Origin of the sequence: Roseobacter sp. OBYS 0001, from assembly GCF_019654895.1 — a bacterium.
In the GTDB taxonomy this organism is placed as follows: Bacteria; Pseudomonadota; Alphaproteobacteria; order Rhodobacterales; family Rhodobacteraceae; genus Roseobacter; species Roseobacter litoralis.
Genome location: NZ_BPES01000004.1, coordinates 57672 through 113920 on the forward strand (window position 1 = coordinate 57672; position 56249 = coordinate 113920).

The 56249-nt window shown below is 58.4% G+C and carries 55 protein-coding genes (2 of these 55 cut by a window edge); 40 read left to right on the forward strand and 15 right to left on the reverse strand.

From position 1 onward, the window contains the following. The 3 genes in view from K5Q35_RS10195 to pepN are tightly spaced (at most 3 nt apart) and all read right to left on the reverse strand, a layout consistent with a single transcriptional unit that may run on beyond the window. A protein-coding gene (locus K5Q35_RS10195) for a hypothetical protein (protein ID WP_220799493.1) crosses the window boundary here: on the reverse strand, nt 1-94 show its beginning. 344 nt of this gene lie to the left of the window's left edge; 94 of the gene's 438 nt are visible here — the first part of the coding sequence; its start codon is at nt 92-94; the stop codon falls past the left edge of the window. After that, nucleotides 84-824 carry an SDR family oxidoreductase gene (locus K5Q35_RS10200; protein ID WP_220799494.1) on the reverse strand — a complete coding sequence of 247 codons (741 nt, stop codon included), beginning with the start codon at nt 822-824 and terminating at the stop codon, nt 84-86. The genes K5Q35_RS10195 and K5Q35_RS10200 overlap by 11 nt, the downstream gene beginning before the upstream one ends. 3 nt (nt 825-827) lie before the next feature. Further along, a complete protein-coding gene (gene pepN, locus K5Q35_RS10205) occupies nt 828-3377 on the reverse strand; it encodes an aminopeptidase N (protein ID WP_220799495.1) in 2550 nt (849 codons plus the stop codon). 102 nt (nt 3378-3479) lie between these two features. On the opposite strand from pepN, the gene K5Q35_RS10210 reads away from it, so the two are divergent. The 4 genes from K5Q35_RS10210 (at nt 3480) to K5Q35_RS10225 (ending at nt 7133) form a co-directional block, all read left to right on the forward strand. After that, on the forward strand, nt 3480-3647 hold the full coding sequence (locus tag K5Q35_RS10210; protein WP_220799496.1) for a hypothetical protein: 168 nt from the start codon (nt 3480-3482) through the stop codon (nt 3645-3647). Nucleotides 3648-3658: 11 nt separating this feature from the next. Beyond that, entirely contained in the window at nt 3659-3811 is a 153-nt protein-coding gene (locus tag K5Q35_RS10215; protein WP_220799497.1) for a DUF2256 domain-containing protein, read from the forward strand. 98 nt (nt 3812-3909) lie between these two features. Further along, nucleotides 3910-6057 (forward strand): malate synthase G, encoded by a 2148-nt coding sequence (locus K5Q35_RS10220; protein WP_220799498.1) that lies wholly within the window; start codon nt 3910-3912, stop codon nt 6055-6057. 299 nt (nt 6058-6356) lie between these two features. Beyond that, complete coding sequence (locus K5Q35_RS10225; RefSeq protein WP_013962429.1) at nt 6357-7133, forward strand: gamma-glutamyl-gamma-aminobutyrate hydrolase family protein; 777 nt, start codon at nt 6357-6359, stop codon at nt 7131-7133. A 129-nt stretch (nt 7134-7262) separates the two neighbouring features. Here K5Q35_RS10225 and K5Q35_RS10230 read toward each other — a convergent pair whose 3' ends face one another. Further along, entirely contained in the window at nt 7263-8021 is a 759-nt protein-coding gene (locus tag K5Q35_RS10230; RefSeq protein WP_220799499.1) for an SDR family NAD(P)-dependent oxidoreductase, read from the reverse strand. A 298-nt stretch (nt 8022-8319) separates the two neighbouring features. Here K5Q35_RS10230 and K5Q35_RS10235 point away from each other — a divergent pair, with 298 nt between their 5' ends. From K5Q35_RS10235 to K5Q35_RS10250, 4 genes are all read left to right on the forward strand, one after another. Continuing rightward, complete coding sequence (locus tag K5Q35_RS10235; protein WP_220799500.1) at nt 8320-8769, forward strand: isoprenylcysteine carboxylmethyltransferase family protein; 450 nt, start codon at nt 8320-8322, stop codon at nt 8767-8769. 125 nt (nt 8770-8894) lie between these two features. After that, a complete protein-coding gene (locus K5Q35_RS10240; protein ID WP_013962426.1) occupies nt 8895-10469 on the forward strand; it encodes a Re/Si-specific NAD(P)(+) transhydrogenase subunit alpha in 1575 nt (524 codons plus the stop codon). Between the two features lie 13 nt (nt 10470-10482). Then, entirely contained in the window at nt 10483-11979 is a 1497-nt protein-coding gene (locus K5Q35_RS10245; protein WP_220799501.1) for an NAD(P)(+) transhydrogenase (Re/Si-specific) subunit beta, read from the forward strand. A gap of 453 nt (nt 11980-12432) precedes the next feature. Next, nucleotides 12433-13716, forward strand: coding sequence for a DUF3422 family protein (locus K5Q35_RS10250; RefSeq protein ID WP_220799502.1), 1284 nt, complete (start codon nt 12433-12435; stop codon nt 13714-13716). Nucleotides 13717-13797: 81 nt separating this feature from the next. Here K5Q35_RS10250 and K5Q35_RS10255 read toward each other — a convergent pair whose 3' ends face one another. From K5Q35_RS10255 to K5Q35_RS10265, 3 genes are all read right to left on the reverse strand, one after another. Further along, nucleotides 13798-14775, reverse strand: coding sequence for an ABC transporter permease (locus K5Q35_RS10255; RefSeq protein WP_220799503.1), 978 nt, complete (start codon nt 14773-14775; stop codon nt 13798-13800). Further along, nucleotides 14768-15775, reverse strand: a complete 1008-nt coding sequence (locus tag K5Q35_RS10260) for an ABC transporter permease (protein ID WP_013962422.1) — start codon at nt 15773-15775, stop codon at nt 14768-14770. Before K5Q35_RS10260 ends, K5Q35_RS10255 begins: the two co-directional genes overlap by 8 nt. A 120-nt stretch (nt 15776-15895) precedes the next feature. Beyond that, the gene (locus K5Q35_RS10265) at nt 15896-17626 is read right to left on the reverse strand and encodes a peptide ABC transporter substrate-binding protein (protein WP_220799504.1); all 1731 of its coding nucleotides are present in this window, start codon (nt 17624-17626) and stop codon (nt 15896-15898) included. Nucleotides 17627-17893: 267 nt separating this feature from the next. Between K5Q35_RS10265 and K5Q35_RS10270 the strand changes: the two genes are divergently transcribed. The 5 genes from K5Q35_RS10270 to K5Q35_RS10290 all read left to right on the forward strand — a co-directional run bounded on the left by K5Q35_RS10270 (nt 17894) and on the right by K5Q35_RS10290 (nt 24297). After that, a complete protein-coding gene (locus tag K5Q35_RS10270) occupies nt 17894-19738 on the forward strand; it encodes an ABC transporter ATP-binding protein (protein ID WP_220799505.1) in 1845 nt (614 codons plus the stop codon). Nucleotides 19739-19748: 10 nt separating this feature from the next. Then, nucleotides 19749-20462, forward strand: coding sequence for an SDR family NAD(P)-dependent oxidoreductase (locus K5Q35_RS10275; protein WP_220799506.1), 714 nt, complete (start codon nt 19749-19751; stop codon nt 20460-20462). After that, on the forward strand, nt 20459-21622 hold the full coding sequence (gene argE / locus K5Q35_RS10280; RefSeq protein ID WP_220799507.1) for an acetylornithine deacetylase: 1164 nt from the start codon (nt 20459-20461) through the stop codon (nt 21620-21622). Before K5Q35_RS10275 ends, argE begins: the two co-directional genes overlap by 4 nt. Nucleotides 21623-21637: 15 nt before the next feature. Next, nucleotides 21638-22987 (forward strand): FAD-binding oxidoreductase, encoded by a 1350-nt coding sequence (locus K5Q35_RS10285; protein WP_220799508.1) that lies wholly within the window; start codon nt 21638-21640, stop codon nt 22985-22987. Nucleotides 22988-23133: 146 nt separating this feature from the next. Continuing rightward, nucleotides 23134-24297, forward strand: coding sequence for a M20 aminoacylase family protein (locus K5Q35_RS10290; RefSeq protein ID WP_220799509.1), 1164 nt, complete (start codon nt 23134-23136; stop codon nt 24295-24297). Between the two features lie 14 nt (nt 24298-24311). Here K5Q35_RS10290 and K5Q35_RS10295 read toward each other — a convergent pair whose 3' ends face one another. From K5Q35_RS10295 to glmU, 6 genes are all read right to left on the reverse strand, one after another. Continuing rightward, nucleotides 24312-25382, reverse strand: coding sequence for a glycosyltransferase family 4 protein (locus K5Q35_RS10295; protein WP_220799510.1), 1071 nt, complete (start codon nt 25380-25382; stop codon nt 24312-24314). Beyond that, on the reverse strand, nt 25382-26677 hold the full coding sequence (locus K5Q35_RS10300) for a 3-deoxy-D-manno-octulosonic acid transferase (protein ID WP_220799511.1): 1296 nt from the start codon (nt 26675-26677) through the stop codon (nt 25382-25384). The genes K5Q35_RS10295 and K5Q35_RS10300 overlap by 1 nt, the downstream gene beginning before the upstream one ends. An 8-nt stretch (nt 26678-26685) precedes the next feature. After that, nucleotides 26686-27693, reverse strand: a complete 1008-nt coding sequence (gene moaA / locus K5Q35_RS10305; protein WP_220799512.1) for a GTP 3',8-cyclase MoaA — start codon at nt 27691-27693, stop codon at nt 26686-26688. Between the two features lie 93 nt (nt 27694-27786). Continuing rightward, nucleotides 27787-28341: a pyridoxamine 5'-phosphate oxidase family protein gene (locus K5Q35_RS10310; RefSeq protein ID WP_220799513.1), complete on the reverse strand. Its 555-nt coding sequence runs from the start codon at nt 28339-28341 to the stop codon at nt 27787-27789. Nucleotides 28342-28596: 255 nt separating this feature from the next. After that, nucleotides 28597-30417 (reverse strand): glutamine--fructose-6-phosphate transaminase (isomerizing), encoded by a 1821-nt coding sequence (gene glmS / locus K5Q35_RS10315; protein WP_220799514.1) that lies wholly within the window; start codon nt 30415-30417, stop codon nt 28597-28599. Nucleotides 30418-30419: 2 nt separating this feature from the next. Continuing rightward, on the reverse strand, nt 30420-31772 hold the full coding sequence (gene glmU, locus K5Q35_RS10320; RefSeq protein ID WP_220799515.1) for a bifunctional UDP-N-acetylglucosamine diphosphorylase/glucosamine-1-phosphate N-acetyltransferase GlmU: 1353 nt from the start codon (nt 31770-31772) through the stop codon (nt 30420-30422). A 136-nt stretch (nt 31773-31908) separates the two neighbouring features. On the opposite strand from glmU, the gene K5Q35_RS10325 reads away from it, so the two are divergent. From K5Q35_RS10325 to K5Q35_RS10335, 3 genes are all read left to right on the forward strand, one after another. Further along, nucleotides 31909-32574 carry an HAD-IA family hydrolase gene (locus tag K5Q35_RS10325; protein WP_220799516.1) on the forward strand — a complete coding sequence of 222 codons (666 nt, stop codon included), beginning with the start codon at nt 31909-31911 and terminating at the stop codon, nt 32572-32574. Between the two features lie 47 nt (nt 32575-32621). After that, entirely contained in the window at nt 32622-33818 is a 1197-nt protein-coding gene (locus tag K5Q35_RS10330; RefSeq protein WP_220799517.1) for a DegT/DnrJ/EryC1/StrS aminotransferase family protein, read from the forward strand. Between the two features lie 188 nt (nt 33819-34006). After that, nucleotides 34007-35170, forward strand: a complete 1164-nt coding sequence (locus K5Q35_RS10335; protein ID WP_044025332.1) for an isovaleryl-CoA dehydrogenase — start codon at nt 34007-34009, stop codon at nt 35168-35170. Between the two features lie 46 nt (nt 35171-35216). Here the strand turns inward: K5Q35_RS10335 and K5Q35_RS10340 are convergent, their stop codons facing one another. After that, complete coding sequence (locus K5Q35_RS10340; protein ID WP_220799518.1) at nt 35217-35822, reverse strand: OmpW family protein; 606 nt, start codon at nt 35820-35822, stop codon at nt 35217-35219. Between the two features lie 122 nt (nt 35823-35944). On the opposite strand from K5Q35_RS10340, the gene K5Q35_RS10345 reads away from it, so the two are divergent. The 6 genes from K5Q35_RS10345 to K5Q35_RS10370 all read left to right on the forward strand — a co-directional run bounded on the left by K5Q35_RS10345 (nt 35945) and on the right by K5Q35_RS10370 (nt 42286). Further along, entirely contained in the window at nt 35945-36265 is a 321-nt protein-coding gene (locus tag K5Q35_RS10345; protein ID WP_220799519.1) for a hypothetical protein, read from the forward strand. Between the two features lie 46 nt (nt 36266-36311). Then, entirely contained in the window at nt 36312-37916 is a 1605-nt protein-coding gene (locus K5Q35_RS10350; protein ID WP_220799520.1) for a carboxyl transferase domain-containing protein, read from the forward strand. A 77-nt stretch (nt 37917-37993) separates the two neighbouring features. After that, nucleotides 37994-39931 (forward strand): biotin carboxylase N-terminal domain-containing protein, encoded by a 1938-nt coding sequence (locus K5Q35_RS10355; RefSeq protein ID WP_308443346.1) that lies wholly within the window; start codon nt 37994-37996, stop codon nt 39929-39931. Beyond that, complete coding sequence (locus K5Q35_RS10360; protein ID WP_220799522.1) at nt 39928-40593, forward strand: glutathione S-transferase family protein; 666 nt, start codon at nt 39928-39930, stop codon at nt 40591-40593. Before K5Q35_RS10355 ends, K5Q35_RS10360 begins: the two co-directional genes overlap by 4 nt. 28 nt (nt 40594-40621) lie before the next feature. Continuing rightward, nucleotides 40622-41494, forward strand: a complete 873-nt coding sequence (locus K5Q35_RS10365) for a hydroxymethylglutaryl-CoA lyase (protein ID WP_013962401.1) — start codon at nt 40622-40624, stop codon at nt 41492-41494. 9 nt (nt 41495-41503) lie between these two features. Further along, nucleotides 41504-42286, forward strand: a complete 783-nt coding sequence (locus K5Q35_RS10370; RefSeq protein WP_220799523.1) for a crotonase/enoyl-CoA hydratase family protein — start codon at nt 41504-41506, stop codon at nt 42284-42286. 72 nt (nt 42287-42358) lie between these two features. Here the strand turns inward: K5Q35_RS10370 and K5Q35_RS10375 are convergent, their stop codons facing one another. Further along, nucleotides 42359-42850 (reverse strand): fasciclin domain-containing protein, encoded by a 492-nt coding sequence (locus K5Q35_RS10375; RefSeq protein ID WP_220799524.1) that lies wholly within the window; start codon nt 42848-42850, stop codon nt 42359-42361. Between the two features lie 268 nt (nt 42851-43118). Between K5Q35_RS10375 and K5Q35_RS10380 the strand changes: the two genes are divergently transcribed. The 18 genes from K5Q35_RS10380 to K5Q35_RS10465 all read left to right on the forward strand — a co-directional run. Beyond that, nucleotides 43119-43484 carry an NADH-quinone oxidoreductase subunit A gene (locus K5Q35_RS10380; RefSeq protein WP_013962398.1) on the forward strand — a complete coding sequence of 122 codons (366 nt, stop codon included), beginning with the start codon at nt 43119-43121 and terminating at the stop codon, nt 43482-43484. Nucleotides 43485-43800: 316 nt separating this feature from the next. Further along, nucleotides 43801-44334, forward strand: a complete 534-nt coding sequence (locus tag K5Q35_RS10385; RefSeq protein WP_013962397.1) for an NADH-quinone oxidoreductase subunit B family protein — start codon at nt 43801-43803, stop codon at nt 44332-44334. A 41-nt stretch (nt 44335-44375) separates the two neighbouring features. Further along, the gene (locus K5Q35_RS10390) at nt 44376-44981 is read left to right on the forward strand and encodes an NADH-quinone oxidoreductase subunit C (RefSeq protein WP_013962396.1); all 606 of its coding nucleotides are present in this window, start codon (nt 44376-44378) and stop codon (nt 44979-44981) included. After that, nucleotides 44981-45154, forward strand: a complete 174-nt coding sequence (locus K5Q35_RS10395) for a hypothetical protein (RefSeq protein ID WP_013962395.1) — start codon at nt 44981-44983, stop codon at nt 45152-45154. The genes K5Q35_RS10390 and K5Q35_RS10395 overlap by 1 nt, the downstream gene beginning before the upstream one ends. Before the next feature lie 190 nt (nt 45155-45344). Beyond that, a complete protein-coding gene (locus tag K5Q35_RS10400; protein WP_013962394.1) occupies nt 45345-46565 on the forward strand; it encodes an NADH-quinone oxidoreductase subunit D in 1221 nt (406 codons plus the stop codon). A gap of 101 nt (nt 46566-46666) precedes the next feature. Then, a complete protein-coding gene (nuoE, locus tag K5Q35_RS10405; protein ID WP_220799525.1) occupies nt 46667-47746 on the forward strand; it encodes an NADH-quinone oxidoreductase subunit NuoE in 1080 nt (359 codons plus the stop codon). 29 nt (nt 47747-47775) lie between these two features. Continuing rightward, a complete protein-coding gene (locus K5Q35_RS10410) occupies nt 47776-48477 on the forward strand; it encodes a hypothetical protein (protein ID WP_220799526.1) in 702 nt (233 codons plus the stop codon). A 27-nt stretch (nt 48478-48504) separates the two neighbouring features. Further along, nucleotides 48505-48753 (forward strand): DUF5337 domain-containing protein, encoded by a 249-nt coding sequence (locus tag K5Q35_RS10415; protein ID WP_013962391.1) that lies wholly within the window; start codon nt 48505-48507, stop codon nt 48751-48753. A gap of 12 nt (nt 48754-48765) precedes the next feature. Further along, a complete protein-coding gene (nuoF, locus tag K5Q35_RS10420; protein ID WP_220799527.1) occupies nt 48766-50061 on the forward strand; it encodes an NADH-quinone oxidoreductase subunit NuoF in 1296 nt (431 codons plus the stop codon). A 4-nt stretch (nt 50062-50065) separates the two neighbouring features. Beyond that, nucleotides 50066-50551 (forward strand): DUF5333 family protein, encoded by a 486-nt coding sequence (locus K5Q35_RS10425; RefSeq protein WP_220799528.1) that lies wholly within the window; start codon nt 50066-50068, stop codon nt 50549-50551. Then, on the forward strand, nt 50548-51039 hold the full coding sequence (locus K5Q35_RS10430) for a DUF3291 domain-containing protein (protein WP_220799529.1): 492 nt from the start codon (nt 50548-50550) through the stop codon (nt 51037-51039). The genes K5Q35_RS10425 and K5Q35_RS10430 overlap by 4 nt, the downstream gene beginning before the upstream one ends. A gap of 5 nt (nt 51040-51044) precedes the next feature. Continuing rightward, entirely contained in the window at nt 51045-51377 is a 333-nt protein-coding gene (locus K5Q35_RS10435) for a hypothetical protein (protein ID WP_013962388.1), read from the forward strand. 121 nt (nt 51378-51498) lie between these two features. After that, on the forward strand, nt 51499-51900 hold the full coding sequence (locus K5Q35_RS10440) for a DUF5333 domain-containing protein (protein ID WP_220799530.1): 402 nt from the start codon (nt 51499-51501) through the stop codon (nt 51898-51900). Nucleotides 51901-51941: 41 nt separating this feature from the next. Next, a complete protein-coding gene (gene nuoG, locus K5Q35_RS10445) occupies nt 51942-53957 on the forward strand; it encodes an NADH-quinone oxidoreductase subunit NuoG (protein ID WP_220799531.1) in 2016 nt (671 codons plus the stop codon). After that, nucleotides 53954-54298: a hypothetical protein gene (locus K5Q35_RS10450; RefSeq protein ID WP_220799532.1), complete on the forward strand. Its 345-nt coding sequence runs from the start codon at nt 53954-53956 to the stop codon at nt 54296-54298. The genes nuoG and K5Q35_RS10450 overlap by 4 nt, the downstream gene beginning before the upstream one ends. Before the next feature lie 6 nt (nt 54299-54304). After that, nucleotides 54305-55342 carry an NADH-quinone oxidoreductase subunit NuoH gene (nuoH, locus tag K5Q35_RS10455; RefSeq protein ID WP_013962384.1) on the forward strand — a complete coding sequence of 346 codons (1038 nt, stop codon included), beginning with the start codon at nt 54305-54307 and terminating at the stop codon, nt 55340-55342. 1 nt (nt 55343) lies between these two features. Then, nucleotides 55344-55838, forward strand: a complete 495-nt coding sequence (nuoI, locus tag K5Q35_RS10460) for an NADH-quinone oxidoreductase subunit NuoI (RefSeq protein ID WP_013962383.1) — start codon at nt 55344-55346, stop codon at nt 55836-55838. Further along, nucleotides 55835-56249 carry the 5' portion of a carboxymuconolactone decarboxylase family protein gene (locus K5Q35_RS10465; RefSeq protein ID WP_013962382.1) on the forward strand. Its footprint extends 5 nt past the window's final position, so the window shows 415 of its 420 coding nt (coding positions 1-415); the start codon lies at nt 55835-55837; its stop codon lies beyond the right edge, outside the window. Before nuoI ends, K5Q35_RS10465 begins: the two co-directional genes overlap by 4 nt.

Below are 56249 nucleotides of genomic sequence, written 5' to 3' on the forward strand. Positions count from 1 at the left end.
TCAACACGATCAGCACGCTCCATACGCCCGCAACGGTCAAAAGAGCGGCGCGGCTGCGTCCCTGACGTCGAAAGCTGAAATCGTCAGCGTCCACCCGTCACATCCAGCGTGGACCCCGTGACATAGCTCGCCTCGTCAGAACACAGCCACAGGATCGCCTGCGCCACTTCTTCGGCAGAGCCTTTACGCTTCATCGGGACCATATGGGCCAGCTTGTCCGCGCGTCCCGGCTCGCCGCCCTTGGCGTGGATCTCGGTCTCGATCAGGCCGGGGCGGATGGCCATGACGCGGATATTATCGGCGGCAACCTCATCCGACAGCCCCTTGGTAAAGGTGTCGATGGCCGCTTTGGAGGCAGCGTAATCCACGTATTGATTGCCCGACCCCAGACGCGCCGCCGCCGAGGATACATTTACAATTACCCCGCCATCGCCCTGCGCCTGCATCCGCTGCACGGCGGCTTTGGCCACCAGAATGGCCCCGATGACATTGATGTCGAACATGCGGCGCAGACGCTCATAGGTCATGTCGGTGACCTTGGCGGTCTGATCGACCACACCTGCATTGTTGATCAGCGCATCCAGCCGCCCGTAGGTCGCATCAATGCTGGCATAGATCGCATCAATGGCCACCGGGTCAGATACGTCGCCCTTGCACATCAGCACCTCAGAACCTGCGGCGCGGCAGCTTTGGGCCACGGCTTCAGCCCCCGCATCATCCGAGCGATAGTTCAGCGCCAGATCGAAACCGCGCATGGCGGCGATGGTGGCGCAGGCCGCGCCTATTCCGGCTGAGGCTCCGGTGATCAGCATGATAGGTTTCATCGCTCAGCTCCCTCTTATTCTGGTCAGCATTTCAGTGGTGTCACGCGACAGACCGGGCGTGGCGAGGATACGATCGAGGGCTGCCGCGATTTTCTGTTGGCGCGCGTCGTCATAGCGCCGCCATGTCTGAAAAGCCGAGCACATGCGCGCGGTTGTCTGCGGGTTGACCGGGTCAAGCCGGATCAGCCAGTCAGCCAGCAGGCCATAGCTTTGCCCGTCGGCAAAGTGAAAGCCCGCATGATGCGCGGCAAGGCTGCCCATCACGGCGCGGAAGCGATTGGGGTTCTTCCAATTGAAATCCGGATGTTCCGTCAGGCGGGTGGCGGTCGCAGCAGTCTCGTTGGGGTCGGCATGGATCACTTGCATCCCGAACCATTTGTCCATCACGAGACGGTCATGTTTCCATTGTTGCTCAAAGGCCTCAAGCTCATCCGTGCCCTCATTGATGCGCAACAACACGCCAAGCGCTGAAAGCTGTTGGGTCATATTGTCGGCACTGGTGAACTGACCGCGCGCGCGGTCAGGGCCATCGATCAGCGATACCAGCCGCAGGGCTGCATTGGCCAGACTGCGCCGCCCGGATTGATCGGCATTTGGCTCGTAGGGTTCTGTTACCTGATGGGCATCGAAGAGGGCGGGTAATATATCTTGCAACCGCTCCGCCTGTGCGTGGCTCATGGCGCGGCAGGCGTCCCAGATGGCCTGCGGATCAGGCGTTTCGCCCATGTCACAAAGTGATTTGACCAGATCGGATTGCCCCGGCAGGTTGAGCATCAGCGCGCGGTAGGCGGGATCGAGTGTTGCGTCCCCCACGACCGCATGGATGCCATCCAGATAGGCAGGATCGGGTGCGGCATCGTCCGTGATCATCTTGAGCAGGCTGGCGCGCGCAAGACTGCGCCCTGCCTCCCAACGGTTGAACGGGTCCGTGTCATGGGCCAGCAAAAACGCGGTATGTTCGGCTGCGAGTTCACTTTCAAGCACGACGGGGGCCGAAAAACCGCGCAGTACCGAGGGGATGGGCCGTTCCTTAAGCCCTTCAAAGGTGAAGGACTGTGTCGCTTGCGTCATCTCGAGTACCTGACTGGGCACGACTTCCTGCCCTGAAGGGCTAAGCAATCCGGTCAAAATCGGGATGACCTGTGGCTGCGGGTCCGGCGTTGTTTCCGAGGCCGGGAGGTTCTGGGTAAAGGACAGGATATAGGTGCCGTTATACCATGCGTCCTTGACGGTCAGGCGCGGGGTGCCTGCCTGCGAATACCAGCGTTTGAACTGGCCGAGGTCGCGCCCGGTGGTGTCTTCAAACACCTTGAGCCAATCCTCAATGGTGCAGGCCTGACCGTCGTGTCGTCCAAAATAGAGATCCAGCGCCTTGCCATAAGCCTCAGCCCCCACCAGACAGCGCAGCATGCCAATGACCTCAGCGCCTTTTTCATAGACAGTGGCGGTATAGAAGTTGTTGATTTCCTGAAAGCTTTCGGGCCGTACCGGATGAGCGAGAGGGCCCTGATCTTCGGGGAATTGTCGCGCGCGCAGATCAATCACATCCGTGATGCGTTTCACCGGCGCCGAGCGCATGTCAGAGGTGAACTGGCTGTCGCGATAGACCGTCAGCCCTTCCTTGAGGCACAGCTGGAACCAGTCGCGGCAGGTGATGCGATTGCCTGTCCAGTTGTGGAAATACTCATGCGCGATGATCGCCTCAATCCGCAAGAAATTTTCGTCGGTGGAGGTTTCAGGCGAGGCAAGAACGGCTGAGGAATTGAACACGTTCAAGCCCTTGTTTTCCATCGCGCCCATGTTGAAATCATCCACCGCCACGATATTGAACAGATCAAGGTCATATTCACGGCCATAAACCTCTTCGTCCCATGTCATCGAGGCTTTGAGGGCGCGCATGCCAAAGGCGCATTTGCCCTCGTCGCCGGGACGCACATAGAGGTTCAGATCAACGTTGCGGCCCGATGCCGTGACGAAACTGTCCGAATGCGCCACCAGATCACCGGCGACCAGCGCAAAGAGATAGGCGGGTTTGGGCCATGGGTCGTGCCATACGGCATGGCCCTGCGACGTGCTGACCACATTGCCATTGGACAACAGCACCGGATGGGGCCCGTTGATCTCAACGGTGAAGACGCTCATCACATCGGGACGGTCCGGGTAATAGGTGATCTTGCGAAACCCCTGCGCCTCGCATTGCGTGCAATACATGCCATTGGACATGTAAAGCCCTTCGAGGGCGGTGTTGTTTTCGGGGTCAATCTCGACCTCTGCTTCCCACAGAAAGGGCGCGTCAGGCACCGGGCAGGTCAGCCCCTCTGCAGAAACCTCAGGGTGAACAGGGGTTCCATCTATACTTGCCGACACCAATGTGAGGTTCTCACCATCAAGGAACATATCAGAGGGTGCACCGGGCTTTGGCACAAAGGAAATACGGCTTTTGACCCGCGTTTTTGTCGGGTGCAGATCAAAAGTCAGCTCGACTTTCTCAACGTCGAACCCAAATGGCGTATAGTCTTTCAGATAAATCGTGGTGGGGGCTGCGTCGCGCATAGGTCCTGCATCTTTCTGGGAACGATTGGGTTGCGCCAGACGTTAGGTCCACAAGGGCCCGCCGACAAGGTGGGTTTACACAAGAACTTGAAAGGAAGCTCCATGTCAGCGCCTGACGTTAACCTCGAAAAACAAAAACACCGGCATCGCAGAATGGTTTTAGGTATTTGGATTGGTGTGGCTATCGCCGCCTTGGTCGGTATCGCCGCCGTGATCGCCATCTTTGGGTTTGGTGCCGATCTGCAAGCCGCCATCCCACCTGAATCGTAGGGTACTGGATCATGAAAACGCGCCGAAAAAGGGATTTGCCGCAGAAAATCTGCGCCACCTGTGGCAGGCCGTTTGCATGGCGCAAGAAATGGGAAAAAGTGTGGGATGAGGTGCGCTACTGCTCGAAAAAATGCAGTGGGCAGCGCAAGCCCCCTGCAACATGACATATCTTTTTGTTTCCGGACACTGATCCGGTTGCCTCATCGTGGCAAACTGCCTAAAGCGCTTGTGGTGAAAAGACTGCACAAAAGGAAGCGCGCGCATGACCGGATTTCAGACAAAATGTGAACTGCAGGTCGCTGATGTACTTGTCTCTTTCATAGAGGACAGCGCATTGCCGGGTACGGGCATAGAGGTGTCGACCTTCTGGTCCGGATTTTCTGACCTCGTGCATGGGTTCGGCCCCGAAAACCGGGCCTTGCTGGACAAGCGCGCAGAAATCCAATCACAGATAGATGACTGGCATATCGCGCATCGCGACCAACCCCACGATCATGAAGCCTATTCGGCCTTTCTGCGCGAGATCGGATATCTGGTTGAGGACGGTCCCGCCTTTGAAATCGATACGGCCAATGTTGATCCCGAGATTGCCAGCGTTCCGGGTCCACAGCTTGTGGTGCCCATTACCAATGCGCGCTATGCGCTCAATGCGGCCAATGCGCGTTGGGGCAGCTTGTATGACGGATTTTATGGCACCGATGCCATGGGCAGCCCGGCTCCTAAGGGTGGGTATGATCAGGGGCGCGGCGCGCGGGTCGTAGCACGTGCGCGGGTGTTTCTGGACGAGGCGTTTCCGATTATCGGCACCAGCCATGCGGATGCCCGGCGGTATATCGTGCACAAGGGGGCCTTGCTGGTGGATGATCAACCGCTTGTCAGCCCGGAAAAATTCATCGGACACACGGGCCATGCCAAAGCGCCCGACAGCATCGTGCTGTGCAACAACGGCCTGCATGTGAAACTGGTCTTTGACCGCACGCATGCGATTGGCGGGCGCGATCAGGCAGGCCTTGCCGATGTGCAGATGGAAAGTGCGGTGTCCGCGATCATGGATTGCGAAGATTCTGTCGCATGCGTCGATGCCGAGGATAAGGTGGTGGCCTATGCCAACTGGCTTGGTCTGATGAAGGGAGACCTCGAGGACTCCTTTGAAAAAGGTGGGAAGATGCTCACCCGGCGTCTCAACGATGATGTGACGCTGACCGGTCCGCAAGAGCAGGACGTCGTGCTGAAAGGCCGGGCCTTGATGTTGGTGCGAAACGTCGGTCATCTGATGACGAACCCCGCCATTCTTGATCGCGATGGCAATGAGGTCTTTGAGGGCCTGATGGACGCTATGATCACCACGCTGATCGCGATGCATGATCTCAAACGGGCGGGCGGCAATTCTCTGACCGGGTCCGTCTATGTAGTCAAACCCAAGATGCATGGACCCGAAGAGGTCGCCTTTGCGGATCGCACGTTCACGCATGTCGAGAACGTGCTTGGCCTGCCGCAATACACGGTCAAGCTGGGCATTATGGATGAAGAGCGGCGTACGTCCGTGAACCTGAAAGAATGCATTCGCGCCGCCAAATCGCGGGTCGCCTTCATCAATACCGGGTTCCTTGACCGGACGGGCGATGAAATCCACACCTCGATGGAGGCAGGGCCCTTCAGCCGCAAGGACTTCATCAAGCGCAAGGCGTGGATTGGCGCCTATGAAAACCAGAATGTCGATATCGGGCTGGAATGTGGTCTTTCGGGGCGCGCGCAGATCGGCAAGGGAATGTGGGCCATGCCGGACCTTATGGCCGCGATGCTGGAGCAAAAGATCGAACACCCCAAATCGGGTGCAAACTGCGCGTGGGTGCCAAGCCCGACGGCGGCCACGCTGCATGCGCTGCACTATCACAAGGTCGACGTCTTTGCAGTGCAGGAAAAGCTGCGCGCGGGCGGTCGGCGAGCCTATGTCGACACGGTGCTGGATATCCCGCTGGCAACCTATCAGAAATGGACGACCGAGCAGGTGCGCCGCGAGGTTGAAAACAACGCGCAGGGCATTCTGGGCTATGTGGTGCGCTGGGTCGATCAGGGGGTGGGCTGTTCTAAAGTGCCTGATATGAACAACGTTGGTCTGATGGAAGACCGCGCAACCTGCCGCATATCGGCGCAACATATTGCGAACTGGCTGCACCACGGTGTGGTCGATGCGCAGGATGTTATGGCCGCGCTGCGCAAGATGGCAGAGGTGGTGGACGCGCAGAACACCAGCGACCCTGCGTATATGCCCATGGCACCGGGCTATGATGGCATTGCGTTTCAGGCCGCCTGTGATCTGGTGTTCAAGGGCCGTGTTCAGCCCTCGGGCTACACAGAGCCTGTCTTGCATGCACGCCGGCTGGAGTTGAAGGCTCTTGCTCAGGGCTAGGGGTCTGCGAAAAGTCAACAATCACAGTGAGAGTAGCGCGGGCCCTTTTTCATCGTATGGATGAACGAACCCGCGCGTTCTCTTTAACCGGAGCTTTTCAAATAAGCGCATTTTTGGCGCAACCGCGCGACAGCCCCCTGTCGCAATCGGATAAGACTCTGGCCGGGCGAAGGCTGCGTGTGCGAAAATCTGGCAAATGGTATGGTATTTCTAATTCGTGTCATCGGCGTTGCGAACACGGTCTGTTAACCTAGTTTCGTCGAAGGTATAGTATCTGAAAGCTACAAGAGGGATGCAGAATGGCTCGTCCGGTCATCGGAATTATTGGCAACGCTTACATGTTGCATGATGAATACCCCGTGCACGCGGGGGGGACGATGAATTCAGCAGCCATCGCTGAGGTGTCCGAATGTATCCCTTTCATCGTGCCCTCAGACCCAAGCTACGTCAGCGTTCCTGATCTGCTTGAGGTCTGCGACGGCTTTCTGTTCACCGGCGGGCGGCCCAATGTGCACCCTGAGGAATACGGCGAGCCTGAGACCCCCGCACATGGTGAATTTGACCGTGCGCGCGATGCGGTATCGCTTTCCCTGATCCGGGCGTGTGTGGAACGGGGGCAGCCGTTCTTTGGGGTGTGCCGTGGTTTTCAAGAGGTCAATGTGGCCATGGGTGGCACGCTTTATCCTGAAATCCGCGACCTTCCGGGGCGTATGAACCACCGCATGCCGCCGGACGGGACGTTGGAGGAAAAGTTTGAACTGCGCCACGCCGTGCGCTTTTCCGATGCGGGTGTTTTTCACCGTTTGATTGGCGCGCAAGAGGTCATGACCAACACCCTGCACGGGCAGGGGATCAAAACCGAAGGCGACCGGATCGTGATCGATGGCCATGCGCCCGATGGCACGCCCGAAGCGATCTATATTGAGGGCGCGCCGGGGTTTACGCTGTCTGTGCAGTGGCACCCGGAATATAACGCAGCGGCAGATCCCGTTTCGCGCAAGCTGTTCTCGGCCTTCGGGGATGCCGCGCGCATGTGGGCGACACAGGGCAGGGCGCAAGCGGCACGCGTCGCCTGATTGCAAGGCTGCGCCGTTGGGGTCAGGTAGTCTCTTCGGCGCGCGCTGGGCTTTCCGATGTGTTGTTTTAAGCAGCGGTTTGTACGTCGGCACTTTTGACGCAAACGTGGGTGTTTGAAAAAAACACGGCTACATCTGTCCGCCTGCGATTTCGATGGCCTGACCGTTGACGCTTGCTGCTGCTTCGGAAACGAGCCACATCGCAGCCGCGGAGACCTCTTGCGGGCTGATCAGGCGGTTATGGCGGTTCGCAGAGACCATGATCTCGCGTGCCGCTTCGGAACTGACGCCTGCGCGGGTTGCAATCGCCTCCGTGTTGCGCGTTACGATCTCAGTGTCGACATAGGCAGGGCACAGCGCGTTAAACGTAATGGGCTTGGCCAGATAATCTTCGCTCAGGCCGCGGATCAGGCCAATCATGCCATGTTTTGAGGCGGTGTAGCACGATGCGCCCTGTAATCCCCTCAGGCCGGCGACTGAGGATACGGCAATCACCCGTCCCCACTCCGCGCCACGCATGGATGTGAGCGCTTCACGAATGGTCAGAAATGTCCCGTCAAGGTTGGTGGCCATCATGTTGCGCCAAAAGTCCAGATCGGTTTTGTGCAGGGCGCGCCCCTCGGCGATACCGGCATTCGCGACACAAATCTGAACGGGTCCGCGGGCGGCGACGGCGCGTTCTGTCGTGGCGATCACATCAGCTTCCGAACGGACATCCATCGCCATGCCATGCAGCCCGGCCGCGTCGGCCGCAACCGCGTCCAGTACCTCCTGCCTGCGTCCGGTAATGGTCACTTGCGCGCCCGCTGCGGCAAGGTCTTTTGCGATGGCAAGCCCAATGCCTGTGCCACCGCCCGTCACAATCGCATGTGCATTTGCCAGTGTCATGCATGTCCCTCCCTCGGGTTGCCAGCAGTTTAGAGAGGTCATCGCGCAGCGCAAGCGGCAGGTGTGATCATCAACGTGTGACGTTAGCCTGCAAGACGGCGCGGGAACGTGATCTGAGGGTGCGGCGCTGTTACTCACCGTTAAACAGCGGATCAAAAACCCGATGGCGCAAGTCGCAGCGTTGCGGGCCATCGGAAATGAAGTTACGCAAGGGCGTCGTTCGTTTTCATCGGGGGTGATCACTACCCTCAGGGCGATGCGATTGAGACATGAAAACCCGCACAACAGGAGACGTGCAATGAAATGGCTCGACTTGCCGCCGGTCTGGACGCTGGCCTTTGTCACGATTGCCTCGGTTCAGGCGCGCTTTTTTTCGCTGGGGTTGAGCCTTGCGCACCCGGTCACATCGCTGCTGGCAGGCTTGCTCGTCGGGGCGGGGGTGGTCCTGATCCTTCTGGCCGCGATGGAGTTCAAACGTCACAAAACGACCATCGTTCCGCATCAGGCGCCTGCCCAACTGATCCAGACCGGCGTGTTCAAACGCAGCCGAAATCCTATCTATCTGGGGGATGTTATTTTATTCACCGGACTGGTGTTGTGGCTGGACGCGGTCTTGTCCCTCGTGCTGGTCCCCGCGCTTTTCTGGGTGCTTGAGACGCGTTTCATCATTCCCGAAGAGGATAAGTTGCGCCGCACATTCCGGGCAGATTTCGCGCGATATGCCCAGAAAACGCGCCGCTGGCTATGACATACAGGGTGTCTGAGCCAACACAGACTATCTTGCACCTTGTACCTTGGCCCTGTTGACGCTAGTGGACATCGCACTTCTGTGCACCAGATTGCTCAAAAACGTATCAGACGGGGGAGCTAAAATTGAAGATCGGAACACCAAAAGAAATTTTTGAGGGCGAAGCGCGCGTTGCCATGACGCCGGACAGCGCTTTGCAACTGCAAAAACTTGGCCATACTTGCGTGGTGGAAAGCGGCGCGGGCCACAGCGCCGGTTTTTCCGACGCAGATTATGAGGGCGCAGGCGTAGAGGTTGTCAAAACCCCCGCCGCCCTTTGGAAGGCTGCGGACATCGTCGCCAAGGTGCGGGTGCCTTCCGATGCCGAGATGAAACGGCTGCGCGCGGGGCAGACGCTGATTTCCTTCTTCAGCCCTGTCGCGGATGAAGACAAGATGAAGGCCGCCGCAGACAAAGGCGCCACAGTCATCGCAATGGAAATGATCCCCCGGATCAGCCGCGCCCAGAAAATGGATGCGCTAAGCTCCATGGCCAATATCGCAGGCTACCGGGCCGTGATCGAGGCGGGCAACAACTTCGGTCGGTTCTTTACCGGTCAGATCACGGCGGCGGGCAAGGTCCCACCGGCCAAGGTTCTGGTCGTGGGCGCTGGTGTCGCCGGATTGGCCGCGATCGGGACATCTACGTCTCTGGGCGCGATCACCTACGCATTTGACGTGCGTCCCGAAGTCGCCGAACAAGTTCAGTCCATGGGCGCGGAATTCGTCTATCTGGACTTTGAAGAAGAGCAACAGGATGGTGCGGCAACAGGTGGCTATGCCTCTGTGTCCTCGCCAGAGTTCCGCGAGGCACAGCTTGCCAAGTTCCGCGAGTTGGCACCAGAGGTTGATATCGTCATCACCACGGCGCTGATCCCGAACCGCGAAGCACCCGAGCTTTGGACCGAAGACATGGTGAAATCCATGAAGGCAGGGTCGGTTATCGTCGATCTGGCTGCGGAAAAAGGCGGTAACTGCAAACTGACCGTGATGGACGAAAAGATCGTGACCGACAACGGTGTGACGATCATCGGCTACACGGACTTTCCAAGCCGGATGGCCACGCAGGCTTCGACGCTGTACGCGACCAACATTCGCCATTTGATGACGGACCTGACGCCGGAAAAAGACGGTGTCGTCAATCACAACATGGAAGATGACGTGATCCGCGGTGCCACAATTGCGCATGCCAAGGAAGTCACCTTCCCGCCGCCCGCGCCCAAGGTTGCTGCCATCGCGGCAGCCCCCAAGAAAGAAGCGCCCAAGGAACTGACGGCCGAGGAAAAACGCGCCAAGGAAACGGCGGAGTTCAAGACACAAACCCGCAATCAGGTGGCTTTGCTGGCGGTCGGTGCCGCGCTGGTGCTGGCGGTCGGCCTTGTCGCGCCTGCCAGTTTCATGCAGCACTTCATCGTGTTCGTTTTGTCCGTGTTCATCGGTTTCCAGGTGATCTGGGGCGTGGCGCACAGCCTGCACACGCCATTGATGGCGGTGACCAACGCGATTTCGTCGATCATCATTCTGGGGGCGGTTATCCAGATCGGGTCAAGTTCATTCCTGATCACGATCCTTGCGGCGCTGTCGGTCTTTATGGCGTCGATCAACATTTTCGGCGGCTTCCTTGTGACACGGCGCATGCTCGCCATGTTCCAGAAATCGTAAGGGGTAGGGAACAATGGAATTCGGATTTACTATTGCAGCCTATGCGGTTGCGGCTGTTCTCTTCATCCTCAGCCTTGGCGGCCTGAGCGGTCAGGAAAGCGCAAAACGCGCCGTCTGGTACGGCATTGTCGGTATGGCCATCGCGGTTGTCGCGACCTTGATGGGCCCCGGTCAGGGCCTTGGCATCGTTTCAATCGTGCTGATCGCGCTTGGTGCGGCGGTTGGGTATCAGCTGGCCACCAAAGTCCAGATGACGCAGATGCCCGAACTTGTGGCGATCATGCACAGCCTTGTGGGTTTGGCGGCGGTTTTCGTCGGCTTTAATGCCGACATCATGATCAACAACATGAGCGCGCTTTTCGTGGAAAATGGCGGCGTGCTGGGGGCTGTTGGCCCGGATGGCTATACGGCAATTGGCCTGCCCAAGGAAATCTATGACGGTCTGTCGTCCTTCGGGCAGTTGATCGCCAAGAAATCCAATGTTGAGATCAACATCCTCAAGGTTGAACTGGTTCTGGGCATCTGGATCGGCGCGGTCACCTTCACAGGTTCGGTGATTGCCTATGGCAAACTGGCGGGCAAGGTGGACACATCGGCCAAGAAGTTGCCGGGCGGTCATATGCTGAATGCGGGTGCGGCGGCTTTGTCATTGCTCTTTACCGTGATGTATCTCGGTGGCTCGGGCAGCTGGACGTTGGTGCTTTTGACGCTTCTGGCGCTGTTCATCGGCTATCACCTTATCATGGGGATCGGCGGGGCGGACATGCCCGTGGTTGTCTCGATGCTGAACAGCTATTCCGGCTGGGCGGCGGCGGCGATTGGTTTCTCACTTGGCAATGACCTGCTGATCGTGGTGGGCGCACTCGTGGGGTCCTCCGGCGCGATCTTGTCCTACATCATGTGCAAGGCGATGAACCGGTCGTTTGTCAGCGTCATTCTGGGCGGCTTCGGTGGCCCTGCAGGCGAACAGATGGCCGTTGAGGGCGAACAGATCGCAATCGAGGCGGACGGTGTCGCATCAGCGCTCAATGAGGCCGACAGCGTCATCATCATTCCGGGATACGGCATGGCTGTGGCGCAGGCTCAGCAGGGTGTCGCCGAACTCGTGCGTAAACTGCGTGCCAAGGGCAAGACTGTGCGCTTTGCAATTCACCCGGTTGCGGGTCGCTTGCCGGGACACATGAATGTCCTTTTGGCCGAAGCCAAGGTGCCCTATGACATCGTGATGGAAATGGACGAGATCAACGATGATTTCCCGTCCACCGACGTGGCGATTGTAATCGGGTCCAATGACATCGTGAACCCTGCGGCACAGGATGATCCGAACTCTCCCATCGCGGGGATGCCGGTTCTGGAATGCTGGAAGGCGAAACAGGTTTTCGTGTCCAAACGTGGACAGGGGACAGGCTATTCGGGCATTGAAAATCCGTTGTTCTTCAAAGACAACACGCGGATGTTCTATGGCGATGCCAAGGCCAGCCTTGATAAACTCCTGCCGATGATCGACTAAAACCGTCACCCGTCAGGCACTCTTGCGAGTGAGGCGTGGAAGTGAAATAGAAAGAAAGCCCGGTACGCGCGTATCGGGCTTTTTTAGTGGGTTTGGGAAACTGTTGGTCACTGTCCGCACTTGACCGTTCCAATGCGCGGTTTTGGTTCCTGCGCCCTTGATGTACGTCGTATCGCAGGCACGTAGTGCGACATAGCGCAAACGTGCAAGCTGTCGCGGAGCCGGGGAAAATCCTTGTTTGCCAGAAGCACTGGCCGAAAAGCGCGTCCTTTGGCGTGTTGTGGCTAAGTGGTGCTAATACGGTGCTTTTCAGGCTGCGCGGGAGCGGTCTGCGGGTGAGGTTGTGTCGTCTGTATACGATTGCACTCTATTAACGCATTGAAAACTATTCAGAAAATAATTGACATCGGTTGGTTCTACGCTATCCCTCAACCTATACCGGAGATATATTTGATGCCGCCAATCGACGATCACCCGTTACGCTATAAAATGGCGAATGAACTGCATGCGCGGCCGTTTCCGTCGATGGAAGCGCCTTGTTCTGCGGCATATATTGCGATCAAGCAGCCTAACGACGCGGTCAGCCGCGATCGCCAGAAAGACCTTGATCACCTGACCATGCTGCTGGATCGCTATGGTGCGCCTCATCCGCAACCCGGTGCAACGCATTACTACGGTCAGATCGGCAAACACTGGCTCAAGTGGGAGCAGCACACGGAGTTTGTTACGTACACGGTGTTTCGCGAAAGCGCGCCCAAGCGTGCGTTTGACCCGGCAGAATTTGAGGTCTTTCCGGCAGATTGGCTTGAACAGGCGCCCGGGCAACGGGTGACATCTGTGCTGATCGACATTCGGGAGCGCCCGGAAACGGATGCTGAAATCACTGAAAATCTGGATGAATGGTTTGTGACAGAGAGTCTGGCCGCTGCCTGTGTTCTGGATAATTCAGGCGTGGTTGCAGGCGATTTTCGCATAGATCAAAATGGGCATTTGCGGTTCGCAGTCTTTGCCAACACGGGGACCACGGATCGGCGTGTCGGGCGGATCGTCCAGCGGTTGTGTGAGATTGAGACCTATAAATCCATGTCGATGCTGGGGTTCGCGCGGGTGCGGGTGTTGCAACCAAAGCTGAACACGCTCGATACTCAACTCACCAGCCTGATGAGCGCTATGTCGGACGATAAAGCCAGCGCCGAAGATACATTGAACGACCTTCTGTCCATTTCGGCTGAGCTTGAAACATTGTCGGCGCAATCCTCCTTTCGCTTTGGGGCGACCGGGGCCTATGAGGCACTTGTCAATCAGCGTATCGAAGCGCTGCGCGAGGAACGGTTTCAGGGGCGCCAGCATTTCGCCGAGTTCATGATGCGTCGCTATGCGCCGGCCATGCGCACCGTTACGTCGGCACAGGGTCGGCTCGATGCCATGTCGAGCCGGTCTATCCGGGCTTCGAACCTGTTGCGCACGCGGGTGGATGTGGAGCGGTCGGCGCAGAATCAAGCCTTGTTGGAAAGCATGGATCAACGATCGGATCTGCAATTGCGGCTGCAACGCACCGTTGAGGGGCTGTCGGTGGTTGCCATCAGTTATTATGCGGTGTCTCTGGTTGGTTACACTCTGTACCCGATGGCGCAGGCCACGGGTATAACCAAGGGCACGCTGACCGCCTTGGTTACCTTGCCGGTTGTGGCGTTTGTCTGGTGGGCCATCCGCCGTTTACGGGCCAAGGTCGAGTAGATCAGGTGTGTTTTCGGGTGCGACGCAGCGGCGCTCTTTCGGCTACGCGAAAGACGCCCCGCCCGCCGTCCCACAGCATTATCAGCGTCCGCGTATGCGCGGGTCGAGGGCGTCGCGCAGCCCATCGCCCAGATAATTGACGGATAAGACCGTCAGCGAGATCAGTATACCGGGCAGCATCACGCGCTCCGGGAATTCTTCCATCCGTGGGACGGCATCTGACAAGAGCTTGCCCCAGGTCGGGAAGTCTGACGGAAAGCCCACGCCGAGAAAAGACAGCGCGCTTTCGGTTATGATTGCCGTGGCAAGCCCGAGGGTTGCCGAGACCATGATCGGTGAGATCACATTTGGCAGCAGGTGGCGGCGTATGATCAGGAATGGTGTGGTGCCAATGGAGCGGGCGGCGAGCACAAATTCCCGTTCTTTCAGTGCGAGGATTTCGCCCCGCACGATCCGAGCTGTGGGCATCCACGACGTGATCCCGATGACGCCGACGATCAGGATGAACATCCCTCCTTCGGGACCGAAAGCGGCACGCAGCGGTTGACGAAAAAGGGTGACGGCCACCAGCAGCAAGGGCAGGATCGGAAGCGACAGGAAAAGGTCTGTGATGCGCATCAGGATACCATCAAGGCGTTTGAAGTATCCCGAAGTCACCCCGACAGCCGTGCCAATCACCAAAGACAGCACCATCGCAGCCCAGCCGACCGCGAGAGAGGCCTGTCCACCGGCAATCAGCGTGGCCATGATATCCCGGCCCAGATTGTCCGTGCCCAGCGGGCGCGACCATAGCACTTTGGCACCGCCGTCCCACAACGCGGTGTAAATGGGGCGCAGATCCTTGTTACGGATGTCGAGCGCTTTTGCGTCGACCTGCCAGATCAGCGGACCCAAGAGCACAAAAAGCGTGATGAAGGCCAGAAAGCCGCCGCCGATCAACGCGCCCTTATGCTTGCGAAACTGATCCCAGACGTCTTTCCATTGCGAGCGCGGCTCTTTTTGCGGTTCTTTATCCTTGAGCGCGCCGAAGTCTTCTATTTCTGCATTCTGATCAGTCATAGCGGATCCTCGGGTCAAGCACGCCGTAGAGCACGTCTGCGATCAGGTTGAAGAAAACGATCAGGATCGCGAAAATGAACGTTAGCGTCATGACCATCGGCAAATCGTTTGCAAAGAGGGCCGTCAGCAGCAACTGACCGATGCCGTTCACCTTGAACAGGGTTTCGGTGATGATAGCGCCGCCAAAGATGGACGGTACGCCCAAAGCAATCACGGTAATGATTGGGATCATCGAATTGCGCAGGACATGCACCATGACCACGGTGCTTTCCTTGAGGCCCTTGGCGCGGGCGGTGCGCACGTAGTCCTGATTGAGGTTGTCGAGCATTGAGGCCCGCATGAAGCGGCTGATCTGCGCGGTGGTTTGCAGGGCCAGAACCATGACAGGCATGATCATTTGTTGGAGTTGCACCTTGAAGCTGGCCCAGTCCGTGACCTGATGGGTGGTGTCATAGATCGACGGGAACCAGCCGAGATTGACCGAAAAGATCACGATGACCAGAACGCCGGAAAAGAACGGCGGGATTGAAAAACCGATCATCGATACGAATGTGCCGGCCTGATCGAAGAGCGAATACTGTTTGTAGGCAGAGTAAATACCGATTGGCAGGGCAATCAGGATACCCACGATATAAGACATGCCAACCACCCAGAGGGTTTGTGGCAGTCGCTGGATGACAATATCCATCACCGGTGAGCGGGTCTGCCAGGAGATGACGCGCAATTTGCCTTCGGAAAACGACGTGCCAAACCAGTGGTCAATCAGAACCTGCGGTTCGACCCAGAAGAACTGCACCAGCCATTTCCAATATTGCACATGGATCGGCTCACCAAGACCAAGCGCCTCACGCATCAGCTGTTTGACTTCCGGAGGCACCGTCAGGGGCACCTGCGACATCGGATCGCCTGGTGCCAGTTGCAACAGCAGGAAAATAACGATGCTGATGAAAAGCAGCGTTGGAATTGCAAGAACCAGTCGCCTGATGGTGTATGTCAGCATGCCTGCGCTTTCATTGCGTCGTTCTTGTTATCTTTGAGGACCGTCTTGCCGTCTGGCAATTACCCTGTCGCGATTGATCAGCAGGGCAGGCCGGATGGCGCTGCCCTGCTCAATTTCAAGTCACCCGTCGTTGCGGTACCAGTCGGCGATGTTCCATAGCTCGCTGTCCCAATCCGACATCTTGACCCCGCCGAGCGTATTGGCATGCGCTGACGGGCTGCCGCGGTGGATGAGCGGGATGATCGACCAGCTTTGGACAAGCATGTCGTTCATTTTCTTGGCCAGCTCACCGCGTTCGGCGAGATCGGTGGTTGTGGACATCTGTTGCACCAATGCGTCGTATTCCGGATCGCAGAAGCGTTGCATGTTGTTGCCCTGCCACTGTGTCTGCGGGCGCGGGATGTCGGCGCAGACCCAATTGCCCATATAGGCTTCGGGATCGACCCCGGCGAAGTTATTGGTGTACATCTCTACATCTGCATAGAACTTTTGGAACGTATCCGGTGAGCCCGGATCGCCGCCAAAGAAGACTGACCCGTCGATATTGCGCAACTCGGTTTCAACACCGATCTGGCGCCACCAATCCTTGATCAGGGCCTGCGTGTCCTGGCGCACGGCATTGGTCGATGTCTGGAATAGAATGGACAGTTCGACCCCATCTTTGTCGCGCGCACCGTTGCCGTTTGTATCAACCCAGCCGGCCGCATCCAGAATTGCGTTCGCGCCGTCAATGTCCTGTACGAGGCAGGCATCATTCGCGGTTGACGCATAAAGTTCGGGGGCGGGCAGAACGTTGCAGGTCGGCTGGCCGCCCGCACCATAGCCGATCTCATCGATCAGATCGCGGTCGATCGCCATCGAAAGCGCTTGTCCCACGGCAGGGTCAGTCAGGAAGGGGTGCGGGTTTTCGCCGTTCATAAAGACCGAGCGTTTGTCCGGGCCAAGCGATGGGTCGGCATTCGTTTGGTTGATCATCAACCGCTCGACTGACGTGCCATAGGCTGTGATCACTGTGCCTTTGCCAGCCTCTTCCATGCGTGACAAGACATCGGGTGCAAGCTGCAGGTTCCAGGCATAGTCAAATTCGCCTGTTTCCAGAACCGAGCGCGCAGCGGCTGCGGCATCGCCGCCACCCTTCAATGTGACTCGCGCAAAAGCGGGTTTGTTCGCGTCGCGATAGTTTTCATTCGCAACATAGATGATTACGTCGTTCGGGCGGAATTCCTCCACCACGAAAGGGCCTGTGCCGATCGGGCCGAAATTGGCTTCGGTGCACTCCGGTGCACGCGCGCCAAGACAGTCCTGAAACTGCGCTTTTTGCAGGATCGGGGCCTCAGCACCGACAAAGGCTGTGTATGGAAAAGGTTTGGGGCTGTCGAAGCTGATTTTCACGCCGCGCTCGCCCACGGCTTCCACTGAACTGATGCCGTCGAAATAGCTCAGCGATGCGCAGCCACTTTCAGGATGGGTGCAGTACTCATGTGTGAACAGAATGTCATCGGCCGTAACTGCGGTGCCGTCAGACCAAACAAGACCCTCGCGCAGCGTCCAAGTTATTGAGGTCTGATCAGCCGCCACGCCACCATTCTCAACCGTCGGGATTTCTTCGGCAAGCCAGGGGACCATCTCGCCCGCTTCGTTGAACCGCGCCAGGGATTCCAGAACAAGGCTTGCCGCTTCGTTTTCCTTTGTACCACCGGACAGGAAAGGGTTGAGCGTTGAGGGGGCCTGCCAATAAATAATGTTCAGTTGGCCATCGCGTCCCCGCTCGCCCTCATGTCCAACCGCAAGGACGGCAGGAGCAAAGCTGGCGGTCGCTATTGCGCCCATCAGTAATGTTCTCAGTTTCATAATAATCTCCAAATTGGACACCGAAATGCCGGTTCTTCCCATGCGTTCTAAACGCCTTTTTGTTGAGCGGCAGGGTGGAACCGGTTCTGCACGGCGCGCAACCGCCGGCCATTTTAAACAGGCTCCACTGAGCGCTTACGAGCATCACAGCATGTTTTTGAGAAAATGCAAGGGTTCTGATACCGCAAACAGTCCAAACGACCGTGTTAGGTTTGACAGTTGTCCATTCTTGGTCGTAGCGTCGTGTGACACTCACCAGAGGCGCATATGCTAGATCACGAACCGCAAGGCCAGGACATTCATCCGATCGCGCAGATCAAAGGTCTCAGGGTCGAATTTCAGACCAAAGACGGCCCGGTCCTCGGGGTCGAAGATGTGTCATTTGACATCAATCCGGGTGAGACCGTCTGCGTGGTGGGGGAAAGCGGGTCGGGCAAATCCGTGTCGTCGCTGTCGCTGATGCGACTGGTAGAATTCGGTGGCGGTAAAATCACCGGGGGTCAGCTTCTTTTTGACCGGGCGGAAGCGGCGGATGTGGATCTTGCAGACACAGAAGCGGAGTTAATGCGCAGCATTCGCGGCAACGAAATCGGGATGATTTTTCAGGAGCCGATGACGGCACTTAATCCGGTCTTTACTATCGGGCGGCAATTGACCGAAGGGCTGCGGCTGCACAAAAAACTCAGCAAGTCCGAGGCGGAGGCCCGCGCGCTGGAATTGCTGCGCGAAGTTCGGATACCCGAACCCGAGCGGCGCCTGACACAATATCCGCACGAGTTGTCGGGGGGCATGCGGCAGCGGGTGGTGATCGCCATGGCGCTGGCCTGCAAGCCCCGGCTTTTGATTGCGGATGAGCCGACAACAGCGCTGGACGTCACCATTCAGGCGGAAATTCTGGCGCTCATCGATCGGCTCAAGCGTGAAACGGGCACGGCGGTGATGTTCATCACCCATGATATGGCGGTGGTGGCGCAGATGGCGGACCGCGTGGTTGTGATGTTTCGCGGCAACAAGGTCGAGGAAGGCCCGGTCGAAACCATCTTCGAAAATCCGCAACACCCCTACACCAAGGCTTTGCTGGCGGCCGTGCCCAAATTGGGTGAAATGACGGGTAAGGAATTCCCCGAACCGATGAAGCTTCTGGGCCGCGAGGGCGCGCAGATCGCGCCGATCCCCGGCACCAATGAGGTCTTGCTGAGCGTCAAAAACCTGACGACGCGCTTTCCGGTCAAGGGCGGGTTTTTCCGCCGGACGGTGGCAAATGTCCATGCGGTTGAAGACTTATCGTTCAGCATAAACAAGGGTCAGACGCTGAGCCTTGTGGGCGAATCCGGCTGTGGCAAATCAACCGCAGGGCGGTCGATCCTGCGGCTTGTCGATCCGATGGCGGGTGAAATCATGCTGGGCGACAAGGACATCATGGCATTGGGCCCAAAAGGTTTGCGCGAGGCGCGTCTTGACATGCAGATGATCTTTCAGGACCCGTTTGCCTCGCTCAACCCGCAGATGCAGCTTGCCGATCAGGTGGCTGAGCCGATCCATAACTACGCCACGCTCAAAGGGCAGGCCGTCGCGGACCGGGTCGCGATGCTGTTTGACCGGGTGGAATTGCCACGCAGTTTCATGCGCCGCTTTCCACATGAGCTGTCAGGCGGGCAACGGCAACGGGTGGCGATTGCGCGCGCGCTGGCCCTGAACCCCAAGCTGATCATCGCGGACGAAGCGGTTTCCGCGCTGGATGTGTCGGTGCAGGCGCAGGTGCTGAACCTGATGATGGAACTGCAATCCGAGATGGGGATTTCGTTCCTGTTCATCAGTCACGACATGGCCGTGGTTGAGCGTGTCAGCCATCATGTCGGTGTCATGTACCTGGGCCGCATTGTGGAACTTGGGCCGCGTGCCAGTGTCTTTGAAAACCCGCAACATGCCTATACGCAGGCGCTGATGAAAGCGGTCCCGATTGCGGATCCACGTCAGCGAAAAGACGAGAAAGATTTGAATTTCAAACCGATACCGTCGCCAATCCATCCTGTCAGTTATGAGGCGCAGCCCTCGGTTTACCGCGAGGTGGCACCGGGTCACATGATCCTTGAAACCGATAGTGGCTATTAGGCCTGCGTCGATGACATCAGCCCCGGTTAAACAAAAGGTGGCGCTGGTCACGGGTGGCGCGCGTGGTATCGGGCGCGGCATTTCTGAGAATTTGATGCGCGATCACCACGTCGCGATCCTGCACAACACAACGGTGCCGGACTGGATCCCGGACACCGTGCTGGCCGTGCAAGGAGATCTGACGGATCCCGCCTTTGCACAGGTTGCGGTTGACGCGGTTCTGGCGCGATTTGGCCGAATAGATGTGATCGTGAACAATGCAGGAACGATCGTTTCATCCCCTCTTGAGACGTTCGATCCGGCCGCATACCGCACCATTTTTGATGTCAACACACTGGCGCCGCATGCGCTTTTGTCAGCGGCATTGCCGCATCTTCAGCCGGGTGCGTCGGTCATTAACATCTCATCCGTCAACGCGGAATACCCACCGCTCGGGGCCAGTCTGTATGGTGCCAGCAAGGCAGCACTTGAACTTTGGACGCGGGGCGTTGCAAAGGAACTTGGGCCGCGCGGCATCCGCGTGAATGCCGTTGCGCCGGGGGCGATTGACACGGATGAGACACCGCGCGAAGAGACGCTGAGACAGGCCTTTATCGATCTGACCGCGTTGGGACGGCTCGGCACACCGCAGGACATCGCAGCGGCGGTCCGGTTTTTGGCAAGCGATGAGGCCGCTTTTATCACAGGTAGCGTGCTTGTGGTGTCTGGAGGATACCGACTATGACGAAACGCCTTTCACCGCTGGAATTGATGCAGCAGCTTGTCGCTTTTCCAACGGTGAGCAGAGACACGAACATCCCGTTGATCGACTGGGTGGCCGACTATCTGGCCAGCCATGACATTCAAAGCCACCGCTATGTCGACCCAGAACAGCCGAAACACGCGCTTTTTGCGCATGTCGGTCCCTGGCAGGAGGGGGCGATTGTGCTGTCGGGGCATACGGATGTTGTCCCCGTTGACGGCCAGCCCTGGGACAGCGATCCGTTCGAGGTGATGGAAAAGGACGGCAAGTATTTTGGCCGCGGCACCTGCGACATGAAGGGTTTTGACGCGCTGGCCATCTGGGCACTGGTCGAGGCACAGCATGTCGGTGTGAAACGGCCCCTGCAGATTGCGCTGAGTTTTGACGAAGAGATCGGCTGCACCGGCGCACCCCCTATGATCAACGCGATGCAGCCCGTCCTGCCAAAGGGTGCGGCCGTCATCGTCGGAGAACCCTCGATGATGCAGGCTGTGTCTGGCCACAAGGGCGGCAGTGGCTTTGACACGCATATTCGCGGCTTTGAAGTGCATAGCTCGTTGATGGATCGTGGTGTGAATGCGATCATGTTCGGGGCCAAACTGATCGAGTGGGCCAATCTCACGAATGCTGCAAACCGCGACGCGGTTCCGGGCACTTTGGCGCAGGCGTTTGATCCACCCTATACCACGCTGCATGTGGGGCAGATCAGTGGCGGAACAGCGCATAATATCACCGCCAAGGATTGCTATTTTGCCATGGATTTCAGGGTGGTGCCGGGTGAAACGAAAGCGGAGTGGGAGGCGCGCTACCGCGAAGTTGTCGCCGATGTGGAGCAGCAAATGCAGGCCATCGTGCCGGAAACGTTTATCCAGCTGAGCGAACGGTTCAATGTACCAGCCCTCAGCCCCGAGGATGAAGGCGAGGCCGAAACACTGGTGCGCAGCCTGACCGGTGACAACGCAAGCCATGTTGTCAGCTACGCAACAGAGGCGGGACAGTTTCAGGAGGCCGGATACTCGGCGATCATCTGCGGGCCGGGCGATATTGCGCAGGCGCACCAACCCAACGAGTATATCACCAAAGCACAGTTTGAGGCCGGTCATGGCTTCATGCGGCGGCTGGTTGAACGGCTTTGCACGTAAGGACGGGGACGCGTGATGACCGCGGTATTTCCAATCACAGCGGCGACGCCTGTGACATTTGCTGGTGCTCTGCCTGACACGGCCGACGTTGTGGTCATCGGCGGTGGCGTGATCGGCGTGTGCACCGCGCTTTTTCTGGCGCGCGAAGGGCACCGCGTGGTGCTGCTGGAAAAGGGGCGCATCAGTGCGGAGCAGTCCAGCAGAAACTGGGGTTGGATCCGTCAGCAAGGGCGTGACCCGGACGAATTACCGATCATGAAAGAAGCCAACCAGCTGTGGCGTCAGCTGGCCGCTGAGACGAACGTCGACATCGGTCTGACCCAAGGTGGCGTCACCTATCTGGCCTCGGATGCTGCGGCGATGGCACGCTATGAGGCATGGCAAAAGATCGCATCCGATCAAGACGTGGACACGCGCATCTTGTCGCAAAAGCAAACGGATAGCCTTATCCCCAACATGTCCCGGCGGTATGCAGGTGCACTCTATACGCCCTCTGACATGCGTGCGGAGCCGTGGGTCGCGGTTCCGGCACTGGCGGGCATTGCCGTGCGCGATGGCGCGCAGATCATTGAGAACTGCGCCGTTCGCTGTCTGGATATCGAGACGGGCCGGATCAAGGGGGTTCTGACCGAGAAAGGGCGCATTGAAACGTCACAGGTTGTGCTGGCGGGTGGCGCCTGGTCATCGCTGTTTCTGGCAAATCACGGGATCAAACTGCCACAGTTATCGGTCCGCGCAACGGTTGCTGCCACAACACGGCTTCCGGTGGTTTTTCAGGGTGGGGCGGCAGATGATAAAGTCGCATTTCGTCTGCGAAAAGATGGGGGCTATACGCTTGCCCCGGGCGGATTTCATGAACTGTTCGTAGGACCAAGCGCTTTTCGATCATTGCCGAAATTCCTGACGCAGTTGCGCGCCGACCCCTTTGGCACCCGGTTTTTACCCGCTGCTCCCAAAGGCTACCCGGATGCATGGGGAACAGCGCGCCGGTGGGATGCGGATATGGTCTCGCCCTTTGAAGACATGAGAATTCTCAATCCGCGCCCGAATGCGGGTAAGGTGCAAACCATAACAGACGAATTTTCAAGACTTTTCCCTGACCTGCCGGACTTCAGGGTGTCTTGTGCCTGGGCGGGTATGATCGACACGATGCCCGATCTTGTGCCCGTTATTGATAGGGTGGCTGCACTGCCCGGATTGACCATTGGCACTGGCATGAGCGGGCACGGCTTTGGCATTGGCCCCGCCATCGGGCGCATTCTGGCGCGTTTGGCCACAGGAAGGGAAAGCGGGCATGCGTTGACGCGATTTCGGTTCTCTCGTTTCACGGATGGCAGTGCGATGGATCTCGGCCCCGCACTTTGAACGGTCGACCGCTTGCAGCTTCGACGCGGCGCCCTATGATGCCATATCGGAATGCAGGCACCGCTCATCGCACTTGCCCCACTCAGACATAGCTGCCAATGACGCTGGCACACATTGCCCCTATCGCCTTGCAGGAGAGACTTCTGATGCCCATCAAGAACCGATTTTCCGAACTTCAGCCTGAAATCGCGGCATGGCGTCAGGATTTGCATGCGCATCCCGAGCTGCTTTTTGATACGCATCGCACGGCGGGACTGGTGGCTGAAAGGCTTGCGGCCTTCGGGTGTGACGAGGTTGTGACCGGTATCGGGCGCACGGGTGTCGTTGGTGTGATCAAGGGTCGCTCTGATACATCGGGCCATGTGGTCGGGCTGCGCGCGGATATGGATGCCCTGCCGATCCCCGAAGAAACGGGTGTTGATTATGCCTCCACCGTGCCGGGAAAGATGCACGCCTGTGGGCACGACGGTCATACGGCGATGTTGCTGGGGGCGGCGAAATACCTGTGCGAAACACGTAATTTCGATGGCACTGCCGTTGTGATCTTTCAGCCCGCCGAAGAGGGCGGCGGCGGCGGTCGCGAGATGTGCGAAGATGGCCTGATGAACCGTTTCGGTATTCAGGAAGTCTATGGCATGCACAACTGGCCCGGGATTGAGACGGGCAAGTTTGCCATCCGCCCGGGCGCGTTTTTCGCTGCCACCGATATTTTCGAGATTGAGATCGAGGGCAAAGGCGGGCATGCCGCTTTCCCGCATCAGACGATTGATCCCACGGTGATCGCCAGTCACATCGTTCTGGCGGGGCAATCCATCGCCAGTCGGAGCGCGGACCCGGTCGAGCAGGTGGTCATGTCGATCACGTCCTTTGAGACCTCATCGCATGCCTACAATGTCATCCCGCAAACGGTGAAGCTGAAAGGCACGGCGCGTACCATGAGCACTGCCATGCGTGATCTTGTCGAAGAGCGGCTGACGAAAATCGTCGAAGGGACGGCGGAGAATTTTGGCGCGACGGGCCGCATCAATTATATGCGCAACTATCCCGTGACGGTGAACCATCCGGCGCAAACCGAGTTTGCCGCCGAAGTGGCCACCAAAGTTGCGGGCGATTGTGCAGACGCTGAATTGGTAATGGGGGGCGAGGATTTCGCCTTTATGCTCGAAGAGCGCCCCGGTGCCTATATCCTGATGGGCAATGGCGCGAGCGCGCGGCTGCATCATCCCGAATATAATTTCGACGACGACGCCATTCCCGCCGGGTGCAGCTGGTGGGCCGAAATCGTGGAACAACGCATGCCAGCGGCCTAGTCAGCGGCTTTGGGTCACGCGCGGCCGAGCAGGTGGTGATAGATCCTGAGAATGGACGCGGCCTCTTTTTCAATTGAAAAATTGGTGACGGCGTTTTCACGCGCGGCTTTGGCGAAATCGGCGCGCATCTCGTCATCGATCAGCAACCGCCGCAGGTTGGTTGTGATGGCGCTGACGTCATCAACGTCGACAAGATTGCCGGTTACGCCGTCCTTGATCAGCTCTTCGAATGCGCCGACGCGTGTGGCAACCACGGGCGCGCCACAGGCCATCGCTTCAAGCGGCGTCAGCCCAAATCCCTCCCAACGCTGCGGTGCGATGTATAGGTCCAGCGCCTGAAAATGCAGGGATAGCTGGTCAATCGGCACCTCATCGCGAAACAGAATCCGATCCGACAGCCCTGCAGCGGCGACTTCGTCCTTGAGGTCTTGCAGATAGGTTTTGTGTTCATCGGTGGCACGACCCATCATCAGTGCCTTGCCGTGCGGCACCTCAGAAAAGACGCTGATCATTGCTTTGACAAAAAGGTCATTGCCCTTTTGGTGACGAATACGGCCAAAACAGCCGACGAGGGGACCCTCTGGCGGCAGATCGAGTGAAGCGCGCAGGCTTTCGCGGTCTTCAACGGGGCTGAACAGGGCGCAATCGATGCCATGGTGAATCACCGTTGCCTCGCGTTCGAGGTAACCTGCGGACTTGGCGGACGTGGCGATCACCGCGTCCATCTGGCGAATGAGCCAGCGGGTAAAGCCCGTATGGCGGCGCTGCGCGGCGGAGGTGAAAAGCAGTTTCAGCCGCTTCCCCGCAAGATATTTCAACGCCAGCCCGGCCACCATTTCAACATTGCGTCGCGCATGCCAGACACGTGCCCCAGAGGGGCCGGAACGGGGCAAGCGCAGCAGCCCGAGAGGGGGCAGGTTCGGCACTTCGTCGGGCAAGTCAGGGCCAGAGGCAACAATTGCGATATCACGCGCCTGTAATGGCACAAGACGGATCACGGTTGACGTCACGCCCGAGTGACGCCGTTTGAAATTGGGCGCAATCACCTCGATCTCTTTGAGCGGTGGGATCTGGGCAGGGGGCATCAGCGCACCTCGTCTTGCAGATGAAGCGCACGGATCAGCCGCGTGGCAATCGTGCTGGTCTGGGATGACTTTCCACGCACATAATCGCGCGCGGCACGGCCCGTCGCTTCCATCAATGCGGTATCATTGAGCATCTTGTCGACCGCTTCGGCCAATTCCGCATCATCATTGACGAAGCGGACGACACCGGCTTGCGTCATCTCGGCATATGTTTCGCTGAAATTGAAAACCTCGGGTCCGGAGATGACACCGGAACCGCTCAGCGTGACCTCAAACGGGTTATGCCCGCCGATGGGTTTCAGCGATCCACCAAGAAAAATCGCGTTGGATAAAGCGTACCAATTGCCCAATTCGCCCAGAGTATCGGCGAGGTAGACGTCCCGGTTGCCCGGCAACTCGCCTTTGGACCGAATGCGGGCACTCAATCCCTGATCCTCGATCAACTGCGCGACGTCTTTGCTGCGCTCGGGGTGGCGCGGTGCCAGCAGCAACAGCAGATCCGGGTTATCCAGCAACAGCCGGGCATGCGCGCGCAGCACGATTTCCTCTTCGCCCTTGTGGGTTGAAGCGGCAACCCAAACACGTCTGCCTTTCAGGCTGGTGCGAATTTTCGCAAGCGTTTCAGGGTTTTGCTGCAAGGGGGCAGCCAGCGATTTCAGGTTGATGCCGCGCGCCACCCGATCGGCAGGGGCGTGCATATCCACCATCGCTTGCGCCATTTCGTCGTTCTGGGTCAAAATCAGATCGAACGTGCCCAGAACAAAAGCCGCGGTTTTGGGTCGCCGCTTCCATGCCTTTTGTGAGGTCTCACTCAGGCGGGCGTTCACAAGGATCATTTTCGCGCCGCTGTCCCGCGTCAGCCGCAGCATTTGCGGCCACAGCTCGCTTTCCACGAAAACCACGCAATCAGGGCGCCAGTGACGGATGAACCGACGCAAAGGACCGGGCGCATCAAGGGGGGCAAACTGGTGCACCGTGCGCGGGGGCAGGTGGTTCGCCACCATCTTGGCCGATGTGGCCGTGCCAGAGGTGATCAGAAAATTGGCGCGGGGCATTTGCCGCCCCATTTCGGCAATCAAAGACAGGACAGACATGCTTTCGCCAACCGAGGCTGCGTGAAACCAGATCAGCGGGCCCGACCCTTCGCGCATGGCGGTGGCATGCCCGAGTTTTTCGTGCGCACGCACAATGGGCACGCCCGCTGCGCGCAGCTTTCGGGTTTCGATCCAGGCAAAAAATGGGACCAGAACCGCGGTGGCACCCACATACAGATGGTAAAGCAAAGGGGGGCGCATGGCGCAGGTCAGCCGCCGGTGTGGCTCATGTGTCGCGGCATCTGGCCGTCAAGGCGCTGACGCGAGTAGTCAAAGTCATGGCCCTTGGGCTTGCGCGCGATCGCGGCCCGAATTGCCTCTTGCAGCGGGGCGTCATCCTCAGGACAGGCACGTAGCGGTGCACGCAGATCTGCGGCATCTTCTTGCCCCAGACACATGAACAGCTCACCGGTACAGGTCAGACGCACACGGTTGCAGCTTTCGCAGAAATTGTGGCTGAGCGGGGTGATGAACCCGATTTTCTGACCCGTTTCCTCCAGCCTGACATAACGTGCTGGGCCACCTGTCCGTTCGGCCAAGTCCGTTACGGTGTAATGCTCGGCGTAGCGTGCGCGCACGTCTTTGAGGGACCAATACTGGTCCAGACGGTCCTCGTTGCCAATGTCACCCATTGGCATCACTTCAATCCAAGTCAAATCAACGCCCCGCTCTGCGCACCATTCGGTAATCGTTGGCAGTTCGTCTTCGTTGAAGTTCTTCAATGCCACTGCGTTCAGTTTAACGCGCATGCCCGCTGCTTGGGCCGCATCGATGCCCCGCAGCACCTGCGGCAAGCGGCCCCAGCGCGTAATATCCGCGAATTTCTGTTCATCCAGGGTATCGAGTGAGACATTGACCCGCCGCACGCCCGCCGCATAAAGGTCGTCTGCAAAGCGTTCGAGTTGGCTGCCGTTTGTCGTCAGGGTCAGTTCTTTCAGCGTACCGGCTTCAAGGTGTCGCGACATGCGTTGGAAAAAGGTCATAATACCCTTGCGCACCAACGGCTCGCCCCCGGTGATCCGCAATTTTTCCACGCCGAGCCCCACAAATGCCGAGCACATGCGATCAAGCTCTTCGAGTGTAAGAAGCTCTTTCTTGGGCAAAAAAGTCATGTTTTCCGACATGCAATAAACACAGCGGAAATCGCACCGGTCTGTCACGGAAACACGCAGATAGGTAATGGCGCGGGCGAAGGGATCAATCAGCGGAGCATTCATACATTAACAAGTAATGATCTCGGCGCTTCGCGGCAAGCAGATAACGTCACAAGAGTAGTGCGACAACGTTGCGGGTGCCTCGTCAGAAACGGTTTATCCCTTGGCCGGTGCCAGAATGAACGTGGGATCATCGTCAATCGTGGTTTGATTGCGCGTTTCCCAATATTCTGAAATGCCGTCGGGGCCTTTGTCCTCTGCCCAGTTGGCCAACACGTCGCGCTCGCCCGCGTAGTCCATGAATGGCACCGCGTAACCGCAACTGGTTTGCACCATATCAATCGTGACGTCGTAGATCTGGCGCGCTGCGATGGACAGTGGAAATTCGGCGTTCAATGCGTCAAAATCCGTGTCGCGTGGGTGCAGGGTACGTGCACTTCCGTACGTCCTTAGGATCATGGGTTTTTTCTCAAAACCACACCACATCAAGGTCATGCGATTGATTTGTGCAAGATGCCCTGCAGTCTCATTTCCGGACCCGGTGAGGTTGCGCCAGATGATGCGGTTTGGCCCCAGAACGCGCAGACTGTCCATGCCTTTCGGTGAAACATTCACCCGACCGGCGGGGCCTGCCGTGGCGCAGAAAAAGATATGCTGCATCTCGATGAAACGCGTCAGGGTATCGTTGAGTTCTTCATATTGCGTGGCCACCGGTTTCTCCGTGTATCAGATTTGAATAATGGAAAGGGCTTCCCGTCTTGAGCTCTTCCTAGCCTGTATTGACGCATATAGCATGTTTTTTTGTCGAAGAACCGGTCGCTCGTACAGTCGGCTCAGCGATTAGCATAGCCTTCCAGCGCCCATTGTTTCAGATCCGCGTCAGGCTGCGCAGGCGGTCATTGGGGGGAGCGGGCAGACCTCAAAATTGAGCTATTTTAGATGGTTGGGGCATGCGCGACTGCTTGTCTATTCTACCGTTACGGATTTTGCCAGATTGCGCGGTTGGTCAACATCTGTGCCTTTGGCCACGGCGGTATGATACGCGAGCAATTGCGCAGGTATCGCGTAAAGGATCGGCGTCAAAACGGATGAAACCTGGGGCATTTCAATGGTTGCGAAAGCCTCTTGTCCGAACTCCGCGATCCCGGTCGCGTCCGAGACGAGGATGACCCGCCCTTTGCGCGCCATCACTTCCTGCATGTTGCTGACTGTCTTTTCAAAAAGGGCATCGCGGGGCGCCATGACCACCACCGGCACATGTTTGTCGATCAGAGCTATAGGGCCATGTTTTAATTCACCTGCTGCATAAGCTTCGGCATGTATATAGCTGATTTCCTTTAATTTTAAAGCGCCTTCTAAAGCGAGAGGATACATCAGGCCGCGCCCCAGAAACAGCACATCGCGCGCCTCGGCCAGCTTGATCGCGGCTTGGTGCATTTCCGCGTTTGCGCCAAGCGCGGTACTGACGATATTGGGCAGATCGCGCAGGTCCGACAGATGTTGCGCGAGTGTGTCAGCGTCGATCTCGCCCCGGTCCTGTGCGGCACGCAACACCAGCAGAAACAGGACCGTCAGTTGGCACGTAAACGCCTTGGTGGAAGCGACGCCAACTTCCACACCGGCATGGATTGGCAGTACCAGATCGCTTTCCCGCGCAATGGAGCTTTCGGGGACGTTGATCACGGACAGGATCGTATCGCTTTTGCCTGCGCAATAGCGCAGGGCGGCCAGCGTATCGGCAGTTTCACCGGACTGACTGACGAACAACGCAGCCGAGCGCGCCGGGATCGGCGGCTCGCGGTAGCGAAACTCCGAGGCTACATCAACTTCGACCGGGATACGCGCAATTTGCTCAAACCAGTATTTTGCGGTCAGGCAGGCGTAATAGGCCGTGCCACAGGCCACCATGGTCAAGCGGTCGATGGCGGTGAAATCAATATCGGGTTTGGGTAGATTAATCTGCCCATCGCTGGTCACATAGTGCCCCAATGCCTGCGCGATAACAGCAGGCTGTTCGGCGATTTCCTTGGCCATGAAGTGTTTGTGACCGGCCTTGTCGATGCGGGTATTGTCGATCTGGATGGTCTTGACGGCGCGCGTTACGGGGTTTCCTTCAGCGTCGGTGATCTGCAGGCTGGTGCGTGTGACGACAGCGCGATCGCCTTCTTCGAGATAGGTGATTTCATTCGTCATGGGGGCGAGGGCGATCGCATCGGAGCCGACAAACATCTCGCCTTTGCCATGTCCGATCGCGAGCGGCGAGCCTTTGCGCGCGGCGACAATCAGATCGTCTTCACCATCAAAAAGGAAAGCCAGTGCAAAGGCCCCGCGCAGTTTATCCAGCGCTTGGAAAGCTGCATTTACAGGGCTTTGACCCTTGGACATGAAGTGTTGTGTCAGCAGTGCGACGGTTTCTGTGTCTGTTTCCGTGACAAATTGAACGCCGTTTTCAGCCAACTCTTCACGCAGTTCGCGGAAATTCTCGATAATACCATTGTGCACAACAGCCACAGGCCCCGCCTGATGGGGGTGGGCGTTCGTTACGGTCGGCGCGCCGTGGGTGGCCCAGCGGGTATGGCCAATGCCCGACTTTCCGACGAGCGGCTCATGTACCAGCAAATCTGACAGGTTCACCAATTTGCCAACCGCGCGCCGCCGCTCCAGATGCCCCGCGTTAACGGTTGCGATGCCCGCGCTGTCATAGCCGCGATATTCCAACCTTTTGAGCGCGTCGACAAGGATTGGCGCTGCTTCATGGTTACTTAGTACGCCAATGATACCACACATAGTCAGCTGCCTCTCTGTTGCTTGGCCTTTTTAACCTTCAACAAGTTAATCAGTTTTGTAGCCATACCGGGTTTTTCGATTTGCGGGGCGCGCGAAAGAGCCAGCGCTTCTGGCTCCACATCGGACGTGATTACCGACCCGCTGCCCGTCATGGCGTGATCGCCGATCTGCACAGGGGCAACCAGCATCGTGTTCGAGCCGATAAAGACGTGGTTGCCGATCTCTGTGTGGTGTTTCAACACACCGTCGTAGTTACAGGTGATCGTGCCGGCGCCCACGTTTGTGTGTTCGCCCAAAGTCGCATCGCCGATGTAACTTAGGTGATTGATTTTCGTGCCGGTTCCGATGCGGGCGTTCTTGACCTCAACGAAGTTGCCGACGCGCACGTTCTCGCTCAGTTCCGCGCCGGGGCGCAGGCGCGCGTAAGGGCCGACGATGCTGCCCCGCGCCACATGGCAGCCTTCGAGGTGCGAAAATGCGCGGATGGTTGCGCCAGACTCGACGGTCACGCCAGGGCCAAAGACGACATTCGGCTCAATAATCGTGTCGCGTCCCACCACCGTGTCGAAGGCGAAATGAACGGTTTCGGGGGCGGGCAGGGTCACGCCATTTTCAAAGGCGTCCGCGCGGGCGCGGTTTTGAAATGCAGCCTCTGCCGCCGATAGTTCCGCGCGCGAATTGATGCCCAGCGTCTCGCTTTCGTCGCATGTGACAACGGCTGTTTTCAGCCCGCGCGACCGGGCGATGCCAACGATATCGGGCAAATAGAATTCGCCGGCAGCATTGTCATTGTCCACCGCTTGCAGCAAATCAAACAAGAGCGTTCCATTGCAGGCCACAACGCCGCTGTTGCACAGGGTGATTTTGCGCTCTGCCTCACTGGCATCCTTGAACTCCACAATGCGATCCAGCTGCGTGCCATCCATGACAAGCCGCCCATAGCGTGCAGGATCTGCTGCCTCGAACCCCAGAACGACCACGTCTGAGGAGCGTTGTGCGTCACAAATGGCCGATAGGGTCTCGGGGCTGACGAAGGGCGTGTCCCCAAAGAGAACGATCACCGTGCCGTCAAATCCTTTGAGCACTTCCTGTGCCTGTTTCGCGGCGTGCCCGGTTCCGAGCTGTTCGTTTTGCTCGACAATAATGGCGGAGGCGTCATGCGACAGCGCCGCTTTCCGGACAAGTTCCGCGACGTGACCGGCGACAATCACCGTATGACTTGGCCCTAGACTGGCCCCTGATTGCATGGCGTGAACAAGCAGCGGCGCGCCCGCAAGCGGGTGCAGGACCTTGGGCAGGTCCGAATTCATGCGCGTGCCTTTGCCCGCTGCAAGGATGACCAGAGCTGTTTTCATGCGAATTCTCTTTGTGTTCTGTTGCCGGTCTGTTTATCCGCTAAATCGCGCGGCGCAAGCCACGGGGGGATCAAAGAAGATTGCGGCTTGCAATAAAGCTGCGCGCTTTCTTGCGATAATAGAGGTAAGTTAACAAATGAAGACCGTCATTTTCGACCTGGATGGCACGCTTGCTGACACCAGTGGTGATCTGATCGCAGCGGCCAATACCTGTTTTCGCGACATGGGCGCGGGTGATCTGCTGAAACCTGACGTTGATCAGGGAACGGCTCTGCGCGGTGGCCGGGCAATGCTGCGCCTTGGCATGGCGCGTTTGGGTCGGCCCGAGGATGAGGCAACGATTGACCGTTATTACCCAGTATTGCTTGAGGCATATGGCGCGCAGATTGACCAGTTCACGACGGTCTATCCCGGGGCGATGGATGCAATCGAAGTGCTAAAGCTGCGTGGGTATGGTGTTGGCATCTGTACCAACAAGCCGGAAGGGCTGGCGCAGATATTGCTGCAGAACCTCGGTATTCGGGACAACTTTGCCTCGCTTGTAGGGGCGGATACGCTGCCTGTGCGCAAGCCCGACCCCGAACCGCTTTTTGAAGCGGCACGGCGCGCGGGGGGCGATCCGCGCCGCTGTGTGCTGATTGGCGATTCCGATACCGACCGAAATACAGCGCGCGCGGCGGGGGTGCCAAGTGTGTTGGTCACTTTTGGCCCTGCGGGGGGGGATATGGCTGCGCTTGAGCCTGAGGCGCTGCTGGAACATTATGATGCGTTGCCCGATATGGTGGACAGGCTTCTGTCTTGACGCGCGGGGGCGCAGAGGCCACTGTTTTTGCAAGGGAGACCAAGGCAATGAGCGAAAAATTCACCGGCAGCTTTACCCAGCAGGACCCAATTCCCGAAGCGGGTATCGAGGCCGCCCTGGCGGTGCTGCGGCATGGTCGATTGCACCGCTATAACACAGCCGAGGGTGAAATATGTGAAACGGCGCTGCTGGAGCAGGAATTTGCGGCTTGTGTCGGTGCGAAATACTGTTTGGCCGTGGCATCAGGTGGGTACGCCATGGGCACTGCCCTGCGCGCCCTTGGGGTCAAGCCGGGTGACAAGGTACTGTCAAATGCTTTTACGCTGGCGCCCGTGCCCGGTGCGATTGCCTCGGTTGGCGCAGAGCCGGTATTTGTCGGTGTGACCGAGAGCCTGACCATCGACCTTGAGGATTTGCAGACCAAAATCGGGCAGGCGGATGTTCTGCTGCTCAGCCATATGCGCGGGCACATCTGCGACATGGATCTGTTGATGGCGATTTGTGACGGGGCAGGCGTAAAAGTGATCGAGGATTGCGCCCACACGATGGGCGCGGCGTGGAAAGAGGTGCCATCGGGCCGGTTTGGGGCCGTGGGCTGCTATTCCTGTCAGACGTATAAACATGTGAACTCCGGTGAGGGTGGGTTTCTGGTCACGGATGATCCAGAGATCGCGGCGCGGGCGGTGATGATGTCGGGCAGCTATATGCTCTATGAACGCCATCTGGCGGCGCCACCCAAGGAAGCCTTTGAAACGATCCGCTATGAGACGCCGAATATCTCGGGGCGCATGGACAACCTGCGTGCGGCGATCCTGCGCCCGCAGGTGGCCGATCTTGATGCCCAATGCCGGCGCTGGAACGAACGGTATTACACGCTGGAGAAGGGTTTGCGCGATACGCCGGGTCTGCAGGTGATCGAACGCCCTGCGCAGGAGAAGATTGTCGGATCTTCCATCCAGTTCCTGTTGCGCAATTGGCCTGCGGATGCGGTGCGCGACGTCGTGGCGCGCTGCGCGGCGCGCGGGGTTGAGTTGAAGTGGTTCGGCGCACCCGAACCTGTCGCCTTTACCAGCCGCTATGACAGTTGGCGCTATGCGAAACCTGCGGCAATGCCTGCGACGGACCTGATATTGGCGGGTGTTGTCGACATGCGGGTGCCGCTCACGTTCTCGCTGGAGGACTGTGCGCTTATTGCTGAGATTATTCGCGCTGAAGTCGGGTTGGTCTATCAAAAGGCTGCGTGATCCAGCGGCGCAGGCGGCTGCGCCGCCTGCATTCTTTTCTATTTGGTTTTGGGCGTGGGCCCAAAACGGCCAGTCGCGAGGGCTGCGGTCTAAAGAGGTGTGTCGCTTGACCGAAAAACAGGCCAAGACTACGGTGCGGCGTGACACTTAAAAATGCCGAGCAGTCGGTTTTTCGGAAGGCTTATGTGATGTTTAATGCAGCGATGCAGTTTGATCTGGGCGAGGATGCAAATGCGTTGCGCGACATGGTGCACCGCTGGGCGCAGGAGCGCGTGGCGCCACTGGCTGCTGAGATTGATGAAAAGAACGATTTTCCCGCTGATTTGTGGCGCGAGATGGGCGATCTGGGCCTTTTAGGGATCACGGTAGATGAGCAGTTCGGCGGCGCGGGAATGACCTATCTGGCGCATACGATTGCCATTGAGGAAATCGCGCGGGCCAGTGCGTCCGTGTCGCTCTCTTATGGGGCGCATTCAAACCTGTGCGTCAATCAGATCAACCTGAACGGGACCGCTGCGCAAAAAGAGAAATACCTGCCCAAGCTGATTTCCGGCGCGCATGTGGGCGCTTTGGCCATGTCAGAGGCCGGGGCGGGGTCTGATGTCGTATCGATGAAATTGCGTGCAGAAAAACGCAACGATCATTATCGCCTGAACGGCAACAAATACTGGATCACCAATGGTCCCGAGGCCTCCACCCTAGTGGTCTATGCCAAGACCGATCCTGACGCTGGGGCGCATGGCATCACGGCCTTCATTGTTGAAAAGGAGATGGCCGGTTTTTCTACATCCCCGCATTTTGACAAGCTGGGCATGCGGGGATCGAACACGGCCGAGTTGATCTTTGACGATGTGGAAGTTCCGTTTGAGAACGTGCTGGGCGAAGAGGGTCGCGGGGTCGCGGTTCTCATGTCGGGGCTGGATTACGAGCGCGTGGTTCTGGCAGGGATCGGGACGGGCATCATGGCGGCATGCATGGATGTCGTAATGCCCTATCTGGCCGAGCGCAAACAGTTCGGCAAGCCGGTCGGGAGCTTTCAGCTGATGCAGGGCAAGATTGCGGATATGTATACGGCGATGAACTCCGCGCGCGCCTACGTCTACGAGGTCGCAAAAGCCTGCGATCGGGGGGATGTGACGCGGCAGGATGCGGCTGCCTGCTGCCTTTATGCCTCCGAAGAGGCGATGAAACAGGCCCATCAGGCGGTGCAGGCCATGGGCGGTGCGGGGTTTCTGGCCGACAGCCCGGCGGCACGGTTGTTCCGCGATGCCAAGCTGATGGAAATTGGCGCAGGAACCTCTGAAATCCGCCGTATGCTGGTGGGGCGCGAACTGATGGCGGCGATGGCCTGATCCGGTGGTAACGACCGGGTCAGGCAGTACTGTCGCGCAGCAGTTTTCAGAACCTGTGCACGTAGGAGACACCGACCAGCACGGGGTCAATCTCGGCGGTGCCTATTTTGCTGCCGTTGAGCTCTGCGTCGGCGTCGATGTCAAACCAGCGTACGTTCAGCCGGATCGCACCGGCGTCGCTGATCATGTAGTCGAGACCGGCCTGCAGGGAAAAGCCAAAGGAGTTATCAAGCTCAAGGTCGCCCAGCCCGGAGTCCTCTTCGAAAAAGACCGTGTAGTTCAGACCCGCACCCACATAGGGTTTCCATGCGCTGTTGGTGGGGAAGTGGTAGTTCAGCGACAGGGTGGGCGGCAGGTGTTTGGTGCTGCCCGCGTCACCGATACCGTCAATGGAGATGTCGTGTTTGAACGGCGTTGCGACAAGCAATTCAAGCCCGATGTTGTTTGCGATGAAATATTCGACGGTAAAGATGGGACGGGTGTCATCACCTATGTCGGCCTCTCCCCCGGCGAGGGTGCCGTTGCCGGATTTCGGGTTGACGTTGCCAAAGCCGAACGCAACGGTCCAATCCCCTTGCGATTGCGCAACGACCGGTCCCGCCACAATGGCGAGCGCGCTGGAGAGAAGGATGGCTTTGAGAGTGTGTGTCATGGTTTTGCGTGCCTTTCAGAGTTTAGCGTGGCCCCTATGGCATCAGCGAACAGCCCCTTCATTGACATGGGTCAAACCAATGTGCCGCCTGTGGGTTTTAGCGTTGAAACGGGCGCGGTATAATGCCGCGCTGGGTGTGGTTTGTTCCTTTCGGGGCTTTGGTGCTGGCGCTGGCTGTTTGGGGGTTTCGTCTTGGCTGGATACGCGCCACACTCACGGAGACGCATGTTATCGAAACCTATGCGGCGCGCTATCTCGAAAGGGGCGGTGAGGGCGCGCGGATCACGGATTGTTCGGCGCAGCCGGGCCGGGTTGCCCCGGTTTGGATCGTCGTAAGCTGCACGGGGCCGGATAGGGTGCGTTTTGACTTTCCCGTTGATCGGATGGGGCGTTTGTTGAAACTGGCGCCTGATCCTCAACGGCTGGAAGCGCCGGAGACATGAAAGACCGAAGTCGGGGATCGAAACATGCGAAAGCAAAGGACTTGAGATGAAATTGGTGTCGCAGGCTGTTTCAGGCTCTGACGTTTTCAAGACAAACCGGGCCGCGCATCTTGAGGCGTTGGAAGCGGTTTCTGCTGTCGCACAGGCGGCGGCACGCGGGGGCACGGACGCGGCGCGTGCGCGTCATGTCTCGCGCGGAAAGATGTTGCCGCGTGACCGGGTTGCGGGTCTGCTTGATCCGGGCAGTGCCTTTCTCGAGATCGGCGCAACAGCGGCGCATGGGCTTTATGATGGCGCAGCGCCTGCGGCGGGGGTGATCGCGGGCATCGGGCAGGTATCCGGGCAGCAGGTTATGATTCTGTGCAACGATGCGACGGTCAAAGGGGGAACCTATTATCCCCTGAGTGTCAAAAAGCACCTGCGCGCCCAGGAAATCGCCGCCGAGAACCATCTGCCCTGCATCTACCTTGTCGACAGCGGCGGGGCCAATCTGCCAAATCAGGACGAGGTCTTTCCGGACCGGGACCACTTTGGCCGCATCTTTTACAATCAGGCGCGGATGTCTGCGGCAGGCATCGCACAGATCGCCGTGGTCATGGGGTCCTGCACGGCAGGCGGTGCCTATGTGCCGGCGATGTCGGATGTCACAATCATCGTCAAGGATCAGGGGACTATTTTTCTGGCCGGCCCACCGCTCGTAAAAGCCGCCACAGGCGAAGTGGTGAGCGCCGAAGACCTTGGTGGCGGCGATGTGCACACGCGGTTGTCGGGCGTTGCCGATTATCTGGCGGAGGATGACGCCCATGCGCTTGCATTGGCGCGCCGCGCCGTGGGCGCGCTGAACCGGACCCGACCGGCGAGCGTTGATTGGGCCACGCCAGAGCCCCCCGCCTATGATCCCGAAGAGATTCTTGGCGTTGTGCCTGCCGATTTGCGCACGCCCTATGACATACGCGAGGTCATCGCGCGGCTGGTGGATGGCTCACGGTTTGACGAGTTCAAGGCGCGCTTTGGTGAAACACTTGTGACCGGCTTTGCGCATCTGGACGGATGCCCGATCGGGATCATCGCCAACAACGGGGTGCTGTTTTCGGAATCGGCCCAAAAGGGCGCGCACTTCATTGAGCTGTGCACACAGCGCGGTATTCCTCTGGTATTTTTGCAAAATATCACCGGGTTCATGGTCGGGCGGCAGTATGAAAACGAAGGGATTGCGCGGCACGGGGCGAAAATGGTCGCGGCTGTGGCCTGTGCCAATGTGCCAAAGATCACCATGCTGGTTGGTGGTTCGTTCGGGGCGGGCAACTACGGCATGGCCGGGCGGGCCTATTCGCCGCGGTTTCTGTGGACCTGGCCCAACAGCCGTATTTCGGTCATGGGCGGGGCGCAGGCTGCGGGGGTGCTTGCCACCGTCAAACGCGACGCCATTGAACGGGCGGGCGGGTCGTGGTCGCCCGAGGAGGAAGCCGCCTTCAAACAGCCCACCATTGATATGTTTGAGGAACAAAGCCATCCGCTTTATGCCTCAGCGCGGCTCTGGGATGACGGGATCATTGATCCGCGCAAAAGCCGTGAGGTGCTGAGCCTGTCTTTGTCTGCCGCGCTCAACGCCCCTATCGAGGAGACACGCTTTGGCGTTTTCAGAATGTAGCCGGAGGGCTAGGCGCGCGGCAATGGCGTCACGCTCGGTGGTGCGCGGTCCGGATGCGGCAGATAGAAAGGGACGATGTGTTTAACTGCATTTTGGTGGCCAATCGGGGTGAAATTGCCTGCCGGGTGATCGAGACGGCGCAGGCCCTTGGGGTGCGCTGCATCGCCGTGTATTCGGACGTGGATGCAGGCGCAAAACACGTGGCAATGGCGGATGCTGCAGTGCGGATCGGCGGTCCCGCACCTGCCGACAGTTACCTGCGCGCCGATGCCATTATCGCAGCCGCCCGCGCCACCGGTGCAGAGGCGATCCACCCCGGCTATGGGTTTCTGAGCGAAAACCCCGAGTTTGTCGAACAGGTCGACGCGGCAGGCTTGGTATTTATCGGCCCTTCGGCGCAGGCGATCCGGGCGATGGGCCTCAAGGACGCGGCCAAGGCCCTGATGATTGAAGCGGGTGTGCCCGTCGTGCCGGGGTATCACGGCGCGGATCAGGCGGACGCACAGTTGCAGCAGCAGGCTGATAAGATCGGCTATCCGGTCTTGATCAAAGCCGTTGCAGGGGGCGGCGGCAAAGGCATGCGTCTGGTCAGCGCCGCGTCAGAATTTACCGAAGCACTGGCGGCAGCGCGTTCCGAGGCACAGGCTGCATTCGGCAATTCTGATGTTCTGATCGAAAAGTTCATTCCGCAGCCGCGCCATATCGAGGTGCAGGTTTTCGGCGATGGCACTGATGTCGTGCACCTGTTTGAACGGGACTGTTCGTTGCAGCGCCGCCATCAGAAAGTGATCGAAGAAGCCCCCGCACCCGGCATGACCCCGGAGGTCAGAGAGGCCATGGGTCGCGCCGCCGTGCGCGCCGCCAAAGCAATCGGCTACAAAGGGGCCGGAACGGTGGAGTTCATCGTTGACGGCACGGGCGATCTGCGCCCCGATGGTTTTTATTTTATGGAGATGAACACCCGCCTGCAGGTCGAACACCCCGTCACCGAGGCCATCACGGGCGTGGATCTGGTCGAATGGCAATTGCGCGTGGCGGCGGGGGAACCCTTGCCCTGCGATCAGGATGGTTTGGCAATCACCGGACATGCCTTCGAGGCGCGTCTTTATGCCGAAGATGTGCGCGCCGGGTTCCTGCCTGCCACCGGAACGCTGCATCATCTGGTTTTTCCGGCGATTGCGCGGGCAGACAGCGGGGTGCGCGCAGGCGACGCGATCAGCCCCTATTACGACCCGATGATTGCCAAGCTGATCGTCGCTGGCCCCACCCGCGCCATTGCGCTGGCGCGGTTGCGTCGGGCATTAAAAGACACTCAGGTGGCGGGCAGCGTGACCAATCTGGAATTTCTGGGCGCATTGGCGGCCCATGAGGGGTTCGCCGCAGGGGCATTCGACACGGGCCTGATCGAGCGTGATTTTGCGACACTCACACCTGCTGCCGACCCACAGATCGTTCATATGGTGGCGGCGGCGATGCAGGTTGCGGGGTTGGACAAACCGGCTGCGATGGCAGGCTTTGCCCTCTGGGTGCAGTTTGCGCATCAGGTGCGGCTGGGCTGGCAGGATCAGGAACATCTGCTGTCCGTTGAGGTGCTGGATCAGCACAGCCAGCGCTGGACCCACGGCGACCAAAGCGTCACCGCGACGCGACATGCGGGCCAGTGGTCGATTGATGGCGCACCCCTGCCGCTCTGTCACATGTCTGCAGGGCAGGTCACGGTTTTTGATCACTACGGTCTGGTTTTTGACATCCATGATCCGTTGCTGGCGGGCGCGACCGAAAGCGGCAGCGGTAATCTGATCGAAGCGCCAATGCCGGGTCTGGTAAAGATGTTGGCGGCGGTGCCGGGACAGACCGTTGCACGGGGGGATCGGCTGGCCGTGCTGGAAGCGATGAAGATGGAGCACGCGCTGCTGGCTGCGCGCGACGGCATCATCGCCGAAGTGCTGGCGCAGGAAGGTGATCAGGTCAGCGCGGGTGCTGCCCTCATCCGACTTGAGGAGGAGCAGGCATGATCACGCTGCATCACTGCCCCCAGACGCGGTCCATGCGCACGCTGTGGCTGCTGAACGAACTTGAGATCCCATTTCAGCTGCGCAGCTATCCGTTCGATCGCAGTCTGCGCAGCCCTGAGTTCTTGAGCCTGTCGCCCGCAGGACGCGTGCCCGCCCTTGAGGTGGATGGCGAACGCATGTTCGAAACCGGGGCGATTACGGAATACCTGTGCGAACGCTACAGCCCGGACCGGCTGGGGCGCAGCACCGCAAGCCCGGACCGGATGTCATGGCTTGTCTGGCTGCATTTTGCGGAAACGCTCAGCCAGCATGTCGTGGCGCTGACGCAGCAGCATGTGATGCTTTATGAGGACCACATGCGTAGCCCGATCGTGATGAAACTGGAGGCCGCGCGCATTGGCAAGTGCTTTGAGGCCATTGAGGCACGCCTGTCGACGCCCATCGAAAGCCGCGACTATTTGTTGACCTCTGGTTTTTCCGCTGCAGACATTTCAGTGGGGCAGGCGGTCTATATGGCGTCGCATTTTGTGCGTTTGGAGGGCTACCCCGCGCTGCATGCGTGGTACGAACGGATCACGGCGCGCGACAGCTTCGAGGCGGCGTTGCCAAATGGCGGCGGTATTTATTCGCAAGACTTTTATGCGCCTTGGCCGCTAGAGTGAGGCAAAACCCTTAACAGGAGCGTCAGGGATGAGTTTGGGAAACTGTGAGATATACGAAGTGGGCCCGCGCGACGGGTTGCAAAACGAAAAACGCGAGATACCAGTACGCGATAAAATCGCGCTCATCGACTGCCTGAGCCGCGCGGGGTTCAACCGGATCGAAATTGCAAGCTTTGTCTCCCCCAAGCTGGTGCCGCAGATGGCAGGGTCTGGCGAGGTGCTGGCCGGTATCTCAAGGGCGGCGGGGGTGCGTTACGCGGCACTTGCGCCAAACATGCAGGGATACAAGGACGCCTGCCGCGCCGGGGCAGATGAAATCGCGATTTTTGCCTCAGCCTCCGAGGGGTTTTCCAAAGCCAACATCAACGCCAGCATTGCCGAAAGTCTTGAGCGTTTTGCGCCCATCCTAGAAGAGGCGCGTCACATTGATCTGCCCGTGCGCGGCTATGTGTCCTGCGTGGTGGCGTGCCCTTATGACGGGGCCGTGGCTCCGGCGCAGGTGGCTGAGGTGGCGGACAAGCTGTTTGCGATGGGCTGTTATGAGGTCAGCCTTGGCGACACAATCGGCGCAGGCACGCCGGACAGTGTTGCGCGCATGTTGCTTGCGGTGCGTGATGTGGTGCCGGTCGGTCGGCTGGCCGGGCATTTTCATGACACAAATGGCCGCGCGATCGAGAACATCGACGCCTCTCTCAGCCTTGGGGTGCGCGTCTTTGATGCCGCTGTGGGCGGTTTGGGCGGATGCCCCTTCGCGCCGGGAGCCTCCGGGAATGTGGCGACTGAAACTCTGGCACGCCATCTCGCGGCTCTGGGGTATGAAACCGGTCTTGATCCCGAAGTGATCGCGGAGGCTGCGGCTTTGGCTCAAGCCATGCGCACGCAGCCTGAACCCGCGCATTAGGTCGGTCCAGTGTTTGATACCATTGCGGTTGATACAGATGCGCGCGGCGTCGCCACCCTGAGCCTCAACCGTCCGGAAAAGCACAATGCGATGTCCGGGCAGATGCTGGAGGAACTGACATCTGCCGCAAAACGGCTCGCGTCAGACAGCGATGTCCGGGTCGTTGTCTTGACCGGAGCAGGCAAGAGTTTTTGCGCGGGTGGTGATCTGGGGTGGATGCGCGACCAGATGACGATGGACCGCGCCACCCGCAATGAAGAGGCGCGCAAGCTGGCGATTATGCTGGATGCGCTCAACAGCCTGCCCAAACCACTGATCGGGGCGCTGCAGGGGAATGCCTTTGGCGGTGGCGTTGGGCTGGCTTGCGTGTGTGACGTCGCGGTCGGGGTCGACACGATCAAGCTGGGGCTGACGGAAACGCGCCTGGGCCTGATCCCTGCCACCATCGGACCCTATGTGATCGGACGGATGGGCGAGGGCTGTGCGCGGCGTGTCTTTATGTCTGGCCGTATCTTTGACGCAGCGGAGGCTGTATCTTTGGGCATTTTGGCGCGCGTCGTGCCGCAAGCCGCCTTTGCCCAAGCGGTTGAAGAGGAAGTCACGCCCTATCTGTCTTGCGCGCCCGGTGCCGTGGCGGCGGCCAAAAAGCTGGCACGGGAATTGGGCGCTGCGGTGTCCCCGGAACAGATTGAACACTCGATTGAAGCCTTGGCCGATCAGTGGGAAGGGGCGGAAGCCGCTGAAGGTATCGCGGCTTTCTTTGATAAGCGCAAAGCCTCTTGGGTGCAGTGACAGACCTGCGGGCTGTTTGAAAACAAGATCAAGACCGCAGGGGTAAACCTGCGGTCTGTTCCAGTGCCGCGATCAGGGCAGCAGCACTTTGTCGATCACATGGATCACACCGTTTGACGCTTTGATGTCCGCCGCGGTCACATTTGCGCCGCCGACAACAACACCATCGCCGGTTCCGTCAACGGTCAACAACGCGCCGTTAACGGTTGCCACATCCGTGCTTGCGCCACTCACGTCGGCAGCCATCACAGCGCCGGGGATCACATGGTATGTCAGAATTCCGACCAGTTTGTCTTTGTTTTCCGGCAGCAGCAGGTCCTCAACGGTCCCAGCGGGCAGGGCTGCAAAGGCTGCATCGGTTGGTGCGAAAACAGTGAACGGACCTTCGCTGCGCAGTGTATCCTCAAGGCCAGCTGCCTGAACCGCAGCGACCAGCGTGTTAAAGTTGCCGTTGGATGCCGCGACATCGACGATGTCATCGCCACCTGTCAGTGTTGCACAGGCAGAGATGGTGGTCAGGGCGGTAACGGCAAGGGCCGCTTTGAGAGTGGAGCGTCTGTTCATGGTGTTTTCCTTGTCTTTGGGTGCGCTGCGCGTGCGACACTGGTGTGTATTCAGGTTGTGCGCGCGTTGTGACGCACCAACCTGAACAGATAGTTGGATCACTCGTTTGTGATTTCAAATGGAACGGCGGATACATGCTCATCCCCGTGCGATGCGGCAAATGGGTGCAGCCTGTTCCAAAAGCGGCGCGGGGCGTTTCGCGTGTGTTGACCAACCCATATACTGCGCGTACACAGACACCGCAGAAGACCAAGAAAGGATCAACACCTTGGACGACATGTTACGCGAATACTTGCCGATTCTCGTGTTTCTGGCGGTTGCCATCGGTCTTGGTCTTGTGCTGATCCTCGCTGCTGTTGTGTTGGCGGTACGCAATCCGGACCCCGAAAAAGTGTCCGCCTATGAATGCGGCTTCAACGCTTTTGATGATGCACGCATGAAGTTCGATGTGCGGTTCTACCTCGTGTCGATCCTTTTCATCATCTTTGACCTCGAAATTGCCTTCCTGTTTCCATGGGCCGTGGCGTTCAAGGACATCAGCATGGTGGGGTTCTGGTCTATGATGGTCTTTCTGGGCGTCCTGACGATTGGCTTCGCCTATGAATGGAAAAAAGGCGCGCTTGAGTGGCAGTAACCGTCCAAGGCGGGTAGGGCTATATACCATCGTCGACCCTGTAGGTTCAGACCGCGCAGAGAAAACCGTTTTTGGCTGGAATCTATCGCGGATGCGCGTCCATTTAGCGAAAATGACACGTATCGATGTGCAGCTTTGCATCAGACTTTTGCCCATCAAACAGGGCACGCGAAAAAACATCGTATTTTTGAGAGGTTATTCATGACTGAGCCATGCTGTCGCGTTGATCTTGTAAACGCGCTGGGGTATGGCTTTGCCAACTGCGGATATTCCCCGTCGTGCGAAGCTTTATGAATGAGTTCGGAGGTCTATCAGGATGAGTGTGGCAACGAATGTGAACGTGGCTGGCGCCGACCGTGAGGTCGCAACGCAAGAGCTGAACCGTGAGCTGCAGGACAAGGGTTTTCTGCTGACCTCTACAGAAGACATTATCAACTGGGCGCGGACCGGGTCGCTGCACTGGATGACCTTCGGTCTTGCCTGTTGCGCGGTCGAGATGATGCACACGGCTATGCCGCGCTATGACATGGAACGGTTTGGTACGGCACCTCGCGCCAGTCCACGCCAGTCCGACCTGATGATCGTCGCGGGAACACTGACCAATAAAATGGCACCCGCGCTGCGCAAAGTATACGATCAGATGCCGGAACCAAGGTATGTGATTTCGATGGGGTCCTGCGCGAATGGTGGGGGATATTACCACTATTCCTATAGCGTCGTGCGGGGCTGTGACCGCATTGTGCCGGTCGATATCTACGTGCCAGGCTGCCCGCCAACGGCCGAGGCGCTGCTTTATGGTATAATGCAACTCCAGCGTAAAATACGACGGACCGGGACCATCGTCCGGTAAAAATCGGAGCGGTGCGATCTGGGGAACGAAAGAGGATACCGATGTCAGAGCCTTTGCAGGAATTGGGAAACTACATCGCGACAAAACGCACGGACTGCGTCTTGGCATGGGATGTTACGCATGGTGAATTGAACGTTGATGTGACGCCGTCCAATATCGTGGGACTTGTTGAGTTTCTCAAGACGGACGCCACATGTCGTTTTTCGAGCTTGGTCGATATCACAGCAGTGGATTATACCGGGCGCGCCAAGCGCTACGATGTCGTTTATCACTTGCTGTCGATGTATCAAAACCACCGTGTTCGGCTGCGGGTGAGTATCCGCGATGATCAGATGATGCCGTCGGTTATATCCGTGCATCCATCAGCGAACTGGTTTGAGCGCGAAGTTTTTGACATGTTCGGCATCCTGTTCAGCGGCCATCCGGATCTGCGCCGCATCCTCACGGATTACGGGTTTCGCGGGCATCCGCTGCGCAAGGACTTCCCGACGACGGGATATACCGAAGTGCGCTATGATGAGGCGCAAAAGCGCGTGGTTTATGAGCCCGTCAGCCTTGTGCAAGAATACCGCCAGTTCGACTTCATGTCGCCTTGGGAGGGTGCAGAATACATCCTGCCGGGAGATGAAAAGCAGGAGGCCAAGTAATGGGTGGCATCTGGTGGCTGATCCTGTCGGCGGCAACGGCCATTCCGATGATCAAGCTGCTGCCGTTTTTTGGCATCAACAAATACTGGGCCGCGGCCTGCCTGATCCCGCTGGGTACGATTGCCCTTCTGTGGTGGATGGGCCTGAAGCTGCAAGAGCTGGAGAAGCGGTGATGTGGTTTGAGATCATCAATACATTTATCGCAGCTGCTGGACTGGGTTTGGCCTCGGTGCCTTTTTTTAGAAATGCTGTGGGGTTCGAATCTCCAAATCCGCACCAACTTGCATTGAACTTTCAATGGCTAACGCTGAACTTGCGTAATGACAAAGGTCGGAATTACGCACGAAATGGAGGGCTTTCCTGATGGACGGCACCAAAGGCTTTGACGACGCTCTCACAGGCGAGCAGAAAATCCGTAACTTCAACATCAACTTTGGCCCGCAGCACCCGGCGGCACATGGCGTGTTGCGGCTTGTGCTGGAGCTGGACGGTGAGATCGTGGAGCGATGCGATCCGCACATCGGCTTGCTGCACCGGGGCACCGAAAAGCTGATGGAAAGCCGCACGTATCTGCAGAACCTGCCATATTTCGACCGGCTGGACTATGTGGCACCGATGAACCAAGAGCACGCATGGTGTCTTGCCATCGAAAAGCTCACAGGTGTCGAGGTGCCGCGCCGCGCGTCCCTGATCCGCGTGTTGTTCTGCGAAATCGGCCGCATTCTGAACCATATCCTGAACATCACCACGCAGGCGATGGATGTGGGCGCGCTGACCCCGCCGCTTTGGGGCTTTGAAGAGCGCGAGAAGCTGATGGTGTTTTATGAGCGGGCCAGTGGCGCGCGTCTGCACGCAGCCTATTTCCGCCCCGGTGGGGTGCATCAGGATCTCCCGCCGGAGTTGGTCGACGACATTGAAACATGGGCGCATGAGTTCCCGCGTGTCATCGCCGACATCGATGGCTTGCTGACGGAAAACCGGATCTTCAAACAGCGCAATGCCGACATCGGTGTCGTGACCGAAGAAGATATTCTTGAATATGGCTTTTCAGGTGTCATGGTGCGCGGGTCCGGTCTGGCATGGGATTTACGCCGTGCGCAGCCCTATGAATGCTATGACGAATTCGATTTCCAGATACCCGTGGGCAAAAACGGCGACTGCTATGATCGCTACCTCTGCCGTATGGAAGAGATGCGTCAGTCGTTGCTGATCATCCATCAGGCGGTTGAAAAACTGCGCGCACCCGAGGGGCAGGGCGACGTTCTGGCCCGCGGCAAGATCACACCGCCATCCCGTTCCGATATGAAGACGTCGATGGAAAGCCTGATCCACCACTTCAAGCTTTATACCGAAGGGTTCCACGTGCCTGCGGGCGAGGTCTATGCCTGTGTCGAGGCCCCCAAGGGCGAGTTTGGCGTCTACCTCGTGGCCGATGGCACCAATAAACCCTACCGCGCCAAAATCCGCGCGCCCGGGTTCCTGCACCTGCAGGCGATGGACCACATGTCGCGCGGCCACCAGTTGGCGGACGTGGCGGCGATCATCGGCACCATGGACGTGGTGTTCGGGGAGATCGACCGGTGAGTGCTTTCTCACAAAGTGAGGCCTTTAGTTTCAAAGGCGCTGCATGCGTTTTTGCTTACGCACCGCTGGCGCAACCCAATCTGATTTAACGGATATTTCTAATGCTGCGTAGACTACATCCCGACCAACCCGAAACCTTCGCCTTCACGACAGAGAATCAGGCGTGGGCCGAAGGGCAGATCACGAAATACCCCGAAGGGCGTCAGGCCTCGGCGATTATTCCGCTTTTGTGGCGTGCGCAGGAGCAGGAAGGGTGGCTCTCTAAACCTGCGATTGAACATGTTTCCGACATGCTCGGCCTCAGCTATATTCGCGGTCTGGAAGTTGCGACTTTCTACTTCATGTTCCAGCTGCAGCCCGTGGGGGCGATTGCGCATATTCAGGTCTGCGGCACCACGTCCTGCATGATCTGCGGGGCCGAAGACTTGATATCGGTCTGTCAGGAAAAGATCGCACGTGAGCCGCATCAACTCTCGGAAGATGGCAATTTCTCGTGGGAAGAAGTCGAATGCCTTGGCTCCTGTTCCAACGCGCCGATGGCTCAGATTGGCAAGGATTACTACGAAGATCTGACCGCAGCACGGATGGGAGAGATCATTGATGAATTGGCGGCTGGGAAAGTACCTGTGCCGGGTCCACAGAACGGTCGCTATGCCGCTGAGCCTCTTAAGGGACTGACTTCGTTGACAGAATATGACAGCGGAAAGACGCAGTATAACGCGTCCGTGCAATTGGCTGTTGATCTGGGCGACACGGTAAAACGCATTGATGGCACAGAGGTGCCGCTGACGACACCGTGGCAAGGTGCGAATGAAAACGCCGCGCCCAAACCAAAAGCAAAGAAAAAAACCACGCCTGCGCAAGCGAAAGGGGACGCACCAATCAAAGGTGTGCCGCCAGGCCTGTTAAAGACCGCGCGCAGTGGCGGTGGAGATGATCTCAAGCGGATCAAGGGCGTGGGCCCCAAGCTTGAATCCATGCTGAACGACATCGGTATCTTCCATTTTGACCAGATTGCCAGCTGGTCCTCGGAAGAGGTCGCATGGGCGGACGAGAGCTTTGTCGGCTTCAAGGGACGGGTCAGTCGGGACGACTGGGTATCGCAGGCCAAGCTGCTTGCAGAGGGCAAAGAAACAGAATTTTCCCAACGCGCCGAAAAAGACGGTATTTATAAAAAGTGATTGCGTAAATAACCGAAAGAGAGGCCTTCATGGAAAGCAATAAAGGAATGGTTGGAATGGTGTTGGGGAGCTGGCTTGTGGCTTTCGCGGGCGGTACGCTTGCGGGGACATTGGCGTGGGTGCTCTTTGGCTGGAGCTTTTTACAAGGTGCTTTCCTGGGCGCTGTCGTGTTTCTTGTGGTGGGCGTGCTTGTCAGCTGGGTCATGACCCGGCCGTTGCCAAGACCCGGTGAAGTCAAGATCAACCCTCCGACGCCTGCTGCCAAGGCCTCTGCCACAAAAGCGGCGCCGATCAACGTTGCACCAGCGCCGACAGCGGCACAGGTAAAACCCACAGCACGCCTTGCCGGAGAAGAAGAGCTTGCGGCGCGAAAGGGTGATTGGAAGTACGAGAAAGAAGCGGCACCCGCACCGGCGCCCAAGAAAAAGGCAGCACCCAAGAAAGCACCTGCCAAAAAGGCCGCGCCCAAGGCAGCGGCAGCCCCTGATGGGCGGCCTGCGTATCTGTCGGATGTACCGACAGGGACCGCGGATGATCTGAAAAAGATCTCCGGTGTTGGTCCCAAGCTGGAACAGACGCTGAATGAGCTGGGGGTCTGGCACTTTGAACAGGTTGCCCAGTTCAAAAAGAAAGACATCGCGTGGGTGGATGAACGCCTGCGGTTTAAAGGACGTATCGAAAGAGACGATTGGGTTGGACAGGCCAAGGCTTTGGCCAACGCCAAGGACTGACCCTGAACGACGGAGCTAGGAGGCTTCATGAGTGCGCAAGACCAGACAGCCGAGGCGCGCGACCGTGCCTTGGCCAAAAAAGGGCGAATGGTAAGCCTCGTCATCGTGGGCACCATGGTGGCGTGGGTATTGTCGCTGTGGCTCGCCCCCAAGTTCGGGCTGACCGCGCGGCACGCCATTCTGCTGGACTTTCTGGCGCTGGCTGCCTTGGCATGGTCGTTCATCGTTTCATTGCAAATTAAACGTGCGCGCAAGGCTGCGCAGAACGACAGGTAAAAGGGGAAGCGGATGCTTAACGATCAGGATCGCATCTTTACCAATATCTACGGCATGCATGACCGCACGCTGAAGGGCGCGCAGGCGCGGGGCCATTGGGACGGGACGGACGCCATCATCAAAAAGGGCCGCGACTGGATCGTGGATCAGATGAAGGCATCAGGTCTGCGCGGGCGTGGCGGGGCCGGTTTCCCGACGGGGCTCAAATGGTCCTTCATGCCCAAGGAAAGCGACGGGCGGCCCTCCTATCTGGTGGTCAATGCGGATGAATCCGAGCCGGGCACCTGCAAGGACCGCGAGATCATGCGTCACGACCCGCATACGCTGGTTGAAGGGTGCCTGATCGCCAGTTTTGCGATGAATGCGCATGCCTGTTACATCTACATTCGCGGCGAATACATCCGCGAGAAAGAGGCGCTGCAGGCCGCGATTGACGAGGCCTACGATGCGGGGCTGGTGGGCAAGAACGCCGCAGGCTCCGGCTGGGATTTTGACATCTACCTGCACCATGGGGCGGGTGCCTACATCTGCGGCGAGGAAACCGCGCTGCTGGAAAGCCTTGAGGGTAAAAAGGGCATGCCCCGGATGAAGCCGCCGTTCCCTGCGGGGGCGGGGCTTTATGGCTGCCCGACGACGGTAAACAACGTGGAATCGATTGCTGTTGTTCCAACGATCCTGCGGCGCGGACCGGAGTGGTTTTCCTCCTTTGGGCGTCCGAACAACGCGGGCACCAAGCTGTTCGCGATTTCGGGCCACGTGAACAACCCCTGTGTCGTCGAAGAGGCGATGTCGATCAGTTTCGAGGAATTGATCGAGACGCATTGTGGTGGCATCCGTGGCGGTTGGGGCAACCTCAAGGCGGTGATCCCCGGTGGATCCTCCGTGCCGATGATACCTGGCAAAGACATGAAAGACGCGATCATGGATTTCGATTATCTGCGCGAACAACGCTCCGGCCTCGGCACGGCGGCGGTGATCGTGATGGATAACTCAACGGATGTGATCAAGGCGATCTGGCGGCTGTCGAAGTTCTACAAGCACGAAAGCTGCGGGCAATGCACGCCCTGCCGCGAAGGCACCGGCTGGATGATGCGCGTGATGGACCGTCTGGTGACAGGCGAGGCAGAACCCGAAGAGATCGACATGCTCCTTGATGTGACCAAACAGGTCGAAGGCCACACGATCTGCGCGCTCGGCGATGCGGCGGCTTGGCCCATTCAAGGGTTGATCCGGCATTTCCGCGATGAGATTGAGGATCGGATTAAGCACAAACGGTCGGGGCGTGTGAGCGCTGTGGCGGCGGAGTAGCAAAATGTGGCGCGTCATGTTCTATTTGTCCGTCCTGTCTCTTGTTTTTGGATGCACTGAAGCGATGAGTCCTTCAGATTTGAAGTTGTTGAGACAAAAGAGCTTTGTGTCAGGGACTTTACGTCTGGGCGATCTAAGCGAGCCTGCCATACCCATGCCGGAATACATTTATACCATGTATATGGAGTCTGTGATTGCAACAAATCTTAGCCGCAGTTGCCCAAGTGTTCAGTACGATTTTAGTTCGGAAACCGTATTGGCCATCCACTGGGCAGTGAGGCTGACCGAAGACGACGTCTCGCGGGTGCAATACAACAGATTCATGCGAGACCTGCCCGAAAAGAAAATGCAGGACGACTTCTATGCTTATACTCAGACGAATGGGATCGTCTGGCGGAGCGCAGACACGGTCTGCGCTGCAGCTGAGAAAGAGATGCAACTTGACAGTCCAATTGGGCAACTTCTCAATAGAGCCGAGGAACAAGCATGAAGCGGCACCTCGCCGAACTCAACGTCGGCCGCCTTGCGGCGCCTACGGACGATCCGCGCGTGGCGGAATTCATGGAGAACCTTGACCGGATCAACGGGCTGGGCAAGCGCATGCCGGGGTTCGTGTGGATGATGGAAGGGTCGGGAGAGCCGGGCACCGGGAATACCGAGGCCAAAATCGAGGGCGATCCGCTTTATGTTTCCAACCTGACCGTTTGGGAAAGCGTTGAGACCTTGGAACAATTCGTCTGGGGCACCATCCACAAACAGTTTTACGCGCGCCGTCAGGAATGGTTCGAAGTGCTCGGTGAGATGCATTTCGTGATGTGGTGGGTTCCTGTGGGGCATCAGCCAACACTGGATGAGGCATTGGAACGGCTGGAACACCTCAAAAACCACGGTGACAGTGATCACGCCTTTGGCTGGCGCTATCTGAACGAGGCAAGTAAGTGGAAAGACAACCGGTGTGCGCCGGTTGCAGCAGAGTAGGTAACATGCGTATTTTCACAGCCCTCATGATTATCGGACTGACGCTCACCGCCTGCGGGCCGGATGACGATGCGATCAGTTTTGATGGCCAGTTTTTCAACGCGCGGCTCAAGTCGGAACGCGGGGCAGACCGGGCGCAGTTCAGCGTAACCGTCAGACCTGTTTCGGCCTCTCTGGAGGGGGCACGTGAGGCTGCGCGCTACGAGGCGACAGTCTATTGCGTCAATAGCTTTGGCCGCTCGGACGTCGACTGGGTTGTGGGACCTGACGATGAGAGTGAGACACTGACCATCGAAAATGACACACTCTTGCTGCAAGGAAGGTGTCGCGAGATATGACCTGTGGCCTGCAATCAGTCCAAAACCCGCTCGGTTATTGCTTATCAATGCGGGGTACGCGCATCTATCCTGTCAAAGGCGTTTTGCCTTTTTCCTTGGTAACGGCAACTGGAGTTGTGGGATGCGTAAAACGATGATGATGGCGGTATTCATGATGGGGCTTGCGGCTCCGGTGGCTGCGAACCCGCCCTTGCGGGACGTTCAGCAAATTGATGACGCGCTTTACACCGTAGGGCTGGCCAATGAGATCAGGCGAAAGTGCCCCGATATTTCTGCGCGATTTTTCAAGGCGATAAGCTATTTGCGCGCTTTGGAAGATCAGGCGCGGGAACTGGGATACTCCGAGGCCGAGATCAAGGCGCATCTGGAGTCGGACACGGAGAAAAAGCGACTGCGGGCGCGGGCGGCGGATGAGATGAAGGCCGCTGGCTACAAGCAGAACAAACAAGGCTACTGTGCGCTCGGTCGGGCCGAAATTGCACAGAAATCGGAAATTGGGGCGCTGTTGCGCGTCTCTCGGTAACAGGTGCGCCCGGTGTGGCGCGATGAACAAAGGCGAATGATATGAGCGATCTGCGCAAAGTCATTATCGACGACACAGAGGTTGAAGTGGATGGGGCGATGACCCTGATCCAGGCCTGTGAAGAGGCGGGCATCGAGATTCCGCGTTTTTGCTATCATGAGCGGCTGACGATCGCGGGCAACTGCCGCATGTGTCTGGTCGAAGTGGTCGGCGGGCCGCCGAAACCTGCCGCTTCTTGCGCGATGCAGGTCAAGGATCTGCGCCCCGGACCCGAAGGCCAGCCGCCGGTCGTCAAAACCAATTCGCCTATGGTCAAAAAGGCCCGCGAAGGGGTGATGGAGTTTTTGCTGATCAACCACCCGCTTGATTGCCCGATCTGCGATCAGGGCGGCGAGTGTGATCTGCAGGATCAGGCGATGGCGTATGGCGTGGATTTCTCGCGCTACCGCGAGCCCAAGCGCGCGACTGAAGATCTCGATCTGGGGCCACTGGTCGAGACGCATATGACGCGCTGTATCTCCTGCACGCGTTGTGTGCGGTTCACCACGGAGGTGGCGGGCATTCACCAGATGGGCCAGACGGGTCGCGGCGAAGACGCAGAAATCACGTCTTATCTGGGCCAGACGCTGGACAGTAACATGCAGGGCAATATTATTGATCTCTGCCCGGTTGGCGCTTTGGTTTCAAAGCCTTACGCGTTTACGGCGCGCCCGTGGGAATTGACCAAGACCGAATCCGTGGACGTTATGGACGCACTGGGGTCAAACATCCGCGTGGACACAAAGGGCCGTGAAGTGATGCGGTTTTTGCCGCGCAACCATGATGGCGTGAACGAGGAATGGATTTCGGACAAGACGCGGTTTGTCTGGGACGGCTTGCGCCGCCAGAGGCTGGACCGACCCTACATCCGCGAGAACGGCAAGTTGCGCCCCGCGAGCTGGCCCGAAGCCCTGACAGCGGCTGCAACAGCGATGAAAGGTAAGAAACTGGCCGGGTTGGTCGGGGATCTTGCGCCGGTTGAGGCCGCCTATGCGCTGAAAGCTCTGATCGAAGTTCAGGGCGGCGCGGTTGAGTGCCGCACCGATGGGGCGCAATTGCCCGCGGGCAACCGGTTCGGCTATGTGGGCAACGCCACCATCGAAGAGATCGACGATGCGTTGCACGTCATACTGGTCGGAACCAACCCGCGCATCGAGGCGCCGGTGCTGGATGCGCGCATCCGCAAGGCGTGGCTGAAGGGGGCCAAAGTCAGCGTTGTTGGCCCGGCGATTGATCTGACGTATGACTATCATCATCACGGCGATGGTCGCGACGGTCTGGCGGCGCTGGATCAGGAAAACACCGCTGACCTGACGGATAACCCGACGATCCTGATCATCGGGCAGGGCGCGTTGCGCGGCGCGGATGGCGCGGCGGTTCTGGCCAAGGCCCACGCTTTCGCAGAGCGCAGCCAGTCCAAGGTATTGGTCCTTCATACGGCCGCGGGACGTGTGGGTGCGATGGACATTGGTGCATGTGCCGATGGCGGCGTCGATGCGGTGATGGATGCGGAGGTGATCTATAACCTCGGTGCCGATGAGATCGACATCGGACCGGGTCCTTTCGTGATCTATCAGGGTTCGCATGGGGACCGGGGCGCGCACCGCGCCGATGTTATCCTGCCCGCCGCTGCCTATACCGAAGAGCCGGGGTTGTTTGTGAACACCGAAGGGCGGCCTCAACTGGCGCTCAGGGCCGGGTTTGCGCCGGGGGAAGCCAAGGAAAACTGGGCGATCCTGAGGGCGCTGTCTGCGGAAATCGGAGCGCAGCTGCCGTTTGACAGCATTGTGCAACTGAGGCAGGCGCTGGTCAAAGAGGTGCCGCATCTGGCGAATATCGACACGGTGCCGGAAAATGACTGGCAGGCGGTAACAGGCGGTGATGTGAGCCGTGGCGCATTTGAGCCGGCCATAACCGATTTCTACCTGACAAACCCTATTGCGCGCGCATCCGAGCTGATGGCGGAACTCTCCGCCAACGCAAAAGCGCGTCAACAAGAGACCTTGGCTGCGGAATGACACAGAAGAGCGCGCGCATATCTCAGTTGTCACGCGACGCGGCGAGTGTTCCCGAAACCCGCCGCTGCGAGTCGGCGGTTTGTGGCGCGCGCGCGTCGGGGACGTTAACGCATGGCACCGCAAACCTGCAAAAACACATGCGGGTTGCGGCGGCCGGGCATTCAATGCCGCAAGCGCGCGATTTTGCGCGGCATTTGCGCACAAAAGTTCACGAAGAGGGTGGCGTGTGGTCGGCAGATGCTGTTTACACCAAATCGCCAACCCTGCCTGACAGGCTAGCCAAGAATGACGCTGATGTCGTGCAGGCTGACTGTGAGCAAAGCGGAATACCGATGGTGTGAGGACATATGGCTGATTTCTTTACCACTCCCGGCGGCATAGCTGTCCTGATCCTGGCACAGGTGCTGGCCGTTATCGGCTTTGTGATGGTCTCATTGCTGTTCCTCGTCTATGGGGACCGCAAGATCTGGGCGGCTGTGCAGATGCGGCGCGGGCCTAATGTGGTGGGCACCTTCGGGTTGCTGCAAACGGTGGCGGATGCGCTGAAATATGTCGTGAAAGAGGTCGTGGTCCCGGCCGGTGCCGACAAGACCGTCTTCATGCTCGCGCCGATGACGTCTTTTGTTCTGGCCCTGCTGGCATGGGCGGTGATCCCGTTCAACGATGGTTGGGTCCTCAGTGACATCAATGTGGCGATCCTGTTCGTCTTTGCGATCTCATCGCTTGAAGTCTATGGGGTCATTATGGGCGGCTGGGCGTCGAACTCGAAATACCCTTTCCTCGGATCGTTGCGTTCTGCCGCGCAGATGATCTCTTATGAAGTGTCGCTTGGCCTGATCATCATCGGGGTGATTATTTCGACCGGGTCGATGAATTTCGGCGGCATCGTCGCCGCGCAGGACGGCCCCTACGGCTTTTTCAGCTGGTACTGGCTACCGCACTTCCCGATGGTTTTCCTGTTCTTTATCAGCTGTCTGGCTGAAACGAACCGTCCACCGTTTGATTTGCCCGAAGCGGAATCGGAACTGGTCGCGGGCTATCAGGTCGAATATTCATCCACCCCCTTCCTGCTCTTCATGGCCGGGGAATATATCGCTATTTTCCTGATGTGCGCGCTCACGTCGCTGCTGTTCTTTGGCGGCTGGCTGTCCCCGATCCCGGGTCTGCCCGACGGCGTCTTGTGGATGATTGCCAAGATGGCATTCTTCTTCTTCCTCTTTGCGATGGTCAAAGCGATTACGCCGCGTTACCGCTATGACCAGCTGATGCGTCTGGGCTGGAAAGTGTTCCTGCCGTTCAGCCTAGTCTGGGTGGTTTTCGTGGCATTTGCCGCAAAATTCGAATGGTTCTGGGGGGCATATGCCCGCTGGGGTATGGGAGGCTGATATGACACAGATCGATTACGCACGACATGCGAAATACTTCCTGCTTCAAGACTTTTGGGTCGGTATGAAACTGGGTCTGAAGTACTTTTTTGCCCCCAAGGCCACGCTGAACTACCCGCATGAAAAAGGGCCGCTTTCCCCGCGTTTTCGGGGTGAGCACGCGCTGCGCCGCTACCCCAATGGCGAAGAACGCTGTATTGCCTGTAAACTCTGCGAGGCGGTTTGCCCGGCGCAGGCCATTACGATCGACGCGGAACCCCGCGATGACGGCAGTCGGCGGACCACGCGCTATGACATCGACATGACAAAATGCATCTACTGCGGTTTCTGCGAGGAAGCCTGCCCGGTGGATGCCATTGTCGAGGGGCCCAATTTCGAGTTTTCCACGGAGACGCGCGAAGAGCTGTATTACGACAAGGACCGCCTGCTGGCCAATGGCGAGCGCTGGGAAGCCGAGATCGCGCGCAACCTTGAGATGGATGCACCTTACCGATGAGTGACAAAAACAACCCGTTCGAGGGCGCGAACCCTTTTGCCGCGATGATGGCGCAGGCGCAGGAAATGGCGAAATCCTATCCGGCGATGGAGGCGTTTTCGCCCAAAGGGTTTGAAAAGATGATGGGCACGATGCCCAAGGACATGATGGAAATGATGTTCGGCAATACGCTGAATGAGGGCGGGCTGGATGCGCGCACGCGGATGCTGCTGACGCTCGCTGGGCTGACCATGCAGGGTGCGCAGAACGACGTCGGCTTTCGTCAGGCGGTGCGCCACGCGGTCGAGGCGGGTGCCACAAAACAACATATCGTGGAATCCATCGGCCAGATGTCGATGTTTGCAGGATTGCCAGCGATGACCCGCGCGTTGGAACTGGCGCAGCAGGTTCTGGATGAAGAGAAGGACGCGG

Excerpts from the sequence above, each read along its gene's own strand:
- K5Q35_RS10200 (WP_220799494.1), bottom strand. The coding sequence starts at position 824 with ATGAAACCTATCATGCTGATCACCGGAGCCTCAGCCGGAATAGGCGCG.
- pepN (WP_220799495.1), bottom strand. The coding sequence starts at position 3,377 with ATGCGCGACGCAGCCCCCACCACGATTTATCTGAAAGACTATACGCCA.
- K5Q35_RS10210 (WP_220799496.1), top strand. The coding sequence starts at position 3,480 with ATGTCAGCGCCTGACGTTAACCTCGAAAAACAAAAACACCGGCATCGC.
- K5Q35_RS10215 (WP_220799497.1), top strand. The coding sequence starts at position 3,659 with ATGAAAACGCGCCGAAAAAGGGATTTGCCGCAGAAAATCTGCGCCACC.
- K5Q35_RS10220 (WP_220799498.1), top strand. The coding sequence starts at position 3,910 with ATGACCGGATTTCAGACAAAATGTGAACTGCAGGTCGCTGATGTACTT.
- K5Q35_RS10225 (WP_013962429.1), top strand. The coding sequence starts at position 6,357 with ATGGCTCGTCCGGTCATCGGAATTATTGGCAACGCTTACATGTTGCAT.
- K5Q35_RS10230 (WP_220799499.1), bottom strand. The coding sequence starts at position 8,021 with ATGACACTGGCAAATGCACATGCGATTGTGACGGGCGGTGGCACAGGC.
- K5Q35_RS10235 (WP_220799500.1), top strand. The coding sequence starts at position 8,320 with ATGAAATGGCTCGACTTGCCGCCGGTCTGGACGCTGGCCTTTGTCACG.
- K5Q35_RS10245 (WP_220799501.1), top strand. The coding sequence starts at position 10,483 with ATGGAATTCGGATTTACTATTGCAGCCTATGCGGTTGCGGCTGTTCTC.
- K5Q35_RS10250 (WP_220799502.1), top strand. The coding sequence starts at position 12,433 with ATGCCGCCAATCGACGATCACCCGTTACGCTATAAAATGGCGAATGAA.
- K5Q35_RS10255 (WP_220799503.1), bottom strand. The coding sequence starts at position 14,775 with ATGACTGATCAGAATGCAGAAATAGAAGACTTCGGCGCGCTCAAGGAT.
- K5Q35_RS10260 (WP_013962422.1), bottom strand. The coding sequence starts at position 15,775 with ATGCTGACATACACCATCAGGCGACTGGTTCTTGCAATTCCAACGCTG.
- K5Q35_RS10265 (WP_220799504.1), bottom strand. The coding sequence starts at position 17,626 with ATGAAACTGAGAACATTACTGATGGGCGCAATAGCGACCGCCAGCTTT.
- K5Q35_RS10270 (WP_220799505.1), top strand. The coding sequence starts at position 17,894 with ATGCTAGATCACGAACCGCAAGGCCAGGACATTCATCCGATCGCGCAG.
- K5Q35_RS10275 (WP_220799506.1), top strand. The coding sequence starts at position 19,749 with ATGACATCAGCCCCGGTTAAACAAAAGGTGGCGCTGGTCACGGGTGGC.
- argE (WP_220799507.1), top strand. The coding sequence starts at position 20,459 with ATGACGAAACGCCTTTCACCGCTGGAATTGATGCAGCAGCTTGTCGCT.
- K5Q35_RS10285 (WP_220799508.1), top strand. The coding sequence starts at position 21,638 with ATGACCGCGGTATTTCCAATCACAGCGGCGACGCCTGTGACATTTGCT.
- K5Q35_RS10290 (WP_220799509.1), top strand. The coding sequence starts at position 23,134 with ATGCCCATCAAGAACCGATTTTCCGAACTTCAGCCTGAAATCGCGGCA.
- K5Q35_RS10295 (WP_220799510.1), bottom strand. The coding sequence starts at position 25,382 with ATGCCCCCTGCCCAGATCCCACCGCTCAAAGAGATCGAGGTGATTGCG.
- K5Q35_RS10300 (WP_220799511.1), bottom strand. The coding sequence starts at position 26,677 with ATGCGCCCCCCTTTGCTTTACCATCTGTATGTGGGTGCCACCGCGGTT.
- moaA (WP_220799512.1), bottom strand. The coding sequence starts at position 27,693 with ATGAATGCTCCGCTGATTGATCCCTTCGCCCGCGCCATTACCTATCTG.
- glmS (WP_220799514.1), bottom strand. The coding sequence starts at position 30,417 with ATGTGTGGTATCATTGGCGTACTAAGTAACCATGAAGCAGCGCCAATC.
- glmU (WP_220799515.1), bottom strand. The coding sequence starts at position 31,772 with ATGAAAACAGCTCTGGTCATCCTTGCAGCGGGCAAAGGCACGCGCATG.
- K5Q35_RS10325 (WP_220799516.1), top strand. The coding sequence starts at position 31,909 with ATGAAGACCGTCATTTTCGACCTGGATGGCACGCTTGCTGACACCAGT.
- K5Q35_RS10330 (WP_220799517.1), top strand. The coding sequence starts at position 32,622 with ATGAGCGAAAAATTCACCGGCAGCTTTACCCAGCAGGACCCAATTCCC.
- K5Q35_RS10335 (WP_044025332.1), top strand. The coding sequence starts at position 34,007 with ATGTTTAATGCAGCGATGCAGTTTGATCTGGGCGAGGATGCAAATGCG.
- K5Q35_RS10340 (WP_220799518.1), bottom strand. The coding sequence starts at position 35,822 with ATGACACACACTCTCAAAGCCATCCTTCTCTCCAGCGCGCTCGCCATT.
- K5Q35_RS10345 (WP_220799519.1), top strand. The coding sequence starts at position 35,945 with ATGCCGCGCTGGGTGTGGTTTGTTCCTTTCGGGGCTTTGGTGCTGGCG.
- K5Q35_RS10350 (WP_220799520.1), top strand. The coding sequence starts at position 36,312 with ATGAAATTGGTGTCGCAGGCTGTTTCAGGCTCTGACGTTTTCAAGACA.
- K5Q35_RS10360 (WP_220799522.1), top strand. The coding sequence starts at position 39,928 with ATGATCACGCTGCATCACTGCCCCCAGACGCGGTCCATGCGCACGCTG.
- K5Q35_RS10365 (WP_013962401.1), top strand. The coding sequence starts at position 40,622 with ATGAGTTTGGGAAACTGTGAGATATACGAAGTGGGCCCGCGCGACGGG.
- K5Q35_RS10375 (WP_220799524.1), bottom strand. The coding sequence starts at position 42,850 with ATGAACAGACGCTCCACTCTCAAAGCGGCCCTTGCCGTTACCGCCCTG.
- K5Q35_RS10385 (WP_013962397.1), top strand. The coding sequence starts at position 43,801 with ATGAGTGTGGCAACGAATGTGAACGTGGCTGGCGCCGACCGTGAGGTC.
- K5Q35_RS10390 (WP_013962396.1), top strand. The coding sequence starts at position 44,376 with ATGTCAGAGCCTTTGCAGGAATTGGGAAACTACATCGCGACAAAACGC.
- K5Q35_RS10395 (WP_013962395.1), top strand. The coding sequence starts at position 44,981 with ATGGGTGGCATCTGGTGGCTGATCCTGTCGGCGGCAACGGCCATTCCG.
- K5Q35_RS10400 (WP_013962394.1), top strand. The coding sequence starts at position 45,345 with ATGGACGGCACCAAAGGCTTTGACGACGCTCTCACAGGCGAGCAGAAA.
- nuoE (WP_220799525.1), top strand. The coding sequence starts at position 46,667 with ATGCTGCGTAGACTACATCCCGACCAACCCGAAACCTTCGCCTTCACG.
- K5Q35_RS10410 (WP_220799526.1), top strand. The coding sequence starts at position 47,776 with ATGGAAAGCAATAAAGGAATGGTTGGAATGGTGTTGGGGAGCTGGCTT.
- K5Q35_RS10415 (WP_013962391.1), top strand. The coding sequence starts at position 48,505 with ATGAGTGCGCAAGACCAGACAGCCGAGGCGCGCGACCGTGCCTTGGCC.
- nuoF (WP_220799527.1), top strand. The coding sequence starts at position 48,766 with ATGCTTAACGATCAGGATCGCATCTTTACCAATATCTACGGCATGCAT.
- K5Q35_RS10425 (WP_220799528.1), top strand. The coding sequence starts at position 50,066 with ATGTGGCGCGTCATGTTCTATTTGTCCGTCCTGTCTCTTGTTTTTGGA.
- K5Q35_RS10430 (WP_220799529.1), top strand. The coding sequence starts at position 50,548 with ATGAAGCGGCACCTCGCCGAACTCAACGTCGGCCGCCTTGCGGCGCCT.
- K5Q35_RS10435 (WP_013962388.1), top strand. The coding sequence starts at position 51,045 with ATGCGTATTTTCACAGCCCTCATGATTATCGGACTGACGCTCACCGCC.
- K5Q35_RS10440 (WP_220799530.1), top strand. The coding sequence starts at position 51,499 with ATGCGTAAAACGATGATGATGGCGGTATTCATGATGGGGCTTGCGGCT.
- nuoG (WP_220799531.1), top strand. The coding sequence starts at position 51,942 with ATGAGCGATCTGCGCAAAGTCATTATCGACGACACAGAGGTTGAAGTG.
- K5Q35_RS10450 (WP_220799532.1), top strand. The coding sequence starts at position 53,954 with ATGACACAGAAGAGCGCGCGCATATCTCAGTTGTCACGCGACGCGGCG.
- nuoH (WP_013962384.1), top strand. The coding sequence starts at position 54,305 with ATGGCTGATTTCTTTACCACTCCCGGCGGCATAGCTGTCCTGATCCTG.
- nuoI (WP_013962383.1), top strand. The coding sequence starts at position 55,344 with ATGACACAGATCGATTACGCACGACATGCGAAATACTTCCTGCTTCAA.